Source organism: Peribacillus sp. TE19612 (assembly GCF_056279465.1).
Genome location: NZ_JBWCCL010000018.1, coordinates 1 through 57671, shown reverse-complemented (window position 1 = coordinate 57671; position 57671 = coordinate 1). Strand labels below are relative to the sequence as shown.

Below are 57671 nucleotides of genomic sequence, written 5' to 3'. Positions count from 1 at the left end.
TTCCGACATTGATAGCTCCTTGAATATCCGATGTTAAACGATCACCTATCATTAAAAATTCTTCTTTACTGCTTGTATGCAGGGCATCAAAAATATAGTAAAAGAATTGGGGATTCGGTTTTTCATAACCAATTTCTTCGGAGATAAAAAGTTGTTCAAAATAACCTTGTAGCTTGGCACCTAATAATCTTTTTCTTTGAGTATTTCCTACACCGTTTGTTCCAATATATAATTTATAATCTTGCTTACTTAAAGCATTTAATAATTCATGTGCATGGGTGATGGCCTTATGTCCTTGGTTTAAATGCTCACGGTACATAGCTTCAACTTTTGCTCCGTTTTCATCTATTTGAAATTCCTTTAAAAAAAGTGAAAAACGCGTTGTCAGCACTTCTTCACGAGAAATCAAGCCTTCCTCTAATTGATGCCATAATCCATCATTAATGCGCTTATAACATGCAATTGATTGTTTGTTATAGGGCAACTCGTACAGCGTAATAATTTGTTTTAAAGCCTTTTCTTCTGAATCTTGAAAATCAAGTATCGTATCATCTAAGTCAAAAATAATATGTTTGTATTTGTTCATTCCTATCCACCTCTTGGTAGTAATATATCGAAAGGAACAATATAATAATAGGAGATATCTCATATTGAGGTGATAAAATGGAAAAAATCAATTTGAAGGATTACGCTGAAAATTTTGTGGATATATATAATGATATTCAAGAAACTTTTCCGAAAGCAGTTTTACATCAGGCTTTTATTTGTAAGTTTTCTTCAAATGAATATATAGTGCGCTTTGATGAAGATATTCAGTACTTATTTTTATTATTGGATGGGCGGGCAAAAATATATATAGTACACGAAAATGGAAAACGTGCGCTGATTCAGTTTCTAAAGAAAGATGATTTTATTGGTGAATTATCCTTGATTGAGGTGGAAAAGAGTTTAAAAGATGTTGTGGCTATAAATGACTGCACTTGCTTAGCGGTTCCATTGGCTTCATCGAAAGAGCATCTGTTAAATGACAATCGTTTCCTCCATAATTTATCAAAATATTTAGGTGATAAATTACTTAAAAGAACGGATCATTACACAGATATGCAGGATTATGAATTCAAAAATCGATTGGCCAAATATATTCTTCAAATAGAAAACGATGGATGCTTTCAAGAGAAGCATACCGAAACAGCAGAATACGTGGGGGTAAGCTATCGACATTTATTGTACACACTTAACCAATTCCATGAAGAAGGATTATTAGAAAAAAAAGGAAGAAAATATTATATCATTAATAAAGAAAAGTTAGAAAGATTAAGTTCAAAAAAGGATTAATTTAGTATGATTTGATAACTTGAAATATAAACAAGTTGTTACACTTTTTTCTTATCACAGAAACGAATACTGCTTTGCTAATATACGTTTTCAAATTTTAAAATAGCTAATAGAATATTTACTACCACCATTAAAATTTAAAATTAACCAAATCTTTTGCGTTTTTTCATTCAACCAAAGTTTTTAACATAGCCTAATAAAATAAAATATTGTTAAGATGAATTAATATTCTGTTTGTGATGTCCCTCACTTAAACTAACTAGTGCGTTAGCTGAAGATCGGATCTGTCTTTAAGGCAGCTTTTTCTTTATGCAACTAAAGGGGCAGTTTGGTTGAGTAAGGGCTCAGATGTTTTTTTCTAATTGCTGTTTCTTGTTTATTTGGTATGAGTGCATCTGTAAAAGAGTTTGATCCATTAATTGTACAGTGGAAGAAAACATTCCTGAAGAAACTAAACGAATAAAGAAATGCTTGGCGGTACCCCTAGGTGAAAGTTAAAGGATAACATTGTCATATGTAGCAAATGTGTTGGGGATTATTGGGTATTTATAATTCTTTACTAATCGTTCTAAAAAGGGTATTATTTAATCATGGTTTGAAATTCATGTGTTTATTTTAGAACGTTCATTCTATAATGGATTATGACGTTTGTTTTTGTTAGTATTGGTTCATGGATTTTTTAAAGGAGAAATAAAATGGCTAGAAGTAAAGAGTTTGACGAAAAAGCTGTATTAAGAAAAGCAATGGAGCTTTTCTGGGAACAGGGTTATGAAAAAACATCCATGCAAGATTTGGTGGATCATATGGGAATACACCGCAGGAGTATATATGATACATTTGGTGACAAGCGTTCATTGTTTTTAGCTTCCCTTAATCACTATGAAGAGCTCATCGTCAATGAGATGGAAAGCATAATTAGTAGCACTTCATCCATTAAACAGACGATACGTGATGTGTTTATTTTCGTACTGAATTCCATTGAACAATACCCAAAAGGTTGTCTATCAGTAAATGCAGCCATAGAATTATCTTTGCTGGACAAAGAAATTGGACGCATAGTTACAAAAATGTTTAACCGTACTGAAGATATGTTTAATAACCTTATAAAACGGGGCCAGACTAGTGGAGAGCTATCAAAAGAAATCGATTCTGATAACACATCTCGTTTCTTACACAACAATTTGGTAGGTATAAGAGTACTAATAAAAACTAATTACAATAAAAAAGAATTAGAAGGCATCATCACCCTAGCACTTTCAGTGTTGGACTAGCTTTCTTTTTTTTACCCTTTCTAGAACGTTCATTCTAAAAATAACATGAAACAAACCATCATAATGCATACTTATAAAACAGTTTTTAAATGTCTAAGGAGGAACACAATAATGACTAACTTTAAAATACCAACAGAATCAGAATTTATTGAAGCAGATGGAACTCGTTACGCATATAGAAAATTTGGTACACAAGATGGTATACCAGTAGTATTTCTTGTTCACTTTAGAGGAACGATGGAAAACTGGGATCCAAACATGCTTGAACCTATTGCAAATACACGCCCAGTAATCTTGTTTGACAATAAAGGGGTTGGTGAGACCGATGGACTAACGCCTACTACAATTGCTGATATGGCAAAAGATACAGCAACATTTATAAAAACTCTTGGATTAGAACAAGTTGACATTCTTGGTTTTTCCATTGGTGGCATGGTTGCACAAGAGCTAGCTTTACAAGAGGGAGATTTAGTAAGAAAAATTATTATGGCAGGTACTTCGCCTGAATCTGGTATTAATCCAAATCCAGAGATTTTTGAAAGAATGAATCGTCACGGCGGAACGGAAGAAGATGGAATAAATGATTTTATGTTCTTTTTCTACGGACAAACCGAAACAAGTAAATCTGCAGGAATGGCTTCACTACAAAGAATTTTTAATCAGAAAAAAGTAAACAGTTCAGAACAAGTAAAAGAGGCACAATTACAAGCCATTGCAAAATGGGCTAAACAAAAATCCAATCATGATTATGAATGGTTACAAAACATCAAACACCCTGTACTTGTTACTAATGGTGTTAATGATGTGATGGTACCGACTAAAAACAGTTATATCTTAACAGAGAAATTACCCAAAGCACAGCTGATTATATATCCTGATTCTGGTCACGGGCACCTGTTTCAATTTCCAGAACTATTTGCAGAACACGTAAATTCATTCCTTGATTCTAATTCTTATTAAAAAGGAGTATTCATATGAGCAGATTATTTGAAAAAGTTCGTATCGGAAACATTGACTTGAAAAATCGTATAGGAATGGCTCCGATGACTAGAAGTAGAGCTTTACCAGATGGTACACCGAGCGATTCAATAGCAGAGTACTATGGTCAGCGTGCTTCAGTCGGTTTAATTATAAGCGAAGGAACCCAACCTTCAGATGATGGGCAAGGTTACACTAATACACCTGGTATTTATACAGAAAATCATATTAAAGGGTGGAAAAAAGTAACTACTAAAGTTCATAGTGAAGGCGGTCATATTTTTGTTCAGCTTATGCATGTGGGACGTGTATCACACCCTGATAACACACCTCACCACCGCCAAGCAGTTGCACCGTCAGCTATTGCACCTGGAGTAGAAATTTTCACGGCAGAAGGAATGAAAGAAATTCCAACACCAAGAGAATTGAGTGAGCTTGAGATAAAAGATGTTATCAATGAGTTTCGTTTAGCAGCACGTTCAGCAATTGAAGCTGGTGCAGACGGAGTTGAAATTCACGGAGCGAATGGTTATCTGATCCAACAATTCCTTAGTGAAAACTCCAATCATCGTCAAGATGCATACGGTGGTACGATTGAGGGGCGTTCTCGATTCGCTATTGAAGTAGCTAAAGCAGTTGTTGATGAAATAGGAGCAGAAAGAACAGGCATCCGTTTTTCTCCTCAAGGAACACTGCAAGGCATTGATGAGGGGGAAAATAGCCTTGAGATGTATCGCTATTTAATAAGTGAATTAAATAAGCTTAACCTTGCATATCTGCATTTAATGCACTTCGGAAACGAGCAATTCCTAAAAGATGTGCGACAACTTTGGGATCAATCACTTCTTGTTAACCGTCCAGGTCGTCCTCTAGATCAACTTTCGTCTGATGTAGATAATAATTTTGCAGATGTTGTCCCAGTTGGCACTTGGGTACTAGCTAATCCAGACTTTGTAGAACGGATTCAATCAGGTGCTCCCCTAAACGAACCTGATAAAAACACGCTCTATGCAGGGGGAAAAGAAGGTTATACAGATTATCCTTTCTTAAAATAATTTATTTAATATGAATATCCCCATCTAGGGATATTCATAATCTTTTTTCTTAGGGTTCGTTATGAAAAGATACATGTGCGTTAAATAAAAATGTGGAGGATTGTAATGAAAGCTTTAGCAATTGAAAACTACGGTAAAAAACCAAATTTTTTAGACTTCCCTATGCCCAAAATAAATAATGATGAGGTCTTAGTTGAGATATATGCGGCAAGTATAAATCCTCTTGATACAAAAATTCGAAAAGGTGAATTAAAATTACTATTGAAGTACAAGATGCCGTTAATTTTAGGAAACGATTTTTCTGGAAAAATTGTTGAAGTAGGTACTAGTGTCACGAAGTTTAAAGTCGGTGATGAGGTATATGGTCGACCTAGAGCAAATAAAATGGGAACTTTTACTGAATATCTCTCTGTTAACCAAGAAGATATTGCATTAAAACCTAAAAATTTAAGTTTTGAAGAAGCCGCCTCCATCCCTCTAGTCGGATTGACATCCTACCAAGCTTTACATGATATTCTGCGAATTGAAAAAGGACATAAAATATTAATACATGCAGGATCAGGGGGAGTAGGAACATTTGCTATCCAACTTGCAAAACATATAGGTGCTTTTGTCGCAACTACAGCTAGTGATGGTAGTGATTTGGTAAAATCTCTTGGCGCTGACGAAGTTATTAATTACAAGACAGAAAAGTTCGAACATTCGATTCGTGACTACAACGCAGTTCTTGATACCATTGGGGGGGCGACGTTAGAGAAATCATTTGTAACATTAAAAAAAGGAGGAAAGATTGTTTCTATATCTGGAATCCCGAATGGTCGCTTTGCTAAAGAAAACGGATTTAGCTCATTAAAAAAAACCTTATTTTCCATTGCAAGTTATAAACTTATGAAGCTAGAAAAAAAACATAATGTCCAATACACGTTTCTTTTTATGAAGCATAGTGGAGAGCAGTTGAAAATTTTAACAGAAATGTTAGAGTCAGAAGTAATTAAGCCTACACTTGATAAGGTTTTTATTTTCGAAGATGCCCAAAAAGCATTGGAGTATGCAGAGACTGGAAGAGCAAAGGGAAAAATAATACTTAAATTGAAATAATCAGTCTTATCTAACAAACCTTTCCTTAGGTAGAAAGTGTTTATTTTTTTAACTTATCGAGGTTGCTAATAGAACTAACGGGGCAGGTTAGTTGAAGATTATGGTAGCATTTGTACTAACTGAAAGGGGGAAATTAGGTATGAACGATAAAGAGAAAATCTATTATGAACGAGGAACAGAGGAACTAAAATTAAAAAATATTCGTGCTCATAAACTTGTTCAAGAATTTAACAATAGTGCTATAGAAGATTTCTCAAAAAGAGAAGAAACTATAAAGAATTTGTTTGGTACTGTAGGTGTTGCTCCTAGTATTGAACACAATTTCCATTGCGATTTAGGCTACAATATCCACGTTGGCGATAATTTCTATGCTGGCTATAACTGCACTATTTTAGATATGGCAGAAGTTAGGGTTGGTGACAACTGTATGATAGGCCCCAATGTAGGGATATATACGGCTGGTCATTCAATCGAACCCAAGGATAGGAACAAGAGTGGATATGGAATACCAATTATAATTGGAAACGATGTATGGATTGGCGGAAGTTGCATAATCCTGGCTGGAGTCACTATTGGAGATAATTCAATTGTTGCTGCTGGTTCTGTTGTTACAAAAGATGTTCCTGCCAATACAATAGTGGCTGGAAACCCAGCAAAGATACTAAAAAGTATTTAATTTTCCAGTTGTTCATTGTTAAACTACCGGGTGCGTTAGCTGAAGATCAGAGCTGTCTTTAAGGCAGCTTTTTCTTATGGAACTAACGGGGCAGGTAGTTCAAGAAATTCGTATTTTTTATATAAACTATATTTGGTAATATATAAAAAAAGTACCTTGATCAAGTACTGGATCAAAGCACTTTCCATTTAACAAACCACTAATTACCAAAATTCACCAAATGTGTTTCTTCTTACAACAAACAAAGTGATGGTCATCATTGCAGCATTTTTTCTTACAAAAATCAAAGTGATGGTCATCATCGCAGCGTTTTTTCTTACAAAAATCAAAGTGATGGTCATCATTGCAGCATTTTTTCTTACAACAATCATCGTGTTTCTTATGGTCACATTTGTTATGAGAATATGTGGTATCTTTAAAAGGTTTACAATGTTGAATAGGATTAAACGGGTTTATTTTAATCACCTCTTTTTTAATTTTCAAATTATTTTATTCATTAATAGAAAAAATGTTTGTACAATATAGTACAAATAGTGAAAATAAGGCTATAAAAACAGCATAAATCTACTGGTTATAACCGTTTTTAAGAAGTTGATAGTTTTAAGCAAAAAGGGTTTGAAGCAATATTAGAAAATGAACTTCTTAAACTTTTTTAAACAATTTTTTTGGAACTAACGGGTGCGTTAGTTCCTTAAGAAAAAGTAAAAAAAGTCGATTCCTTAACGTTGAACTGACTCCATAAAGTTAGACAGGTTATTTCGTTAGGCAGCCCGTTGGGCAGCCCGTTGGGCATGAGCTCGGTATTGTACCGGGCTCATGCCTTTTAATTTGCCTTGATTCGTTTGTGTTTATAGTATTCTATATATTTTGCTAGTTCTTGTTTCTGAGGATCGTTTCGAGAAAAGCCCGCCTCTTCAGCACGCATTGCGAAAACTGAAGAGCCGGACTTAACATAAGTTGAAATTATTTCACTTCTACCCATCCGTTTTTAATAGCTAGAACAACAGCTTGTGTACGGTCGTTTACAATCATTTTTTGAAGAATGTTAGTCACATGGTTTTTTACTGTTTTTTCACTGATGTATAAAGTTTCGCCGATGGCACGGTTGCTTTTTCCGTATGCTAAAATTTGAAGAACTTCACACTCGCGTCGAGTCAATAGGTGAAGCGGTCTTCTGATCTCTACAGCATGCACTGAATCACGATCAGTAGCTAAACGGCGATATTCTTTGACTAGATTATGTGTCACCTTCGGATGAAGGTATGAGCCACCTTCTGCGACTACACGAACAGCATCAATTAACGCATCTGCGTCCATTTCTTTCAACAGATAACCTTGTGCTCCTGTTTTCAATGCATGCTGTACATAGTTTTCATCATCATGAATCGATAAAATGATGACTTTCGTTTCAGGGTAACGGTTTACAATCATTTTAGTTGCTTCGACACCGTTCATATTCCGCATGTTGATATCCAGGATAACGACATCTGGTTTGTGTGTACTAACAAGATCCATAGCCTCGCTTCCGTCATCGCCTTCGGCAACAACATCAAAGGATGATTCAAAATCTAATATACGCTTAACGCCTTCACGGAAAAGCTGATGGTCATCGATAATGATGATACTAGTCTTCAACGGCTTCTTCCTCCTAATTTATTTAAATGCCTATTCTCTAAAATTTATAAATGATATGGAATTTTCTTTTCAGCAGCATTTACAAAGAATAGCATATTTTTTCGTTTTGGGGATAATCCTTTTTCTTAGCTTAATGGCGATGTGGCGGTACCCCTATAGTAACTAAACTGTAAACGGATTGTTATACAAATAGCATTGTTGGAGGAGACTTCATTGTATATAATTAATCCTCGTTAAGGAGTGTTGAAAAATGATAAGCGTCACAGTAGATAAGTTAAAATTCAAGAAACACTTATCGGTGAATGAACAAATCACACTGAAAGATTTTCTGTATACCTGGGTAGGTAGTTCAAGCAAGGGATTTGATGATTTTTTTCACCTTGAGTACACAGTAGATGTATTTGCCAAAATGGAAAAAACGACGAATGACACCGATTTGTTGATTTCTGATGATGATTATTTCAGATACATAACATTGACGGAAGATAATCAAATTGTGATAGGTGTTTTAGATATGAATTCAGAATTAAAACATAGAATAATTGTTCACTAGATAAGAATAAATAATTCTTTGTTTTCTTTAACCCATACAACAAGAGGCAGCGTGGTACACTGTCTTTTTTTATTTGTTCACTATATGTCATTGTTTGTTATACCTTGGATAATGATATTAAACGAGAAAAAATATTAAAAGGGCCAGATGTAAAGAAGGAATAGGTTCTACAAGATGCATTAGATGAGATAGTACGAAGTGATTACTTTATTGCGAAAACCGACCAAGGAGAGTATTCTTTCTTAATTCGTTATATACAGGTTTTGCATGAAATGCATTGTTATAAATACCATACTGACCATCAATGGCTAGTGAGTAAATAAAAGGTTATTTCTTTGCATAGTTTTCTTAAATTTTGTTGAATAGCTTGAATATGGGAGAGAAGATTAATGTCAGAAACGTATCGTTCTCGTCAGGAACGAAAACAAGTGGAAAAAACAAAACAAGATCAAAAAAAAGATAAAAATCCCCCTAAAAGAAGGTCTTTTTTGAATAAAGTTTTACTTTGGTTTTTACTGTTAGGTGTTGTTTCAATTGGAATAGGGGCAGCTACGGTTGCAGCAATGATTAAGGATGCACCTAAAATAGATGCTTCAAAACTAGTCGATCCGCTTTCTACCAAATTATACGATAAAAACGGGAATTTCCTTTACGAATATGGTAAAGAAAAGCGGACAAAAATTGAGTATTCTCAAGTTCCAAAAATGTTGGAACATGCTTTCATTGCCACGGAGGATGCACATTTTTATGAACACAATGGCATTGATATAAAAGGAACTGCGAGAGCAATCTCCAAGAACCTAAAAGGGGATTTCGGATCTCAAGGCGGAAGTACCATTACACAGCAGGTCATTAAAAACTCCTTTTTGTCACCTCAGAAAACAATAAAGCGGAAGGTACAGGAATGGAGCTTGGCCTATCAGCTTGAGCAAAAGTATTCCAAACATCAAATCTTAATGATGTATTTAAATAAGATATACCTTGGAGACGGGACATATGGTGTAGCAGCTGCCGCCAAAAATTACTACGGAATCGATGCCGATCATCTAAATAAATTAACGCTTCCGGAGGCCGCTATGTTGGCGGGGCTCCCACAGAGTCCAAGTAATTACGATCCCACTGAACCTGAACATGTGAAAGCTGCAACAAATCGTCGTAATATTGTTTTAGAAGCTATGTATAAACAAGGGTATATTACGAAAAAGCAATTGGAGGATGCAAAGAAGGTTTCAGTTACAGCAGGACTTGTTCCAAAAACGAAACAGCAAGGAATGCCGTACGAGGCGTTTTTGGACGCTGTTGTAAAAGAAGTTGAAAGAAAACTGAAAAATGTAGATATCAGTTCGGATGGATTATCTATTTATACGACGCTAGATCCAAAAGCTCAGACCTTTGCGGACAAAATAATGAACACCGATACGATTATTTCTTATCCAAATGACAATTTTCAAGGAGCCTTCGTATTTTCAGATACAAAAACAGGAGAAGTTCGAGCTATTGGAAGCGGTCGAAACCAATATAAAGCTTCCTTCCGAGGCAACAACTTTGCGGTTGATATTAAACGTCAACCAGGATCTACTTTCAAGCCAGTCTTTGATTATGGTCCGGCTATTGAAAATTCAAAATGGTCTACAGCACACCAAATTAATGATCATGAGATAACTTACTCAAATGGTCAGTCTATTTCTAATTGGGATCATCAATATCACGGAATGATGTCGATTAGAACAGCACTTCAATGGTCATACAATATTCCAGCACTTCTTACCCTTCAAGATGTAGGGATGGATAAAGCACAAAATTTTGCAGAAAATCTGGGTATTACTTTTAATAATAATAAGGTGTACGAATCATATGCGATTGGAAGTAATACGGTTAATCCATTAGAGTTGGCAGGGGCATATAGTGCTTTTGGAAATAACGGTGAATACAATACACCACATTTTGTTCGTAAAGTTGTCTATCCTGATGGCAGAGTTGTTAATTTAACTCCAAAGCCAAAACGTGCTATGCATGATTACACAGCTTATTTGGTGACGGATATGTTACGGACAGTCGTAAAATCTGGTACAGGAAAAACAGCAAATGTCCATGGACTAGATGTGGCTGGAAAAACTGGCACAACCAATTTTGACAGTAAAACCAGAGCGCAATATGGATATCCAACCGGTGCGGTAAATGATAGTTGGTTCGCTGGTTATACACCGCAATACACTATGGCGGTTTGGACTGGATATACTAAAAATGGTCTAGGTAATTATATGGATGGAAATTCAACTAAAATCTCGCACCAAATGTTTAAGGCCATGCTGGAAGCGTTTGGAACAGACCAAAGTAGCTTCCAGCAGCCTAGTGATGTATACCGGGTGAATAATGAACTGTTCATTAAAGGTGCAAATCCTGAAGAAGCTCCACCAGTTACAAAAAATAATAAAGAAAAATCGTTAGATATTGGTGGAAATAAAGAGGGTAAAAAACATAAACAAGAGGAAGAGAAGCCTAAACAACAAGAGGAAAAGAAACACAAACAAAAGGAAGAGAAGCCTAAACAACAAGAGGAAAAGAAACACAAACAAAAGGAAGAGAAGCATAAACAACAAGAGGAAAAGCAACACAAACAATAAAGATTTTTAGGATGGAATCGCATTGGTTCCATCCTTTTTTATGATACACATAAGAGAGTGTGAGAGTTTCTACTTAAACTAACTGGTGCGTTAGTTCATTAAGGATAACCAAAAATAATCAAACTATATTATAAAAACTGTATACTAATCACAAGAAAAGAATAAGGGCTTGTTAGGTATTTTTTATCAAACTTATTTTCAAAGCTACACAGGCGCCTAATTCTAACAAACATGAACCGTCAATAGACCTGTTTTTTTGTACGAAAGAAGGATAGCCACCAAGTTTCGACGAATATATCAATATACTTTTTGGAGGTGTTGATATGGCGATTTGTTGTGGAGAGTGTCACGTTGAATTAAAGAGTGATGATTATGTCACATTAGATGAATTTAGCACGATGAGGCACACATATTGCGGTTATGATCTTATTGCCGATCTGATCAAAGACATTGGGACTTATCGAAATATCAAAACAAAGTATTGGTTTTCCCGTGAGCGCACTAAATGAAAATCGGGGAAATCTTGGAATTAATTAAAACTGATACACCAGCGAATATTGCCAAAAAGGCTGATGTTCATCTTTCAGAAAAATTACTAAGAAAAGCATTGAAAAAAGCTGGTTATGAGTATAGAAATTCAGGCGAAAAAGGCTGGTATTTCGTTGGTGAAGGTGACGAGGAAACGGTACAAGAGCAGCTTATTTATGACTTTGCAACAGCAGGGAAAGCAAAGGCGAACGTTTCAACTAATGTAAATAAAGAACCTATTAACGATACCAACCAACGTTCTAACATTGGCATAAAACGTGGTAAAGAACAGGTCAAACAAACGAACGAACAATCAGCACCAACCATAGAACGAACCAACGTTATAAGAAAACGTTCTTCATTCGATATGGATGTTGAACTTATGAAGGAACTAAAAATACAAGCAATCATTCATGATAGGACGGTTTATGAACTAGTTGAAAGTGCCGTAAGGCACTATTTAGCTGAATTAAAGGGAAAATGATTTGGCTTTGAAATAAAGTCACGATGTTTATAATAAAGTTGCACCGTTTTACCCCTTTGGATAATATCCTCTAAAGGGGTGTTTTTATGTCCAAAAGATAAAGTACATCTGAAATTTACAGATAAATTTATATGACTGTATATAATGTACTCGATTTTGTATCTCAAAACAGTTAAAGATTGAATTGGTGCGGTTTTGAGTGGATTAATAACTCTATGTACTCAAGGATTCTCTTCATGTTTTCCTCCGTTTTTCTTACGTTTATATTTTTTCTTAACTATTTGATAGGATTGTTATTTGATAACCACATCTTTTGATACATATAATTTCCTAAGGAGGCTCCATGGTGTATTTATGGAGATGATTAACTTAGACACCGTCCTTTTATGGTACAGAAGTTCCCCAGTACTCTCGGGGGATTAATCGATTTCCTGTACGCTACTGCCATCTCATCATTCAGCTCTTTCGATCGTTTCGCTGCATGATGAATCGCCTGTGAAATGGCTCTGCCGCCATTATTTTTCCGTAAAGCATCAAGTCCGGATGCCGTCGTTCCATTTGGTGAAGTGACTTTCTCTCTGAGACTTGCCGGTGTCTCGTCGTTCACCATAATCATCTTGGCTGCGCCTAAAATCGTTTGGGCGACAATCTCACGGACCATCGCTTCATCCATACCCTTTTTAACGCCAGCGTGTTCCATATGCTCCATTAAATAATAGAAGTAAGCAGGTCCGCTTCCTGCAATTCCTGTAAAAATATCCATATGCTCTTCTTCAATTAAGAACACTTTTCCCATACAGCCTAACAGTTCTTTCACTGCTATCACATTGTCCATCGCTGTATGTCTTCCCGAACATAACGCAGTTGCCGACTCCCGGATCATGCTCGACGTATTCGGCATCAACCGCACAACCTGCTGTCCAAGCTGTAGATGATTTTCCATGAATTCAGTGGAAATGCCCGCTAAAACAGAAATTACAACTTGATCCACCCTTATTTTATCTTTGAGTGCATCAAGAGCATCTGCTGCTCCCTGGGGCTTCATTGCCAAAATAAAGAAATCAACTTCTTCATATGGCAATGCATCCTGATGGACCGCATGAACTCCATACACGTGATTCATTTCCTCGAGTCGTAATTGATTGCTGCGATTTGTCACATAAATTCTATCTGCTGGTATGCTCCCAATCTGCACAATTCCTGAAATCATCGACTCTGCCATCGAACCGGCTCCTAAAAATGCAACAGTTTTATCTCTCAACATTATGCCCTCCTAAAAGTTCATTGTTCGTAATTCCGTTCGTATTTTTTAACCTTGTTATCGTAACATGCTGAGATTTAGATTCAAGGGAAGAGAGGACATTCACAAGGAAAAGGCCGAGATAGTGAAGGGAAGCGTTATCATTTGGGGCTTACATGCCAGTCAGGTCATTTAATCAAGGATAATCGGCTGTAATCGGGGTATTTGCGGATATTTTAGGAAGAAAAACGAAAAAAACAATTCATATCGTTACAGGTTTTGGCCGTATTTTTTGTCTGTAAAATGCCCTTTTAATAATCGCTCTCCCATTTTATCTAAGACTTGACCTTATTTTATTGAAGGGAGAAGCACATGAAGATGAATATACAACATTATTAGTGCAAGGTGTTGATGAGGATGGGGTATCTTCCAAGTCATTACAGACATTAATGAAATACAAGCTTTTATAAACAAATTGGAAGTTGTGGAGTTATTGGAAAAGAGTAAAGAATTAAATAAAAAGGGAATTACTTTTTTATATTACCCGATAAAGAAACCATGAATAACAAAGTGTACACTATAAATTTTTTTAGTGATGGAAGGGTTATGTTTCAAGAACGGATCGGGGTGCATTAGCTGAATATCGGAGCTGTCTATAAGGCAGCTTTTCCTTATGGAACTAAAGGGGCAGATTATCCAAGAAGGAAAATTATAGAGAAATATAGAAACTAGTATCTACTACTTATGTGGGAGGATCTGTATGCAAAAGAAGATTTACATTGTCAGACATTGTGAAGCACAAGGGCAACCTTCGGAATCTCCGTTAACAGAAAAGGGTTTGAAACAAGCGAAATATTTAGTTGATTTTTTCAGTAATGCAAAACTTGACCGAATAATATCGAGTCCCTTTTTGCGTGCTATTCAATCAGTAGAACCATTATGTGAGAAAACAAAGATTAAAATAGAGATTGATGAACGCCTCTCAGAACGAACACTAAGCACAACGGACTTACCTGATTGGTATGAAAAACTAAAAGCAACATTTAATGATATGGAATTAAAATTCGAAGGAGGAGAGTCAAGTCAAGAAGCGAAAAATCGAATCGTAAATGTTGTAGAAGAAATCTTTAAAAGTGGGACTAAAAATACAGTAATCGTCAGTCACGGAAATATAATATCCTTACTGTTAATGAATTATAATAGTGACTTTGATTTCGAGTGTTGGAAAAATCTTAGTAACCCTGACGTTTTTCAAATAAACTGTATTAATAATGAAGTGATCTTGGAACGTATTTGGGATGAAGATAAAATAATAAAAATTAATTAAATACATTAATGTAGGGCGAACCTTTAGTAAGGGTTGCGCCAAAAAAATTATATAAAATAAGAAAACGAAGGGAAAGTCCTATGCAAATTATTAGCGTTAGAGAACATCCAGAGTATAAAGAAAAAGCAATTAAATATTTTCAGTGCAAATGGGCAACTGAAAACAGTATGAAAGTATATGAGGACTGTATTACACACAGCATAACAACGGATAGTCCGTTCCCTATTTGGTATTTAATGATTGACTCTGGTGAAATTATTGGCTGCGCAGGACTTATTAGCAATGATTTTATTAGTCGGATGGATTTATGGCCGTGGATATGTGCCCTATATATTGAAAATAGCTATCGTGGTAGGTCTTTAGGCAAAGAGCTACTTAAACGTGCAAAAGCTGATGCTGAAAAAGCAGGATTCAATAAAGTTTTCCTTTGTACTGACCACATTGGCTACTATGAAAAATATGGATACACATATATAGGTGACGGATACCATCCTTGGGGAAGTAGTTCAAGAATTTATGAGAATAATAACCAAAATAATTATCTTTCAAGTTAGCGATTATAATTTTCTTAATGAACTAACCGGTGTGTTAGCAAAAGATCGGAGCTGTCTTTAAGGTAGCTTTTTCTTTATGCAACAAACTAGTCAGGATAGTTTAGGAATAAATGATATAATTTGTAATATTGATTTAATTGAAAGGAGTTTGTTGCATATGCCAACCTGTCAGCAATGTGGCTATAAATGGGGTTGGATAGAGGCCTTTTTTAAAATGTTTACCTTTAAAAAGAAGTTAAGATGTTCATCCTATTTATATTTATATCTTTATTGATTGTACCGTTAATATCATATGGTGTACCTAAAGGTAATGTCTTAGCTTTTGAAATAGTTGCGTATGCTTTAGTGATTACTTTGATGCCATTTATATATAAGCTAAGTAACAAGGACGAACAGATGTGGTAGTCATGCATTAGCAAAAAATCGGAGCTGTCTTTAAGGCAGCTTTTTATTAATGCAACTATCGGGGCAGGTAAGAAGAAGTTTATCGGGTGATGGGAATGAATTTAAAGCAAAAGTACAGGGAGGAGTTAACATGAATCAGAGTATTGGTACAGAAGAAGCGATTAAAAGGTGGGATAGTTTCGCGGATACATATTCTGCAAATCATACCGAGCAAGGAGACCTTCATAAAGAAGTTTTTTTAAATCCAACTTTATTATCACTTATGGAAACGGTGAGGAATAAAAACATTTTAGATGCCGGGTGTGGTGAGGGGTATTTAAGTCGGATTTTAGCGAGGTCCGAAGCGACTGTAACGGCTGTGGATTATTCATCACGGATGATAGAAATTGCTAAGGGAAGAACTCCAAATGATTTGTTGATTGATTATAGGCAGGGTAATTGTGAGGACTTGAATTCTTTAGAGGACAAAAGTTTCGATTTAATAGTATCAAATATGGTTATTCAAGATCTTGCAAATTACGAAAAAGCATTTCAAGAAATGTATCGTCTATTAGTAGATGGAGGCTGTTTTATATTTTCGATTTTGCATCCTTGTTTTGTTACTCCAGAGAGTGGTTGGGAAAAAACAAAGGACGGTAAAAAATTGCATTGGAACGTAGATAAGTATTTTTATGAAGGGGTGTATGAACAAGGTTTAGGAGATAAAGAAAAAATGCTATTCTTTCATAGAACATTAACAAGTTATATAAACACTTTAATCAAAACAGGTTTTATTTTAGAATGCATAATAGAACCTAAGCCATCAAAAGAGATGTTAGAAAAATACCCTTCATTTGAAGAAGATTTCAGATGTGCTGATTTTATAGTTTTTAAACTAAAAAAGTAAAGGTGAATATTAAATTAGAAAATCAACTAGAGGAAGGTGTACATGGTGGGGAGAAATTACAGAATGATGAATGAGGTCTTAACAAATGTCCAGTAAAACATATCAAATGAACCAGAGTTATGTAGATTCTCAAGAAAAACAAAAAATGTTATACAAACGTACATTAATTATTATAAGTATTTCACAAATTTTTGGCGGTGCCGGTTTAGCGGCTGGAGTTACGGTGGGGGCACTTCTTGCACAACAAATGCTTGGCACAGATGCATTTGCTGGAGTGCCATCGGGTTTATTTACATTAGGATCTGCCGGGGCTGCTTTAATCGTAGGGAGACTTTCTCAACGTTACGGCCGCCGTACAGGTCTAACAGCTGGTTTTATGATAGGTGGACTTGGAGCAATAGGAGTCATAATGGCAGCCATCATAAATAGCGTTTTCCTTTTATTTGCTTCCCTGCTCATCTATGGTGCAGGAACAGCGACAAATTTACAAGCTCGTTACGCTGGTACGGACTTGGCTAACAATAAACAGCGAGCCACTGCCATCAGTATTACCATGGTGTTTACTACATTTGGTGCAGTTGCTGGTCCGAATTTAGTGAATGTAATGGGGGATTTTGCTCTTTCTATTGGCGTTCCTTCACTCGCTGGTCCTTTCATTTTATCAGCGGCAGCATTTATCTTAGCAGGTCTTGTCCTTTTTGTTTTGCTTCGCCCGGATCCATTAGTTATAGCAAGAGCAATAGAAGCGTCCAAACAAGAAAGTAATCGATTAGGATATTCGGCTGATACTGAACAAATGGTAAACAAAAGAGGAATTATTGTTGGTGCGACAATTATGGTTCTTACTCAAATTGTAATGGTGGCCATTATGACCATGACGCCAGTTCATATGAGGCATCATGGACATGACTTGGGTGAAATAGGTCTCGTTATTGGATTTCATATAGCTGCCATGTATCTTCCTTCACTGGTTACAGGTGTCCTTGTTGATAAGTTTGGCCGTACTGCCATGGCTATTGCCTCTGGAGCTACGCTGCTTCTGGCCGGTTTAATATCGGCGATTGCACCAGGTGATTCTATGATTCTCCTAGTTATTGCCCTTTCTTTACTTGGATTAGGATGGAATTTCGGTTTAATAAGTGGGACGGCTCTTATTGTTGATTCAACCGACACTTCAAATCGGGCTAAAACCCAAGGTACAGTGGATGTTTTAATTGCATTATCAGGAGCCTCTGGTGGAGCCTTATCTGGAATGATTGTGGCCGGTTCAAGTTATACAGCATTATCATTTATCGGAGGGTTATTATCTTTATTATTGATTCCAGTGGTTATCTGGTCTCGGGGAAGTGAAAAATAAAAAGAAGCCATATAATAAGTAAAAAAAGTCATTTCCTATCGTACAGGAAACGGCTTTTTTTACTGCGATTTGCTTATCATACAAAATACCACAGTTTGGCGATACCCTTCTATACGTCTATTTTTTCTATGATTAAGGCTCTGTTAAAGGATGTTGTTGATTTTCTTGCTGAACTATGGGGGCAGGATAGTTGAAGAAGGAATTGAAGAAACAAAAAGAGAATAGGTACTGTTAGTTAAAATGATTTTTATAGAAAGAAGGATTAATATGGCATATTGCAAAGTTCGCCAAGCTGAAATTTATTATGAAGATTTAGGGGAAGGAAAACCAATTTTAATGATACACGGTTATTCTCCGGACCATCGATTAATGAGTGGTTGTATGGAACCAATATTTACTAAGAGGGAGGGGTGGCGACGTATTTATATCGACCTGCCTGGGATGGGATTAACAAAAGAATATAACGAAATAAGTAGTTCTGATGAAATGCTGGATGCTGTTTTAGAGTTTATTCAAGCTGTAATTCCTAACCAAGATTACGTAATTGCTGGGGAATCTTACGGTGGCTATATAGCTAGGGGCATTATTGAAAAGCATCAAGAACAAATACTTGGTGCAGCATTTATATGTCCTCTTATTATTCCTCTTCCAGAAAATAGAACAGTTGAGATACATAAAATAATGAGAACGGATGAGAAGTTCATTGAAAATTTATCAAAGGGTGAATTAGAAGATTTTAGAAATAACAACATTGTACTTGATGAGTACACATGGTTAAGGTACAACAAAGAAATTCTAAGTGGTTGTAAAATTGGAGATGAAAAGTTTCTAAATAAGGTTAAGAATAAATATGGGTTTTCTTTTAAGATTGACCAGTCTGATTTTATTAAACCCAGTGTATTCCTGTTAGGAAGACAAGACTCTTCAGTTGGATATAAAGATGCTCTTGACATAGCAAACAAGTATCCGCGAGGAACATTTGCTGTATTGGATATGGCAGGTCACAATTTACAAATTGAACAACCACAACTTTTTAGCACTCTATTAAATGAATGGTTGGATAGAATTGAAGAGTTCCAAAACTAATACTTAACGCAGTAATTGAAGTTTGTGAAATATAGTACTTAAACTAACGGTTGCTTTAGCTTAGGATCGAATGCAGCTATTTCTTATGGAACGGGGAGGTTAGTGAAATAACAATCCTTTGTAAATCTTATATTGTTATAATGGAAATAAAAGCTTAATTATTATAGGAGATAAAAATGTTTGATAAAATTAAGACTTGGGCGAGGAGACTAAAACGGCAAATTTTTATCCTTTACTTTGCTTGTAAAGATGAACGGGTGCCTTGGCATGCAAAGGTATTTACGGCTTGTGTTGTGGCTTATGCATTCAGTCCGATAGACATAATACCTGATTTTATACCCATTCTTGGCTACTTAGACGATGTAATTCTCGTTCCAATAGGGATAATGATCGCATTAAAGATGATACCAAAGAGTGTATTAACCGACTGTGAAGTTAAGGCAGTAGAAATGATGAAAAATGGTAAGCCGAAGAATTGGATAGTCGGCTCACTAATAGTAATGATTTGGGTCTTAATTATAATATGGGCTATTATATATATTTATGGTTTAATGAACTAACCGGTGCTTTACTTCACTAGGATGCACAAGAAGACCACTTATAGGTGGTCTCTTTTATTTGTTTAAAAAATCAACATTAATCTTTAACAAAGCCATGGTTAAAAAGCGATCTTAATATAGTCAATTATTATAAAAAGTGATTTTCCCTCCATTAATTTGTGGTACAAGAATCGGATTCTCTGAAGCTGATGCATTGTCATCTTTTATTTTTTAAGGTTCTTAGACTTTCCATATCCCCATTTACTATCACATCAATATGAGCAGAAATGATAGAGATATCCCAATCCCACCATTTAATTTCCAGCAGTTCGTTAATGATTTCTTCTGAGAAGCGGGTTTTAAGTTTCTTTTCGGGATTCCCTCCAACGATGGTGTAAGGTTCCACATCTTTGGTAATAACCGATTTGGCGGCTACAATTGCACCATCCCCAATTTTTATTCCAGGCATGATGACAGTATCCATTCCTATCCAAACATCATTTCCAATTATGGTATCACCTTTAAACGGCAAATGATCTAACGCTGGCGTATACTTATCCCAACCATGTCCGAAAATGTTGAAGGGGTAGGTTGAAAAACCATCCATTCTATGATTGGCTCCATTCATAATAATCGTTACACCAGGTGCCATGGCGCAAAATTTCCCGATGACAAGCCGGTCACCGAAGAATTCGTAGTGATATAACACTTGATCTTCAAAAGACTCACCATTTCTTGCATCGTAATATGAATATTCACCCGCAATAATGTTTGGTCTAGTGATTGTATTTTTAATAAATTGCACGACGTGATTTCCTTTAATCGGATATTTATCTTGAGGATTTGGCCCATGTTGCTTATTTGATTCCATGGATATCCACTGCCTTTCAGGGTTTTTATAATAAACTTAGCCGGCCAATCTTATTGCATTTCTCAGCGAACTAAATGGCACCATCAGGACCTGATGCAATTCCATGTGGCTCCGCATTTTGGGTAGGAATTGGATATTCCGTAATTTCTCCTTGCATGGTAATGCGCCCAATTTGATTTGCTTTATGTTGTGTAAACCATAGCGCACCATCTTTTCCGGCAGTTATTCCATATGGGCCTGAATCTTTGTCAAGAAGTTCGTATTCGTCCATTTTTATCCCCATTATATGCCTCCTTCTTTTTGTATGAAATTCTTCTAGTCATTCGTTATAAATAATTGAAATCCTGCGAAAAAGTTTTTGCACAAGGTGTGAAAGTCTGTCCAAGGAGAGATTTTAATTCATAGATGAAAAGGTTATTGAGATTCTATGTTTCTAATTGGTCATATTTTGCAGGAGAATCCAATTACCTAACAATTTGGGTGAATTGTATGATACAAAAGTTTTTTTCCACATCGTTTATTAAAAAGTATGGTTACTCCAGCGGTGTTGATTAATCATGGGTATTTAATAAAGAACAATATTCAACATTAGAAAATTATGCTTGTATATGGATACAGCCTGATATTAGAACATAATGAATCTGTCGTGACCTTGCCCTTATTTTGGCGGAAAATACTTTTATATATATCACAGGAGGGGTTTTCATGGAGAAAGCAATAATTGTGCCTTGGGAAGAAGATGAACTCACTCATGAGTTTTTTGTTCCTGAATATATTGAAAAAATGGCACTGGAAGTTCTTGAACATTACGGTTTCTCCGTTCAGAACATTCAAGTTGTTACAACAAAACCAGATAAAGGCGGCTCTATATGGAAAATGGAAACAAGTTCAGGGCCAAAGAGTTTAAAACTTTTACACAGAAGACCTACAAGAAGCATGTTTAGCTTAGGAGCTCAAGAATATTTAGTTAATGTTAAGGAAGTAAGAGTACCGCCCATCGTGAAAACCAAAGATGGAAAGGATTATGTTGAGGCGGGAGGGAAGTTATGGTTCGTCGCTGAGTGGATCGAATCATTGGCACCTGTATCAAAGGATTTGGAAGGAGCCAAGCATCTTTGTAATGCTCTCGGCGAATTCCAACTTTTAAGCAAAGGGTATGTTCCGCCTAAACAAGCTGAAGTTGCATCCCGGTTATATAAATGGCCAGCGACTTATGAAAAAGTCATCAATAAGATGGATTGGTTTCGGAACATTGCTAATGCATATGAAGAAATGCCTGCAAGCCCCTATTTGCTGAATGTTTTAAATGAATTTGAAGAACAAGCAAAAAGAAGCTTAGAAAGATTAAATGAATCAAGCTATCTAGAGCTAGCGCAACAAGGTAATGAATATTGGGGATTAGTGCATCAAGATTATGGCTGGTCAAATGGTCAAATGGGCTCTAATGGAATGTGGATTATTGACCTTGACGGTGTTGCTTATGACCTTCCTATTCGCGATTTAAGAAAACTGATTACCGGCACAATGGCGGATTTATATAGATGGGATGCAACTTGGGTAAGGGAAATGATCAAGTCCTATCACGAGGCAAATCCAATTTCATCGCAACTATATGATATCTTAATGATCGATTTATCTGCACCAAATGAATTTTACAAGAATGTTAAAGAAGTAGTATATGAACCTGAATTATTTCTAACTGATCAAACAACAACGATGATTCAAACAATTGTTGATACCGATCAAACAAAATGGCCAGTGTTAGAAGAAATTAAAGATGATTGGAAGGGAATGGAACAAACATGAAAATTTTAATGATTTGTACCGAAAAGCTTCCTGTTCCTCCGGTACTAGGCGGGGCCATTCAAACCTATATCTCAGGCATCCTGCCGCATTTAAGTAAAGCCCATGATATTACGGTTTTAGGTATTAATGATCCATCACTCCCTGATCAAGAGACGATTGATGGAAACCGTTATGTACGTGTACCTGGAAAAATATTCGAAGTATATCGAGAAGAGGTTGTCAGCTATCTTGAAGCAAATCATTTCGATCTAATTCATATATTCAATCGGCCTCGGCTAGTCCTTCCTGTCCGAAAAGCAGCCCCTCATTCAAAAATTACCCTTAGCATGCATAATGATATGTTTAATCCAGAGAAAATCAATCCGGAGGAAGCAAAAGCAGCCATAGACGAAGTTACGAATATTGTAACGGTCATTGATTATATAGGCAATGTCATAAAAAGTTTATATCCACAAGCTTCATCAAAGATCCGCACCATCTATTCTGGTGTTGACACCAATCGATTCCTGCCCGGCAGTCACCCGAAAATGCAAAAAATTCGTAATGAATTACGTAAAGCGAACGGTCTTGAAAACAAAACGGTCATATTATTTGCAGGTAGACTTTCAAGTAATAAAGGTGTCGATAGGTTAATTCGAGCACTGCCTGAGCTTTCAAGTAAATTTAAGGATTTGGCTTTAGTTATTGTCGGAAGTAAATGGTTCAGCCAAAATGATGTTACCGATTATGTAGCTTATGTAAGAGCATTGGCAAAAAAGCTGCCAATCCCAGTTGTTTCAACAGGTTTTGTCGCACCTAGTGAAATACAAAATTGGTTTGCTGCTGCCGATTTATTCGTGTGTACATCAATATGGCAAGAACCGCTTGCGCGCGTCCATTATGAAGCGATGGCTTCAGGGCTTCCAATCGTAACAACTGCAAGAGGCGGAAATCCAGAGGTCATTCGTATAAGAGAGAATGGGCTTGTAGTAGAGAATCCAGAAGATCCTGGATGTTTTACAGAGAAGATTACAGAAATTCTATCAAACAGGTCACTAATGAAAAAAATGGGCGAACGAGGCAGAGAACTTGCCCTTAGCTTATATGAATGGGATCGAGTAGGATCTGAAATACTTGAAGTTTGGAAAAAATAACTGTATAACCAATCAAGAGTGGATGTGAATTGCGCTTACTAAAATACTTGTCACTGGTGCTGAAGGGGTTACGGATCACATTTATGTGAACCATTCCTAAAGGGTACGAAAAACAAAATGATTGGCGATGATGCATCTGCAGGACCTACCTCTATTACCCCCTAAAAAGCTAAGAAAGTTACGCTTAAAGCTCTCCAGAACCACCCCAAGTGTCAATTTTATTATGCGGAAAATTTGTCAATGACACCCCACGGAATCAGGCTTTGTAAAAAAAAATACAATTTAAGGAACCCCTTGAATATAGACTCAAAAAAAGTCGGGAATTTCGGGAGTGACTCACCAAATTTCTGGAGGATTATATCGCTCTCCTTTCAATTGAAACAAGTTGAAGAGCCATAATTAAGTAAAAAAATGCACCTTGCTTACCTATTAAATAGGCTGTTGCAAGGTGCTTGTATTATTTGTTTGAAAATTCCCTGAATAAGGTTATAATTAAAAGTGTTGGAGAACCTAGCCAACTAGACACCCTTAGAGAATTGCCTTGTCCGCTACTTTCTAAGGGTGGATATTAATATTCTGGCTCATACTTGGTTGAATTTCGGGTATGGAATGATGGTGTGTAATGGATGGATTTGTTTTTCCATTCAGGATTGCATTTAACACAACCAGGGTTATTGTACCCATCACCACTCCATTTCCACATATTAATTGGATTGTTTCCGGGAATTTATCGAATGCTTCCGGGACCCCCTTGATTGCCAGACCGACTCCTATCCCAAGTGCAATCGTCAATTGATTGGAAGGTTTGCTTAAATCCGCTTTGGCTACCATCCCCAAAGCTGCAGATAGAAGCATGCCAAACATTGGTATCATGGCCCCACCCAGAACGGGTAAAGGGATCATCGTCGTTAGACCGGCAACCTTAGGCACAAAAGCTAGAAAGATTAGGATACAACCTGCCGTGACTACTACCGAGCGCTGAGTTACCTTTGTCAGCAAGACCAAGCCAACATTTTGTGAGAAGGTAGAATGGTTGAAAGAGTTGAAGATACCACTTATGAAGCTCCCTATTCCTTCTGCACGGAGCCCCTTTTCCACGTCTTTTTCGGTTATTTCCTTCCCGCATACTTCCCCGAGTGTCAAAAAGACCCCTATGCTCTCAACAGCAATGATTAAAGATATGATTGTCATGGTGATAATAGATGAAAAGTCGAAGGTGGGTACCCCAAAATAAAAAGGAGTCACCATTGTAAACCAGCTGGCCTCTGTAAAGCCGGAGGTATCGACCATACCGAGAAAACCAGCCAATATAGTACCAAGAACCATGGCGAAAAGAACTGAAACCGCTTTCAAGAAACCTTTGGTAAGCGTATTCAATAAAAGGAAACTCACTAGTGTAAAACAGGCTAGCATTAGATTCATAGGATCTCCAAAGGTGGGGGAACCGACTCCGCCCGCTGCATTTTTCATGGCAACTGGCATTAATGACACGCCTATAATTAATATGACGGACCCTGCAACAATTGGTGGGAAATAGGGTATTAATTTACCAATTACTCCTGATAAAATGGCAACAATTATTCCGGATACCATAACTGCGCCTAAAACCCCGGTTATACTATGGACTGATCCTATGGCTATTACTGGCTCAACCACGATAAACGAAACAGCCATTAAGGCAGGTAACCTTATACCAAATCCTTTACCGCCAATAACTTGAAGCAAGGTGACTATCCCACAGGCGAGTAAATCAAACGAGATCAGGTATATGATCTGTTCTTGTGTCAAGCCGATTGCAGGACCGACGATTAGTGGAACAGCTACCGCTCCTCCATACATTACACAAACATGCTGTAAACCTAACAATAACGTGTTTACTTTGCTCAATTTTTCCATGTTTGCCCCCTTTTTATTAGTCACGACTTTCCAATTATATGAATGTAACGAAATCGCCTCCTTGTGATTTTGTAAATACTTCCTTATGGATGGTTTTATTGTTGCTTATTAAGAAACGCCATTTACAAAATCGGTGTATTTTTATATTATCACCGCCATAATGCTAAATCAAGACTATTTTTTGGAAAAATATGAATATTCATTCAAGTTCATTCTGTATATAATTAAGAAGAATAGGGGGAGAAATATGTATTTAACGATCGAAAAAGCTTTGAAACTTCCTGCCCTAAACCAAGTGGAAGTTATTGGTGGAAGTCAAGGGTTAACTCGGGTAATTAATTCAGTAAGTATAATGGATCATCCGGATATATCATGGATTAAACGAGGGGAACTCCTGCTGACAACCGGTTATGTGTTTAAGGATGACCTGAATGCTCAAATCAATCTTGTTAGGGAATTGTCGAAAAGAGGAAGTGCTGGATTAGCTATCAAGATTAAGCGGTTTCTTTCTACGATTCCTCCTGGAATGGTGGAAGAAGCGAACAAGTACAATTTCCCATTGCTGGAGATTCCTTATGAAATGCCTTTATCCGACTTATTATTCAGCTTTACATATGAACTTGTTAATAAGGAGAAAGTGAAAAACAATGGAAAAGGAAGTGTTGAAGTTTTTCATTCTCTTTTGAATGGGGAAAATAGGAGTTCATCTTTTATCCCCCAATTACAGGAATTTGGCTTTAATCCCGATAGGCCATATATTCTGCTCTTAATAAACGGAACGAAAGAAGAAGGGGATTCATTCTTTCCAATTGGCAGAATGTTGGAGAAATTAAACCAAACGGAAAGGGAAGATTTCAAGTATTGGAATATCGACTTCGATGGTCAATTGATTATCCTGCAAGGGAAAGGAATGGTGACTGATGAACACCTTCTTATGCAGGCTCAAAGAATTGCCATCCTTTTAGAAGGTATTATATCCAAAGATGATCCTTGCACTTCACTATCCATGGGGTTAAGCAAGGTGAAAAAAGAAATCTACAATATGAAAGAAGGGTTTATTGAAGCTAAAAAGGCCATTCAACTTGGCTCGAGGCTTAACCCGACTAATATCAATGATTACGCAAGTGTTGAAGTTGAAGATCTAATAAATCAAATCCCTAAGGATGCCATAACTCAATACGTGCTATCCATGATTCAGCCGATTATTGTATATGATAGGGAAAATGAGGGGGAGTTGTTAAAAACGCTGGAAACCTATCTATTTTCAAGAGGGAGAATAGAAGATGCGGCACGGGCTTTGTTTGTGCATCGAAATACTGTAAAGTTCCGTTTGTCTAGAATTGAAGACTTATTAGGAGTTGATTTAAAATCGAGGGATATTGCTTTTAAATTGCAGTTTAGTATAAAAGCTGCGAAGTTATTATTACATGACTAGGTAAAGGAAGCATGATTTGTAGGAATCGGGAATCAAGTGTTACTGCCCATGAAAAACTGCCAGGGAATGAAGGATCCCTGGCAGTTTTTCATTTGTGTGGGCCATTTTCTTATCGATTATCCAGCAGACGTTTGGCATATAGGGCAAGTTTTATAGTGAACAGATCATCATTGCTTAATTCCATTCCTAATCGTTTTTTTATGCTTTTAATTCGAAAATGGATAGTGTTTCGGTGTACCCCCATTTTTCTGGCCGTTTCAGCAGGTCGGAGATTGCATTGCAAATATGCCTCCAAGGTTTTGATTAGATCAGACTGGGTTTCATCGTCATGGTCCTTCAGCGGTGCTAAATTACCTGTAACAATATCCATGAGCATATTTTTTGGAGCATACTGCAAAATTTTAAATGTTATTAATTCTTTGTAGCTGTAAACTTCCTTTCCTGGGTTCAATCGTTTTCCCAAATCAATAGATTGTAAAGCTTCCTGTAAGCTATTGGCCAGGTTATGAATACCTGTATGATAGTTACCGACTCCCAGTGTAAGTTCCATTGGCAGGTGTGTAGATAAAGTAGAGATAATTTGTTGGCTTATCTGGGTGACTTGTGAATAAAAGCGGGTGTTCCCTAGGGGGATGGTATCCAGATAAATGATAACTAGACTGCCCTTAATATTCCTTATGAGCTTATCGATTTTATATTGCTCGGTTAATGTTTCAATTGTCTTGATAAGCTGTTTATAAGTAATGGAATCATTCCTTTGATTCCATTGTAGCGTTAAAGGTAAAACCGTACATATGAATCCCCCAGTAATTTGTTGGAAGCTGGATTTGTCCTCCGTCATTCCTAAAATCCCGTAACTTAAATTTTCAGCACCAACTCCGGAAATATCTTCCATACCATAGCTTTTCTCTTTTTGTTCATTCTGTCTCGTTACAATTTCACGAAGCAGGGGAGACATGATATCTGATAGCGAAAACTCAGGGGGGATTTTGAGAATAGGCAAATTGGCCATATTGGCAATGCTGATGGTGGTTTGCGGAATTTCTTCCAGTTTGATGAACAATCCTGAACAATTCATTTTTGCCAATTCGATTACGAATTGGTCTAATTGTTGCGGATTATCTTGAAATAAGTATCCGGTTGTTAGAATCAATTCATTTGGCTTCAACCAGGAAAGCACATCAGGAGCATCAAAGCTATTGATGGATTCTATTTCTCTATTAAGTCCCTGCATGCCAGCTGCCACTTGGCATTGTTTGATCTGTGGTAATTTTAATGCATCAGTCATCGTTAAATGCATGATAGGTCCCCTTCGCTGTGCCTTTTTTCTCTAATTTAACTAATTTTTTGAATATTGGCAACTGAAGCTAATCTATTAGGATGGCCTATTCTTTAAACGGTGAGTGCGGTAAGCACAATGGGGTTGGAAAAATATTAGCTTTTTCAGCTAATGACCTATAAATGAACGCATGTATATAATTCAATTAAGTTAAGAATGTTTTGAATTATAAAAATAATCGGAAGAAGGGAGGGCCCGTATTGATATCTGACCTTAATAGCATTAATGAGTTGAACAAGGTGGAATTCATCGAAAAGTTAGGTTGGGTATATGAACATTCTCCATGGATAGCAGAGCGTTCATGGGAGTACAAGCCATTCATTTCCTTAGAGGACCTAAAACAGAAAATGGAAATAGTTGTGCAAAATGCCTCATTATCGGAACAGCTCCAATTAATCAAGGCTCACCCGGACCTAGCAGCTCGGATTGATATGGCTGAAGCATCAGTTAAAGAACAATCCGCAGCCGGTTTGAATTCGCTTTCTCCGGATGAATATGAAGAATTTCATGCGTTAAATAATCAGTATAAAGAAAAGTTTGGATTTCCGTTCATATTTGCTGTCCGTGGCAGCGATAAAACGGTGATAAAGGCAGAGATGAAAAGAAGGATTGGTTTGGATCAGGCAAATGAACTTAAGGAAGCCATCAAGCAAATTCACTTAATTGCCAGCCACAGGTTATCTGATTTTATAAACTAGGAGGAGGAATAATATGACAGCTCAAAATGAAAACAGAACGATGTATTACGGTAAAGGGGATGTATTTGTATACAGGACTTTTGTGCAGCCTCTTACAGGTTTGAGGAAAATACCGGAATCAAGTTTCACAGAAAGAGATAATACCATTTTTGGATTCAATTGCCGGATTTCTCTAAAAGGGGAAGCTTTTTTATCTTCTTTTACGGAAGGAGATAATAGCTTGGTGGTTGCAACGGATTCCATGAAAAACATCATTCATCGCCAGGCGGCCAATTATCAAGGAAATACGGCGGAAGGATTTTTAAAGTTCATATGTGAAGTTTTCCTTGATAAGTATAGCCACATAGATGCAGTGGAACTGACAGCGACTGAAGTTCCCTTCGATCATGTACTCGTTCCAAAAGGGGAAGGACATGAAAATAGTGATGTTGTCTATCGATGTTCCAGAAATGAAAGGGCTACCACTACAATCGAAGTCAAAAGGACACCTGCCGGAAGCAAAATCGTTAAGCATTCAAGTGGAATAGTTGATGTCCATTTAATCAAGGTTAAAGGAAGCTCTTTTTATGGATTTATTCAAGATGAATACACCACACTGCCAGAAGCTCAGGATCGTCCACTATTTATCTACTTGGATTTCGATTGGGAATATAGCCGCTGGGAGGATGGCACTGGAGCGGATCCAGAAAAATATGTAGCAGCAGAACAAATTTGTGATATTGCAAACACAGTGTTCCATGAACTGAATAACCGTTCGATTCAGCAGCTCATTTATCATATTGGTATTAGGATTCTGGAACGTTTCCCTCAGCTGGCGAATGTTCAATTTAAAACCAATAATCGTACCTGGGAAACCGTTGTGGAAACCATTCCGAATTCAGAAGGAAGTGTTTATCAGGAACCACGTCCTCCGTTTGGCTTCCAAGGCTTTGTCGTTACACAAGAAGACGTTAAACAAAAAAAGGCAGCTGATTCAACTGTAGGGGCTTCCCGATAATGGACAGTAAGCTGACCACACATGTATTGGACCTGTCTAAAGGCCTGCCGGCAAAAGGGATGAAGATAGAACTTTGGGCCATAGCAGAACAGGGAGACCATTCTTTCATAAAAGAGGTCTGTACAAACAAAGATGGGCGAGTGGATGATCCGCTTCTTCAAGGGGATGACCTCAAACCAGGTGAGTATGAGCTTGTCTTTTATGTTGGGGAATATTTCAATGATGGAGCGAATGATCCAAATATAAGGCCATTTTTAAATAAGGTCCCACTTCGTTTTGGAATAAGAAGTAATGAAGAACATTATCATGTTCCTCTGCTTGTTGCTCCGGGAGGATATAGCACCTACCGAGGAAGCTAGTAAATCAGTAAGAGAGTTGGAGGGTTCAATTTGGCACATGAGCGTACTGGTGCAGTGACTTTAGGCGGGAATCCAGTGACCTTGATTGGTCCTGAACTAAGAGTAGGGGATAAGGCCCCTGACTTCGCACTATTAACAAATGATCGCCGTAAAGCACATTTAACAGACTATAAAAATAAGACATGCATCATCACGACTGTTCCTTCGCTTGATACTGGTGTATGTGATTTACAAACAAGGCTCTTAAATGAAGAAGCAAGCAAAATGGGTGATGATGTAGCGGTGTTGGCTATCAGCGCAGACCTTCCCTTTGCTCAAGCAAGATGGTGTAAAGAAAGTAATGTCGAAGCTATAACCATTCTCTCCGATCACTTTGATTTGTCTTTTGGTACTGCATATGGAACGTATATGAAAGAACAACGATTGGAATGCAGGGCAGTATTTGTAATAAATCAAGAAGGAACCATTAAGTATGTGGAATATGTACCGGAAGTCACGGATCACGCAGATTATGAATCCGCATTGCAGGTAGCGAAGGAAGTGATAAATAAAGCTGGTGCAGCTAAATAAACATTTTCCCTTACGAAGGATAGTAAAATTACAATCTATTATCCGCAAGACCGTCCGATTTACAAAAAGCTGGACGGTCTTTTGGTGATACTGAATTAAATTAGTAGTTTTTCAGTGACTTACCAGTTCTTTTTCTAATGTAAAATATAATTAAATAAACTAAAATTAAACATTAATTCCTGTTATTTGAAGGGTAATCATGCTATAATGAAAGTCCAATAGCTTTATATAAGATGGAAGCGCTTCCTTATCAGAGGAAGCGCCCTTTTTATGTTTTTCACTTACTAATTAACATAACAACGCTAGAAACACCGGAAATAGAAATGAGTATACGTGTAAACTCCTGAAATCCGTCATCTCTGCCCCTTCCACTTCAATTTCTTGATGATAAACAGCCCCTGCAATGATATTTTCTACATCAGTTAATGGTAAAATCTATCGAGGGCCCTTTTTAAAACAACTCTTCTGGTCATATCCATTCCCACTTAGAATGATCAGTGGTTTAATACAATAAAAGTTAAAAGCACTTGCCTTCTTTTATTTCTTGTTGAAGGTGAGTGCTTTTCATTGTTCCCATTTCAATTTATCAATGTAAGCATCTGTAATATCATAATACTCTACAAAAATCCCTTCATAAAAAAATCTGAAGGTTTTTTTATGTTCATATAACCTATTGGAAGTTGAGGATTTTAAACTAATATCTCGGTTTTGCTTAAGTTAGAGATGCAATCAACACTAGCATGTCTGAGCCTTTTTAGCTTAATTTGAAGAATTTCCAAATTTTCAAAGGTATTCAATTTATTATGTCCTGAAATAATAAGAAAAAATGAAGGAGAGGCCAAATGAAAAACAATAAATTATATCAAGTAATTATCGCTATTTTTATATTTGTCTTAATGGTCGATCAGTCGGTCTATGCAATGGAATGGGAAGATGAAGAAGGACCCATAAGCTTTAAAATTGAGATGTTACCTTGGGAGATTGTAAACAACATTATTCCTGATAAAACAAATTTCACCATAATCGATATTGAAACTGGGTTATCATTTAAGGTACAACGAAGAGCAGGTAGCCATCATGCCGATGTACAGCCATTAACCAAAGAAGATACTCAAATCATGAAGAAAATTTATAATAATAAATGGAGTTGGAATAGAAGAGCCATTATTGTATTAATCAATAATCAAATGATTGCTGCATCTATGCACGGAATGCCACATGGTGCTGGTGCTCTTCCAAATGGTTTTTCAGGTCATTTTTGTGTTCATTTCTCTGGAAGTATTACGCATCGTTTGAAAAACGAAGATCTTTCTCATAAATTAATGATATTGAAAGCCGCTGGTAAGCTTGATGATTATATACAAACGGTAAATCCTTATGAACTTATACGTATTTTTACCATTGCCATTAATCAAGGAAATCAGGAATTATTAGCAATGACCTTATCAAATCCGAGTCACCCTAACCGTGTCAATAAACTTGTTAAAGATATTACATATTTTGGAGTAGTTGACCCTTTAAGACAACCGCCTGAACAGCTAAATGGTCTATTTCTCGTGGATGTACCTGTTCAAGTAGCTATACATAAGAAGAAGGATGGCAAAGAAAAAAAGGTTATGCATTTTATGATCCGAAAGGAGAGTTTGACCGATCGTTGGTTTATTGATCAAGATGCAATTTATGAAGATTTGAAGTGAAAATTGTGAATGTTCAAAGAAACCAACCCAGGAGGTGCATTCATTGAGATTAACATGGATTGCCGGACTTTTGCTATTTGTTCAACCAGTGAATATTTCTGAAAGCTTATCGGTAACCCACCAAGGACAAACGATTGCCAGTGTCAACCAGGCTGATATTACTATGCCCTTACTGGATGTTCCTATCATGGACGTGGATAAATATAATCAATTTGTCGAAAAAATAGACCGGCAAGTGTACCAAAAACCTGTAAATGCCACAATGGACAAACAAGGTAATATTCTTCCTGGGCGGGCAGGTTACAAGCTATACCATCAAGCCTTTAAAGAGCAATTTCATTCCTTCTTATACAGTAGTAGATCATACAAACTAGAAGTACCTTTGCTTGCTATTCATCCAAAAGTTGACAGCGAATTACTTGCGGAAATTCGTGAAAAAAAGATAGGGGAATATAGAACCTATTTTAATGTCAACAATAAAAATCGTTCAAATAATATCTCACTTGCTGCAGAAGCCATTAATAATTATGTCGTGTTTCCAGGAGAGGTCTTTTCATTTAACCAAGCTGTTGGCAAGAGATCAGTAGAAAAAGGATATTTGCTCGCTCGAGTTATCGTTAAAGGAGAGTTTTCTGAAGGGATTGGCGGAGGGATTTGTCAGGTTTCATCCACCTTGTTTAATGCTATCGACAATGCAGGGTTGCAAACGATTCAACGCTATTCCCATACAAGGAGCGTTCCGTATGTTCCATCCGGCCGCGATGCAACAGTAAGCTGGTATGGGCCTGATTTTAGTTTTAAAAACAAGTACAATCAACCTATCCTGATCCGGGCTACGATCCAAGGAGGAATGGTAAGTATCATGGTTTACTCTTCAGATATGATTAATTATAAATTACGAAAAATTCCCGATGCTTCAAAGCAGCTATCCAAAGAACAAATTTTTCGTTTGTAAAAGTACACTTATACGAATGGGTACACCTTAGGCAAACTTGGTTATATATATAGAAGAAACTCGTAAAAACAGCCTTTGCTCATTGGAGCAAGGTCTTGTTTAGAGGTGGGGAGGAAACAGCTTTTTCTTTATCGGGACAGATTACTTGAACAAGCCAAACAATGTCTATGCTACAATCATTACAAGCATGGCCATTAATATAAGTTGATGTTTGGGAGATCACTATGGGGAAAATAAAAATAGCTTTACTGCACCTATTGCCCATCGCTGGTGATGTGGAGCATAACCAAAAACTAATTGAACAAGCCATTCATATTGCAGCAAATAATAATGCCGAATGGATTATAACACCCGAACTATGTGTCAGCGGACTTCAATTCAATCATAAGATTGGGACTGGATGGATTAACAAGCAACCTGATGCTTGGATGAATAATTTGAGCCGTAAACTAAAGAATTTGAAAAGCACTGTATTTTTGGGCTGCCCTGAAAAAGGCAGTGACGGAGAGTTGTATAATTCTGTGTTTGTCATAGATAAAAAAGGTCATTTAATAGGTAAACAGAGTAAAATCAGTGTTATTGATGATTGGTCAGCCCCAGGGGAAGTATTAGAGCCAATAAAAACAGACAATGTTGAGGTTGGTATTATGATTTGTGCAGACGCATATAACAAAGATATTGCTTGCACCTTATCTGAAAAAGGAGCAGAAATATTACTTGCACCGTCTTCCTGGGGTCCCGGATTACATGGTCCGGAGGGAGAATGGGAACAAAGGTCACTAGAAACAGGGCTGCCCGTGATAGTCTGTAATCGTACCGGCGAAGACGAAACGGTCCGTTTTTGGGATGCAGAAAGCATGATCATAAAAAATGGTGTACCCCTCCTGACTCATAAATCAAAACAATCAGCCATACTTACCTTTGAATGGGATTTACAAAGCATGGAATTACTATCCCCTCATTTCGACATCGATTACATATAATGAGAACATACATGAACTCTTGTTGAAAGAAAGGGTGCGCTAGTGAAGAAACGGAGCTGTCATTAAGGCAGCTTTTTCTTATTGCTAGAGGCAGGTTAGTCCAACAGTGCCGTTTGGACTTTGTTCAACAATTGGGACATTTTCTTGAAAAAGAGAAGGGTTTATTCGTAGGTAAATCGAAGTTAATCAAAGGAATAAATGTTCAAACCACTTTTGATGAAATATTCACTTACACTGACATACTGTTGTCAGCATTAGACGTTTACAATAGCTATCGGAACTGCAACTAGGAAATCACCCGGTGACCCTAAATATTGAAGTATAGTTACTTACTCAACATTGAGGAGGAAATCGATTATGAGCGAAACAAAGACATTAAGAGGACTCACCACCGTCAGTTTTTGGGCGGATGATCTAGTGGCGGCAAAGAAGTGGTACGCAGAGCTGCTGGGTACCGACCCATACTTCGAACGCCCGGGATATGCCGAGTTTCGCCTCGGGGACTACCAGCACGAGCTGGGCCTAATCGATAGCCGCTACGCGCCCGGTGGTTCGTCGACCGGAGCGGCCGGGGGTGCCGTCGTGTACTGGCACGTCGACGATGTGACAGCAACTTTCGAGAAGCTGCTGTCTATGGGAGCGAAAGAACACGAGGCACCCACAGTTCGCGGTCAGGGGTTCATTACTGCTTCCGTGGTTGATCCCTTTGGGAATATCCTAGGCATTATGTACAATCAGCACTATTTGGATGTTCTGGATTCATCTTATGGAACTATACATAAGAAGATAATAAATGGATGGTACCCTTGCGTTATCTCCCGAAAAAAAGTATCTCTTGTGAGGGACTTTTTGATTTGTAAAAGGAATATAAAGCTAAATAAATGTAAGCCGCATTCCTCCGTTGAAAAATGCGGCTGTTTCAAAAATTATTTAAGGGTTTAATACCCTCGATTCCGATCTACCATTCCACTTAAAGGTTGTTCACTTGAAAATCGCCTTAAATTTTCTATGAAAAAGTTGCTCACTTCGTTAATCGTACTTGGCCCTGACAGGTGGGAAGTGATAAACACATTGGGCATGGACCGGAAGGCATGTTCTTTTGGCAACGGTTCTGTCTCAAATACATCAAGGACTGCTCCCTGAAGATGTCCTTTCCGCATGACAGATAGTAAATCCCCTTCATCTATCAATGCTCCACGGCCAACGTTGATAAGGTAAGCGTTGGGTTTCATCGCTAAAAGTAGGTCCTGGTTAATGATATGATAAGTGGAATCCGTTAAAGGAAGCGTCAGGACCAAATAATCCAGATCTTTTACAAATTCACCCCATTGATCTGGAGTAAAGTGGAGATCCACAAGTGTTGCTTGTTTTCCACTAAAGCTTAACCCATGTACATTCATATCAAATGCTTGGGCTTTACGAACAAGTTCAGCGCCAATCGATCCAAGTCCAGCGATCCCGATTGTTTTCCCTTTTAGGGTTTCAGAAATGAAAGGATCCCACCTCCGCTCCAATTGCGATTGTTTCATCCGAGGACCGTCTTTCACTATGTCCAAGAGAAACAAAAATACGTATTCAGAAATGTAAGCACCGAATTGGTCAATAATTCGAGTTATTGTAATGTTTTGAGGTATCGAATTGTCTGCAATCAAATCATTGACCCCTGCTCCAATTGATTGAAACCAGCGAACAGATGAGGCTATTGGTTTACATAGTAATTGTGTAGGGAAATTCCACCCCAAGATAACTTCAGTGCCTGGTAAATATTTTTCTGCTTCCTCCAAAGTTTTCGCTGTCTTCACCGATATAAACCCACTATTGCGGATACGATCAGCATAAGCATCGACCTCTGTCTGAATAGGACTAAATACAAGAATGTTTGGTTTGTGTGTACCCCCCATTGGCTCTCTCCTTATTGATTCTTTATATATAGTATAAATTCTTCCACCTGAGCCGTACATGGATAAAAAAACAGTGCATGTCTTTCGAGTATGCACTGCTTTTTAAAATTTCTCCAGAATCATTAGTTTTATTTATTTAATAAAATGGCTTCTGCGTTACCAGGCTGTAGAGCTGTTTGCAGTGCTCTTTTTTCTTCATCGTTTAAAGGGACCAATGGTAACCGGACGCCTCCAACATTTAACCCCCGCATATTTAATGCTGATTTTACTGGTGCCGGGCTTGGTGCAGCAAATAATGCTTTCATGATTGGAAGAAGTGTACGATGTGTAGCGGCAGCACCATGGACATCACCATTTTTAAAGCTATTGATCATTTCTTGCATTTCATTACCAATTATGTGTGAAGAAACCGAAACGATGCCTGCTCCACCGATGGCTAAAACCGGTAATGTTAACCCATCATCGCCGCTGTATAAAGTAAAGTCACTAGTTGTTTTGCTTATGATTTGTGCCATGGCATCCAAGTCACCACTTGCTTCTTTTACTGCCACGATATTGTTGATTTTTGAGAGGCTAACAATCGTCTCCACTGACATGTTTACAACACTTCGACCTGGAATATTATAAAGCATTACCGGTAATGAAGTGGAATGGGCAATAGCGCTAAAGTGCTGAAATAATCCTTCTTGAGCCGGCTTGTTATAGTATGGGGTAACGAGCATGATTCCGTCGACTCCTGCTGCCTCCGCTTGCCTTGTTAAGCTGATAGAAGCTCTCGTGTTATTTGAGCCGGTTCCTGCTATGACTGGAACTCTTCCATCAACAATTTCCACAACAAATTTGAATAAATCCACTTTCTCTTCTTGAGTTAATGTAGGGGACTCTCCAGTTGTACCAGCTATTACTAATCCATCAGAACCATTAGCAATTAAATAGTTTACTAAAGTTCTCGTAGCATTAAAATCAACCTCATCATTATGATTGAACGGGGTAACCATTGCGGTTAAAACTTGGCCAAAATTCATAACTTCACACCCTTTTGTATAATTTTTAAAAATATTCAGAGGTGGTTAGGGCCATTCAGGGGTAAACGCAAAAAAGCAACAACGAGGATTCGCTGCTGCATTAGAAACAATATTTACCAAGAAAATGTTTCCGCGCATAAGATAGCCCTCCATATAGTTTCCTATATGACAGTCCTGTATTTATTCAATAGCAGAACCAGCTTCAAGAACATGAGATTCTTTCCGCTTCGGCAAATTCCCCTTTCCACAATAGTCATAGGATCTCATTCTCCTCAAAATGTGTACTAATGGTCTTTGCTCCTCTATCCTCACTTCAAAAAAAATTGAAGTAAGAAAATATTTAATTGATTGTAATATAACAGGGAATCCATTCTGTTGCAAGGACAATTTGTTTTATATGTAATCTTTTCTTGTGGACTGGCTTTTGTATCAAGGAAAACCCTAGAGAAATCCTTTTATTCAAGGAATCCGAATGATAGTGGGAATCCATAGGCTGGATTCCTGAAAGATTTGCCATTGAAGCTTCGAGGTGGCGAACTTGGTGATAAAGGCTTAATTGAGTTTGCTAAACGAAACTACTGGTCGTTAAATGGGGAGCAGGTGTGCGAGACTCCTGCGGGAAAAGTGTGTCCAGGGGAGAGACCCCGAAGGCGCACACCCGGACCCCCCGGGGAAAGCGAGCGCCTGGAGGCAACATTCAAAGTATACAAAACCGTAAAAAAACTGTAGACAATTAATTATTCAATTAATTGTCTTTTTTATCCTGCTGAATAGAGAAGAATATGAAGGAGTCATTCAGAACTTCCTGCCCCCCGTCTCCCTTAGGGGAGTTTTTAATTTTTTCCCAATCCTCTATAAAGTCTTAAGCATTAAACATCGGTTGCGTTGTAGCGGGACAAATAGTTTTAACGGAACAAATAGATGAAAGGCTAATAGTGAAATTACCCATTGCTCTGTCAGTAACTATCACTTGTCCGGTAACAGAATCAAAACTGCGCAACTCTACAAATATAGGTTTAAATGGTTCAGCGGTTGTAGTGAATCCAATGATTGAACCTATGGTAGAATTTCTTAAAAACTCACTTATTTGTTGTCGGGTCTGACATGCTTGTCCGATTGGCGAAAATCTTTTTTGTTTATGCCCTTTGTCCTTTGCTTTATCACAGCAGGATGACTTATCACAGCAGGATGACTTATCACAGCAGGATGACTTATCACAGCAGGATGACTTATCACAGCAGGATGACTTATCACAGCAAGATGACTTATCACAGCAGAATGACTTATCACAGCAGGATGATTTATCATGGCTGGATGAATTATGACCGCAGAATGGATTATGACGGCATAAAAAATCATTACTTAAATTCATAAATATCACTCCTTTTTCTACTATATATATGAGATAAAACAAAACATGCTTGTACAAATTTACTAAATTCCCTGCCTTTATCGTATCCGTCCATGAATATTTCTAAGTAATGTTTCGTGAATCGTAACTGTCTATAAGGCAGTTACAAACAGGAATTGTTTTACGTGTTATAGAAAGTCATATTAGGGAGGGATCCATAGATGTCAAACCTTGAAAATGAAGAAATGCTAACAGGAGGGAATGTTTCTGAAGTTTATCGTTCAGGAGATACTGTGCGACGGGAATTAAAGCCTGATAGTCCCAAGATTCATAAGCTATTAAAGCATTTGGAGAATAAAGGTTTCAGTTATGCACCAAAGTTTTTAGGTATTGATGAAAAAGGAAGAGAAATATTATCATTTATTGAAGGAGAAGCTGGTAATTATCCTTTAAAGGAATACATGTGGTCAGATGATGTCTTAATGGAAATAGCGAAAATGCTCCGTCTTTATCATGATTCTGTCAGTGATTTTTCATTTGATGACAGCTGGCAACCGATAGATAACACCCCCCAACAACCTGAGGTGCTATGCCATAATGATTTTGCGATGTACAACATTATTTTTAACCATAAAAAACCAATGGGTATTATTGATTTTGATGTTGCTGGACCTGGTCCAAGACTTTGGGACATAGCTTACACACTTTATACTTGCGTTCCCTTAAGCAGATTTCATCTTTCTGAAGCAGGTGAGAAAGTTTATTACCATTCATTACAGCATGGCACCCGTATAAAACAAAGAGTCAGATTGTTTCTTGAATCTTACGGTGAGGGAATAGAAGCAGACTATTTGGAAATGGTATTGCTGCGATTAGAAGGGTTATGTAAAACAATTACAAGAAAAGCCAGTGAAGGGGACAATGCTTTTCAAAAGATGATAGAGGAAGGGCATCTTGAACATTATCAAAACGATATTAACTTCATTAGGAAACATGGAAAGGATTGGATGTAAGGGTGGATTTTTGTTGAATTAACGGGTGCTTTACTTCAATAAGGGTTTTAATCACAAGAAAAGAATCCATTTCGATCAAACTTTTTTCAAAATGGATTCTTTTTATTTACGTTAATATGTTGTTTCATGAGGATTTTGGTCAATCTTGATTTCAAAACTATACATGGATTTTAATTAGTTCTTTATTTTTATAAATGGATTTCCTGGGCATCTATCAGCACCTATATATTCAACTCTTAGGGGATTTTTCACCTGATAATTATCCTCATGATTCATCGCATCTTTGAAAACTTCATGCCCTTTGCCCTTTCCTGGTTTCTTCAGAAAAGAGAGTACGAGCTACAGAACCATATTCTCATATTTTCTTCATCCGTATCATATCTTTTTGGCGATACATACTTAAAACCAGACCAAACAAGAAGGCGTTGATCATCGCTGATAAAGCACCATAACTCATAAATGGCAGGGATACGCTTATTATTGGTAACAAGCCGAGAGACATTCCGATACTGACAGTTACCTGTGGGTGAATATGGCAAAACTTCCAGAAACAAGCATTTTCCCAAATGGGTCTTTCACCGTTTGGAATATAAGGGAAATTCGCCAGATCATCCATAAAAACAGCAGACCAATGAGCAATGCCCCGGCCCAGCCAAGCGTATAGGTAATGGTTACAAAGATGAAATCCGTCATCATTTCATTAGAAAAATCAAATGCTCCAAGGGAACCAAAATGGCCGAACCATCCGGCATCCTCAATTAGCCTTTCTAGTTTCAAATATATATACCCCGATGTCTCACTGAATTTTTCAGGCGTAACGAAGGCAAAAAGTCTCTCAAATTGATAGGCTCTTATATTTTTCAAGGATATAAGCAGAAGTGAAACACATGTAGTAAGCAGGACCGCTGCAGTGATAAGGATTTTCCTTTTATTTAGTCCGCTCTTCCAGACCATGACAGCGACCATCAATGAATAAAGCGCCACCGCCTGCAAGTTGACTGTAACCATAAACAAAAAGGCGGAACAAATGTATAAAATGGCAGCCAAATAAACATTCATCTTTTTTGATTGCAGCATTCCGGCCCAGGCAAGCAGTAAAAGCGGCAGAACCACAATAGAATCGACCGAAAATAAACCCATAATATTAATACGAGGACTGCCGTTCACTAAAACATTGGAATAATGGAACTGAACAAGAATCAGACATCCTATCGTAAAGAAAGCCCAGCCCCATCTCTGAAGTTTCCGATAATCGAAAAAAAGAAGGACACAGGCCAAAATGACACTTCCTGTGACAGAATATACCTGCTTCAGCACGGAAAAGGAATTACCATTCTTAAATAAGAACCAAAACAAAAACAGACCCGCAGCTGACATGAATAGAAACATGCTCATTAGCTTCCAATCAATCTTCGGCCTGTGCAGCTTGTCCATCTTCTGTCCAATGTCAGCGGGACTTCCCATTTTTCGGACAGCCAGTTCCTCTGCTTCATCTTCTGTATATCCTTTTTTGACCAGTTCAGTTTTAGCTTGATGCAAATGGGCCTTTAATTCAGCTTCTATATATTTTTTTGCTTCTTTTGATCGGATATATGACGAAACCTCATCTAAAAAATGATTGCTTCTCAATCGGTTCCTCCTCCTTCAAACGCTGTCCGCCAACGAGCAGAGGCGGAATCACTTTTAGATTCCTTTTTCTTTAGCCACTTTTTCGCACGTTCATCCAAGGAATAGAGCTTTCTTTCTTCCGTTTCCCAAAAAGACTGGATCCAGCCTTCCTTCTCAAGCTCATGCAAGACAGCATATAAGGAGCCTTCGTTATTTTCAAATTTCCGGATGCCTTTCTGGTAAAGAGATTCGTTAATCTGATAGCCACTTTTCTCATCATCTAATGATCTGAAAATACCAATCAAAATGTCTTCCCTACTCACATCCTGCTTTTCTATAGCAGTATGGATGGAGTGTCTATGGTTTTCCGTGAATTTTAAATCACGAAATGTATGCTTTTTCATAGCCGATTTCAAACGCGCTAATTTATCTTCCATCGGTGGATTCCTCCCAATAGGTTTTTAACCTTCTTTTCGCCTGGCGCATCCTGGTCTTCACCGTTCCAAGTTTGACTCCGGTAATTTCAGAAATTTCCTTGAGCTTCATTTCCTGAAAATAATGGAGATAAATAAGCTCGCGATACTGGATAGGCAGCTCCATAACTGCAACAGCAAGCTGCCTGTCTTCATCCTGCTGAATGACCTCTTCTTCCACATTATCGGAAGAAGTCCATTCCTGCTCTTCTTCCGCAGTTGAAACTTTTCGGAAGTACCAGCTTTTCCTATAATCCTTACAATGGTTAATAGCAATTCTCCAAAGCCACGTCCTTATATTTGATTGTTGGTTATACGTGGGCAGAGCCTTATAGCATTTGATGAAAATCTCCTGTGTCAGGTCCTCTGCAACAACTGCATCTTTTACATAGGAATAGACCAATTGCAGAATATCCTGGCCATAAAGGGACATCATTTCATCAAGTAAGGATTCGTCATCTTTCATTTGAGACCATTTCAACACAAACTCCTCCAAAACAGTTCACACTTCCTTCCCTAGATATATAGACGATAGTACTTATATGAAGGTTTTCTTTTTTTAAAAATTATCCCTTTGTTACTATGGAGTACAACTGAAAATCTTGAAAACATTTTAAGAATCAGAACAGGAATAGTAGAATATATCCTTCCCTGACAAAATCCAATCAGAAAAGTTAAACCGTTTATAAACATGATAAACCGAAATCACTACTTTCTTGAATAGGAGAGAAGGGGTTATTTGTAAGTGAGTCGAAGTTAATAACATTAAGGAGAAAGAATAATTATAAAGAAAGCGGGAGATCTATTGGATACAAAAGAGGTATTGAAGCGATTCGAACAGGTGTCTGCATACTATATTGAAGAGATAAGTAAATATTCGCTGGATGAGTTTACGAGAAAGCCTTCTGAGGATGAATGGTCATTAGGACAAATGTACAATCATTTAATAAAGAGTACCCTTCATCTTCATTTGAAAGCCATTGAGCAATGTGTTAATGGCACTACTTCCGATGGCGGTGAAAAAACAGAAATAGGCGAATCGGTTTTCAAAGAAGGGACGTTTCCTCCAATCAGGTTAAAAGGTCCGGATACACCGGATTTCACACCGCCAAATCCTACAGGCATAGAAGAAGTAAAGGAAGGACTGCTCCAAATCGTTGAGAAAATGCAAGAGATAGAAAGAAAGCTCTCTGACATTCCGGCCAGCCAGAAAGTTCAGCACCGGAGAATGGGATATTTGAATGCAGAGGAATATTTTCAGCTAATCGAAATGCATTTCCGGCACCACTTACGGCAAAAAGAACGTATCGATCAGTTTCTTTTAAAAGTAAGTAAGTAAGTAAGTAAGAGTAACGAAAAAAGCCCAATTTCTCAATTTTAATGCTGAGAAATTGGGCTTTTTAATATTGGAATTTTCCTTAACGTTATAGAACTCCCATGAAAAATAAAAAAGCTCAAAATCCAGAAAAAAACCACAACAAAATAGACCCAGTAAAAACGCTTTTTAAAAAAAGGCTGAGCCTTATGAGTAATCAGATTGAGTTTGGTCAATCGTTAAACAAAAACCTCCAATCAAAGCATATTAAGTAGAGGCTAACGCGACGACCAAAAAAGGATTAATCTCCCATGAGTGCTACCCATAAAGGGCGCGACAGTCGGTGGTACACCGTGGTCGCCGGAGTCAGACTAACGGATGGGCTCAAAGGCACCATAGTTCAACGACCTTCTTCGCCAGCCATTAAAACATTATCGACATAGAGACCAATTTTCATTCTCTGTGGTGAAGCGCTGAATTTTGCGCTTCATGGATGGCTAACGGGGCAGGATAGTTAAGAGTGCTCTTTGCCTTTCTTCAACAAGAAGGATATTTTCTGTTTTTCGAGAATTAGAATGTAAGAATACGGATATTGCAAAATAACAGGAACAAAGGAGGTATGAAATATGAAGATTCACAGAATAGATCATGTAGGTGTAATAGTAAATGATCTCTCTGCTGCTAAAGAGTTTTTTCTCGATTTTGGACTTGAAGTGCAAGGGGAATGGGAAATGGAAGGAGATTTGATGGATAAGATGAGTGGGCTTAATGACGTTAAAGTAGCATGTGTAGGATTGGGGAAGCCAGACGGCCAGGCATGGATAGAGCTAATTAAATTTTATTCGCCGTCAGATGAAAAAGATAGTCAGCAACCTTTTGCAAATACCCTAGGCATCCGGCATATTGCATTTGCTGTTGAAGATATTGAAGCCCTTGTTGCCAAATTGAAAAAGAAAGGTACGGAAATCTTTAGTGAGATACAACAATATGAAGATAGTTATAAGTTATGCTACTGTCGTGGACCAGAGGGAATTATTTTAGAGTTGGCGGAGCAAATCAAATAAATTAAGGGTAATTAATGGTTGTTGTGCTTATGAAATCATGCATAAATGGTAAAAAACGAACAGATGCCAAACTAACATCTGGATATATATGGATATATATATATCACGGAATTGTTTCAATTTGCAACTGAAATTGAATGAATAAATAAGGACTTCTTTATTGCAAAGGGGTTCTTTTTTTGTTCATTTCTCTTGTTGAACTATGGAGGCAGGTTAGTGGAAGAAGGAATTTTCGTGAAGATAGCGAATAATGCATTAAAATGAAACTATAGGTGAATTATTATGAAAACAAATGATTTGCAATATCTTTGCTCAGGGTTAAGAGTCAAATGTGAAAAGGATGTAAATCCATCAGTAAGACGGACGTGCTTAAGCTTTGCGGTTTGGTTGCGTACATATATGGAATTTCCTATAAGGGTTGTTGTATATCTAAAACGGATTATCAACTTAAAACGAGAGATACAAGAGAACTGGCAAGTGCTACTTTTTTTGCACCTTATGATAAAACTGTTGAACCGTACATAAGAATTGCAACAGGTGATTATGAAGAATTAGTTTCAGAAAGAGGAAAAAATGATGCTTTATGGGCAATTTTACGCAGCATGGCTCATGAGATAATCCATTATCAACAATGGCTCGAAGATAAGGAAATGGATGAGAGAGAAGCAGAAAACGAAAGCGAAGAATTATTAGATAGTTACTATGAATTTTTGTGATTGGATATTCTTGTTGAACAAACAGATGCGTTAGCTGAAGATCGGAGCTGTCTTTAAGGCAGCTTTTTCTTATTCAACAAACGAGTTGTTTGATTGAGTGCCGGCTCATGTTATAATGAATAACTTACGAAATTTACTATTTTTGAACGGATGCTAGAAAAGCCTCCGCATAGCGATAAAATATGGAGGTGTAAAAGAATGAATAAACAATGGACGATTGGTCAAATTAAAGAATTTGTTGAGAAGAATTCGGAAAGTAAGTTGCTGACGACGGAATATCACGGTTTTTCTCAAAAGTTACTATTTAAATGTACATGTGGAAGCAACTTTGAAAAGACATTTAAGAAATTTAAAAATAATAACCAACGTAAATGTGATGTGTGTCAACCGCCTAAAGCGACACGATAACGTATACAAAGAAACGAAGTGCTGATTTCTATTAAAGAGAAGTTGGCATTTTTTTTATTGTTAAAGGGGAGTTTAGACGAATATTCCCTAGAACTAACGTGTGCTTTGGCTTAGGAGACAGCTTGAGACTGTAGACACTAGGGGATTTGTCTGAATTTCAAAAAACAAAGTTGATTGGAACGGAAGGTGCGAGGCTCCCGGACCGCCCGCGAAAAGGAGTGCCCTACGTTCCAATCTACGTTCGAGGTTTTATAAACCTAAATAAAAATTGAGACTAACTTGTTCTTCATCGAGTTTGTCTACACTCTGGAGCTGCCATTAAGGCAGCTTTTTCTTTATGCAACTAAAGGCTCAGGGAAGGTGGGAAACATGGTACAATAAATGATGGTCTGTGGAAAGTTTTTCTAATGGCAGTTTAACGAAACGGGATTAGCTAATAGTGAGGTGCGGAATGAAAAGTTCGAAAAAGAGAAAGAAAATATCCGAAAAAATATTAAAGACCCTAAAGGTACCAATAAATAAACATTTACCCTTAACGGAAAATGAAGAAGAAGTTTCCCTTAGGACAAAGGAAGAGATTATAGACAGAATTATTTCATTAGCGATAGTCGCAGCGAAAGCCATGGAGGCCCCGCCAGAAAAAATTGAGGAATTTATTGAAAGGTATAAGGCCAATGAATTATTCACAGAAGAAGAAAAAAAGATTTTATTGAAAAAACATCTGACTCAGAACGAGCTGATCCAGTACTCGTGGAAGTTAGAGTGTATTTGGCTTCTGCTTTGGTCTGTAAATCTAGTATCCGATATAGATGTTCCAGCCGATACGTGTAATGCTGAATATGTTTTTGAGACGGTTTTCCTTCATTCTAAACAAGAGTTGCTTGATAGATCCTCTCTAAAACCAACCAGTGATATATTAGATAGTCTTGATTTTATATATAGAGCACATTGGGCGGTACGTGAAGCTCAAATAAACCATTTGGAAGTTCCATCATCTCTAGATGAAGGCGTTGTATATGAAAGACACTACACTCTTAATTGGCTAGTGAATTATATGGATCAAGAATGGGAGGAAATAAGTACAGATACATAAAAGATCCAACAGGCAGGAAGGTTGCTGAGGCAGCCTTTTTCTTATGGCACTATCAAGGCAGGTTGCCTGAAAAGGGACGAATTACCAGTACAAAAGTTTTGATATTTTGAGATAATCAATAAGCAACAAGTCTTTAATAGAGTGGATTTGTTTAGAAAATATTATACAAGTTTGGGTGGTAAACATTCCATGGGGAATGTACTACTGGGGCTGCCAATCGGAATATGTATTGCAGCCTATATAAGGCAATGCACAGATAAAATCATAAAAAATGATAGGTTCCATAAAATACATAGTTAAATAATTTCTTATTGAACTAAAGGCCGGTTTAGTTGAAGAGGGAGTCGCGACGAGAACTCTTTTTTCCCGTAAAAGAACAGGCATGTTATAGTATAGGAGAACCGGATTTTATAATATCTGTGGTAATCTTAATCATCAAAGGAGTTTATTCATAATGCATGTGCTACAAAAAACACAAAAAATAGTTCGCTATCAGAATCAACAGGGCAATATACATTACGGTATTGTTGAGGATGACATGATATTACAACTGTCTAGCAGTTTTGCTGAACTTGTCAACAAGGAAATAAAGTATGACGGGGTTGAGCTGAAATATAGTGACGTGAAAATCTTGGAACCTGTAAAACCTTCGAAAGTGGTTAATTTCGGCTGGACATATGCAGGTCATGCGAAGGAAACGGGTGGAGAGGCAAACCTTGTTGAACCATTCCTATTTTTAAAGCCATTATCTTCGCTTATTGCAGACAAGGAGAATATTATCCTTCCTCCAAACGAGCTATCCAATCAAGTGGAACTTGAAGGGGAAGTGGCCCTTGTCATTGGAAAGCGCGGAAAAAACATTAAAGAAGAAGATGCGCTTGATTACGTATTCGGCTGCACGATATTTAATGACGTGACAGCAAGAGATCTTACAAAAAAAGATCCACAGTTTACGCGGGGCAAAGGATTTGATACTTTCGGACCTTTGGGACCATGCATCGTTACCGGGGTAGATCCTACAAACTTAAGGATTGTGACCACTTTAAACGGGCGCGTTGTCCAAGACGGAAATACCAATGAAATGTCTCTGAGCATTCCATTTTTGATCAGCTGGCTTTCACAGGTAATGACACTGGAGCCCGGTGATATTTTGGCCACGGGTTCACCATCTGGCAGCTGCATGATCAAGTCGGGGGATGAAGTCGTTGTTGAAGTCGAGAATATCGGTCGGTTATGTAATGGTGTCCAGTAGGATTTGCTGGAATTCTTAATACATTAAAAAAGATCAGAGCTGCCTTTAAGGCAGCTTTTTCTTTAATCAAGCAGCACTTTATTGTATATGAGAATTTTTTTTGGATACGGCTGTATATAGAATCCATCCGTTTCTGACCATTCTCTATATAGGATATCCTCAATTTTTTATAATTCCTCTTCTGAAGCCCTTCCAGCAGCCATTCTTTTGATTTTTTCACGGATTGGAGTTCTTCCTCTTTTATTTGGCCTTCCTCAATTACCAAGATAGAAGGGGCTTCATCTCTAGGGTTGAGGTCAAGCATATCTGGTGTGACGCTTCCTGCCTTAGAATGAAGCTTTACACTGATGTCCCCGCCAGGCTCAAGATATAAATCTCGCACTTCCCGGAGAGTGAACACTCCCTGTTTCCGTAGCATGGTTCGAACCTGTTCAATTTCCAGGTGATTTTTTTTCATTTGTTTTATATCCAATTCGCCATTACGAATAATCAAAGAAGGATGTCCTTTGAGCAACTTTTTCATGCGATCACTTTTTTGAGCGCAAATCTCAATGATATAAACGGAAATCCCCCAAAGGCAAATGGCAAATAGAATCTGCCAGATCGACACTTTTTCATCGTAAAGGCCTTCTTCCAGAATGCCGCCTAATACTAAAGCGTAAATAAAATCAAAAGGGGTCACTTGAGACATTTCTTTTTTTCCAAGAAGTCTTGTCACTGCCAGGAGTCCAGCCAGCCCAATCACCAGCTTCGTTGCTATTTCCAGATAAATCATTTTATCACCTCATCTTTTTTTCCCTTTCTCCCTTTTAACAATCATTTAAACCAAATTGTACCTGGTATTTATTTCACACGGCAGAGTACCGTTTTCTGCAATTCTATTAAATAAGAATACCCAACATCAGAGGCGGTATTGTCCTATTAAATAAAAGAAGACGGTACAGCGAGAATCTATAGAGATTTTCACCGTACCGCCTATTTTTAAATGAACATAAAGTTGTTAACCTGCCTATTCATTACCAATCATTTTTAAAAACAATTTTTCCTATCGCCTTGCCTGACTCCATGTACTCATGAGCTTTTGAGACTTCATCAAAGGTGAACATGTTTGGATCCACAAGCGGGCGCAGCTTACCTTCCTCAACCACTTTGGCAACCTTCTTCAAAATCTCTCCATATTGCTTATGCATGTCCTTATTTAATATCTTCAACAACATAAAGGTAACATGCAGAGAAAGTCCCTTTGAATGCACTGGGGAGAGGTCATGGGTTGAACGGGCTGCAATGGCTGCCACCGTTCCATGTACCGCAGCCGCCTCAAAAGAGCGATCAAGGTTTTCTCCGCCTACCGTGTCAAACACAACGTCAAATCCTTTTCCGGCAGTATATTTTTGTACATAGTCATGAACGCTTTCTTCCCGATAATTGATCGTTACATCTGCCCCAAGGCGCGTGCCAATCTCCAGCTTCTCTTGCGAAGAGGCAGTTGTATAGACTGTTGCGCCTTTCCATTTGGCTAGCTGAATGGCAATGTGGCCTACACCGCCGGTTGCTGCATGGATCAGTATATCTTGACCAGGGACTAGATTTGCCCGATTGAATAATGCTTCCCAAGCGGTAATGGCAACCAGTGGTAAAGCAGCGGCTTCTTCCATCGTCAAATTTTTCGGCTTGTGAGCAAGTAAATCAGCATCTGCAAGCATGAACTCTGCAAGTGCACCGCCAGTCCCTTTAAAACCACCCGCGCATCCAAACACTTCATCGCCAACTTTAAACTCAGTCACTCCTTCACCCACTGCAGATACCAAACCTGCGACATCACCATGTAAAACGGCTGGAAACTCGGGGGCAACGGCTGGAACTGCACCAGCACGGACTTTTGTATCAATAGGATTTACACTTGAAGCCTTGACTTGAATAAGTACATGTCCAGGTTTTAATTCGGGTTTTGAAACCTCTTCAAGCTGAAATACGGATGGATCACCAAAAGATTGAATGATTTGTGCTTTCACTTTAGTCACTCCTATTTATTTTTATGGGGAATTTCTCATTACCTATGCCTATTAAGGATTGCAGGGAATAGGATGAAATGTAAGAATATTTAGTCTTTGTTTGTAAAATCAATGATACTTTATCTAATATAAAATTAAAAGTTACACACATTATTGTTTAATAGAATAAAATTTGTAATATAGTATACTGACTTTATAATTTGAACAGGTGCTTTAAGGGAGTTACTTTGGCAACTCTTTTTTTATGAAACTAAAGGGGCAGATTAGTTGAAGCGTGCCGTTTGACCTTTATTCAACAATTGGGCCAGATGATGAAAAAGGAATTCTGGAATGATTGTAGAATCTGTAGAACAAAGATGGTGGAGGTGTATTAATGGAGTTAAGACCAGTAGAAAAAGAAGAATATAGTTTCATTGAAGACTTTGTATATGAGATATTCAAAAATACCGCTTATTCAAATGGATTAGCAGAAAAAGCTTTGGTAAGAGAGATCCGGAAAAAACCCTATTATATTCCAGAGTTTGATGTAGTGGTTGAGGAAGAAGGGGTGATTATAGGTCACTTTATCCTTTCAAAACTTCCAATTAGTGATAGGTATGAAAATGAAATATTGATGTTATCACCAGTTTCGGTGGCGATTAATAAACAAGGTCAGGGTATTGGTACGTATATGTTGCAGGAAGGTATTAAATTAGCTGCTAAAATGGGGTTTAAGGGAATTATTGTTGAAGGAGATGATCGATACTATCAACGCTTTGGATTTAGAACTTCAACTGAATTCGGAATCTATGCGTCCAAGAAAAATCCTCCACCTTCTGTTGAGAATTTAATGGCTATGGAGTTGTGTGAATATGGGTTGGAAAATATCTCAGGTGAAGTAGATTATTCGATATATACTGCATTGACACATTGACAGTCATATCGATCCTGTACAAATTCAAGATTTTGAGGAAGTTAAGCCATGAATCCTAAAGGGCGCCTCTCTTTAATAAGAATCGTTTTTCTTTATGAACTAACAGGTGCTTACTTCATTACCAGGAGCTGATCAGCAGCTCCTTTTTTGATGCAATAATATGGTGAAATGAGTAAAAAAGGAGGGGCGATATGAAAGTGGTTCTTCAAGCAATTATAGGTTCAATTTCCATTCATATAATCTATTTAGTCATTATGATGTTAGTCGGTTATATAAAAACAAAAAACTATAAACCGGGTTTTGAGAATGCATGGGGGAAAGTAGAAAACCTTCAAAACGGGGTAGAGTTTGTGAGTGTTACGCCCCCTCATTTTTATGTTTTATCATTTTTAGGTGTTTAAGTAATATGTGGAATTGTAATTTTATCGTATGAAAAGTTAATGAACTAACGGGGTATGTTAATTATTGAATGAATTCGTGAAAAAGGCCTTAATGATTAAAGGGGGAGAAAGATGGAAATTCGTTCAGTGAAAGGGTCAGATTACTATGCCATATCGCCGCTAATCAATGAATGGTGGGGCGGAAGGCAAATGTCTGATATGCTACCGAAATTATTCTTTGATCATTTTACAAATACAAGTTTCATAGCCGAAAAGGAAGGGGAAATAGTCGGTTTCCTAATAGGGATTCTATCTCAATCTCAGCCTGATGAGGCATATATTCACTTTGTCGGAGTGCATCCTGTATACAGGAAAAATGATATCGGAAGACAGTTATATAATCAATTTTTCCATGTCGTTCATCAAAATGGCCGTAATGTTGTCCGTTGTGTAACGTCTCCGGTCAACAAATCTTCAATCGCCTATCATACCAAGATGGGATTTGAAATGGAAGAGGGAGATACATTCATTGAGGGTGTTTCAGTCCACTCTTACTATGACGGACATAATCAAGATAGAGTTTTATTCATGAAACAGTTATCAATGAACTAAGGTTGACCAGTAAAAATCCGGTCGCCCTTCTTTTATAGAATCCACTAAGGCAGGACTGTCAGCTAAAGCGGGTTTTATTCATTGCTAAAATGCTGCCTGGAATAGCATATTTCTCTTTAGAACCTCATAATTATCTAATCTGCTCATTGTATGCCCTTCATGATTGACTATTTGTGGTTTACTTCTTCTTAGGCAGCTCTTCTTTTATGGTCCTATAGTGACAGGATAGTTCGACAAGGATAAGATATAATTTGGATTAATATACAAAATTTTAATGAAAATAGAAAGGAAGCATGAATATGACAGAAATGATACCACTGACATCGGAGAATTTGGAGCTATGCATCGAACTCTACATGAACGTTTTTAATCGTGAACCATGGAATGAAAGATGGACCTATGAAACGGCTAAAGAGAGACTTTCCGACTTATTGCATACACCTAAATTTCTTGGGTTTTTATTTCATATTGATCATAAACCAGTTGGTTTCATTGCTGGAAATAGTAAAGTGTCTGATCAAGGTTTAACGTATTATTTGGCAGAAATTTGTGTGAATAATCAAATGCAAGGCAAAGGGCATGGCTCAAAAATGCTTCGAGCCTTAGAAGCTGAACTGCAGAAGAGAGAGATTAAAAGTCTATATCTATTAACGGCCAATGAGGGGCTTGCAGAAGCATTTTATCTGAAAAATGATTATGTTGTAAATGAAGATAGGGTGGTCATGAAGAAAATTTTTTTGAAAAATAGTCAAGGGACGTGATGGGACATTGTCGAAATCTGTAAAGTTGTATCAATTAAGCCGAAAAGTACATAAATGGACTGGATTGATTTTATCCATTTTTTTCATGTTCATCGCAGTAACTGGCCTCGTGCTTGTTTATATGATACCCCTCGGAGTGGCTGATGAGTTAAGGACGGGGAAAGAGGCAAGTCCAGATCAAGCGATACCCATGGAGAAGGTCGTGTCCATTGCTGTGTCTCAGGATCTACCAGGTGCGGATTCGGTTGAAGATATCTTTAGAATCGAATATAGACCAAGTGCAAATGTGTACCAGGTTCGCTTTAATAACGGTCAAGGTGTTCAAATGGATGTGAGTACGGGAAAAGTGTTATCCACAAATCCAGATTACTCGACTTTCCTCATTACTTTACATGATGGAACCTTCTTTGGTGATTGGTATAGATACAGTATCCTCACACTGACGGGTTTATCCTTAATCCTGCTGTCATTTTCCGGGTATTACATGTTCGGGTATCCTCTCTATAAGCGTTTAATGGCGAATAAAAGGAAATCTTAATATGAGGTGGTAATGTGTCTATAAAAGGTTTGAATCACTTTTTATTTTCAGTATCTGATTTAGACAGTTCCATAGAATTTTATCAAAAGGTTTTTGATGCGAAATTATTAGTTAAGGGCCGAACCACAGCCTATTTTGATTTGAATGGAATGTGGATTGCCCTGAATGAAGAAAAAAATATTCCCCGTAATGAAATAAGCCAATCATACACACATATCGCCTTTTCCATAGAAGAAGCCGACTTCATGAACATGTATGAGAAACTGATCGGATTGAATGTAAACATCCTGTCAGGACGTCCAAGAGATGAAAAAGATAAGAAGTCCATTTATTTCACTGATCCAGATGGTCATAAGTTTGAGATTCATACAGGGACTTTACAAAATAGAATAGATTACTACAAACAAGAAAAAGCCCATATGGAGTTTTTCGACTGATAAGTAAGCTATTTTCAAATGAAAAGGGGAATGTTCATGAAAACTATTGGCCTTATTGGCGGCATGAGCTGGGAGTCATCGTTAGAATACTATCGAATCATCAATGAAGAGGTAAAAGCCAAATTGGGAGGATTGCATTCAGCCAAGTGCATTTTATATAGCGTGGACTTTGAGGAAATCGAACGCTGCCAAGCTGAAGGGGATTGGAAAAGCTCCGGCAAATTATTAGGCGATGCAGCTCTGTCTTTGGAAAAGGCAGGTGCCGAAATGATTCTAATTTGTACAAATACGATGCATAAAGTGATTGGATATATTGAAGAAAAAGTCAGTTTACCTATTTTGCACATTGCTGATTCAACGGCAAAACAAATTCGAAAGTCCAAAATCAGTACGGTTGGTTTACTTGGCACTAAATATACGATGGAGCAAGACTTTTATAAAACACGAATTGAGACTAATGGTATCAAGGTCCTGTTACCAAGCGAAGAGGATAGAAAAGTCATCAATAAAGTGATTTATGAAGAATTATGTTTAGGGGAAATTCAACAATCATCAAGGGAATATTACAAAAAGGTCATCAAGGGGTTAGTTGATGATGGAGCGGAAGGAATAATACTAGGCTGCACAGAAATTGGATTACTAGTAAAACCCGAGGATTCCGAAGTGCCATTATTCGATACAGCTGTCATACATGCCATTGAATCCGTCAATATGGCATTGGAAAAATGAATGGATCACATTGTGCTTTAAAAAGGTGATTGCTGCGGTGGCCTTTTTCTTACGGAACTAACGGGGCAGGATAGTTCAAGAGTTCTGTTTGAACTTTGTTCAACAATGGCGCCAGTTTGTTTAGGAACATTTTTTAATAATTTTAAGGTGTCACGAAAAGGTGACACCCTCATTATTTATACAGTTTTCATCATATTTTTTAAAATATCATAAACCAATGGGAAAGTAATGAAACCATCATCTTCTAGAAAATGACCACCCTTTTCAACAGGATAAAATGATGTATCCAATTGTTTTGATAAATTTTGACTTAATTGAAAAGGAACAATATAGTCATCTTTTGCAGAAATAACAGCACGTGAATTAGTTGCAGAAATTATTTTATTATAATCCACTTTTTTAACTGTAAAAGGATTTAGTGAAGGTAAGGATGATAATGGTTCAGAAAAGCCAGAAACAAGAATAAAGCCTCCAAAGCTTGGTAACGGATCTAATTGTTCTAGATAGTTCAATAGTGTGATAGACCCTAAGCTATGTGTTACAAAATAAGTGTTGTTATCTAAATTCTTTATTTTATTAGCTAATGTTTCCAACCATTCTTCTTTCTTGGGGTCAGACGAATTTGGCATGTGAAGAACCAAAACTTGATTATCATCTGCTATTAATTTTTCTTTTAACCATGGGAACCAATGATTGGCTGGTGAAGCTCCGTATCCATGGATAATATATACTTGTTTTCCCATTACTACACTCCCTTTCTTTTTTATAGATACAAAAACAGTATATTACTGACCCAAACCTATATGGTAGGAGAAACACTTGAAGAAGCTGCTATTCTAGCAGTAAGAGAAGAAATGGGCTTAGATGTAGAGATAGATGGTGTTTTTCTGTAAGTGAAGCATTTTTCTAAGAAAGACATCATTTTATTTTCTTTACTTTTAGAGAGAAAATAATCGGTGGAGAAATTAATATTTCAATGCCAGAAGAAATTACTTGGAGGGATTCTCAGAAAGCAGAAGATTACATACATATAACCGATTCAAAGGGATTAATAAAAAGTAAATCATCAGTAATATATTTACTTAGAAAAAGAGTTATTCGTAAGTCCTAATTATTTTTTTATGAAACGGGTACTTTTATTTAATAATTATTGCTGATCTACCACAATCGGGTGCGATTCTTTAATATGAAATGCTTTTCTTAATGAACTAACGGGGTAGGATAGTTCTACAAGCACAGTGTATTCGTACTCGCAGTAACCAATTAACCTGTTATAATAAAATTAGAATTATAATAAAAATCAAATTGGTGTTGTATAGGTTGAATAAAATTCCTTTTACATCTCTCCAAAATATTTTTAGGTTTTATCTTTCTTATTGCAGGTCTAAACGGTTATTTTGTCATTTTTGACTTTGAACCATTTATTGCTACTAGCCCTGAAGCAATGGCATTATTCAAATTTGAATATCTGTTAATATTTGAAAAGTTTTTAGAAATCGTTTGTGGAGTTTGACTTTTAAGTAATCGATTTGTCCCATTAGCACTTGCAATATTGTCTCCAATTGTAGCCAACATTTTTTTACTTCATTTGTTCCTTGATCATTCGTTACTTGTTTTAGCAGTAATACTTGTAATCATGTATAGTTATTTGTTGTTTTGTTACAGAAAAAGCTTTAAAAGTATTTTGGAGAAAAAGCCTTCTAAATTAATACTTCTTTGTGTTACACATTTTGTGTATGATCTTCGTTATATTTTCTTCGTACTGTGAATAACTGCATCCAACCTAATTTAGTTACATAGTAACGCATTTTTTCGATATGGATATTAAACAGCTTTTCGTATTTACTGCCATTTTGAAACTGAATACTTCACCTTGATACTTTTTTGAAATTTTCCGATGCCGATAATATCTCCCTTTATAAAACCATTTCATCAAATTACCTTCCTTCACAGTCTGTGTAACTCTGCGATAAGTCTTAATGAACTAACGGGTGCTTTACATTAATAAAAGGGTTGCTGTGGCAGCTAATAGAAGGGAGACTAAGACGATATGTCCTTAGACCACATTAAAACAATGTTAGAAACCTTAAAACAGTATAATAACTGTGATATAACATTAACTTTCAAAAACAAAAATAGTATACCGTTATTGTCTGTATGCTATGACAATAATTGTTATGAACTAACACATTTGGATACACAAATTATCGAAACCTGTGACGATATAGAATCTACTATCTCAGCTATTGATAAAGTTATGCAAGATAGTTCTAAAAAAACCTCTAATTAATAGAGGTTTTTTTTGTAGCTCTCTTCTTCAACTAACGGGTGCGGTAGCTTAAAATTGGAGCTGTTTTAGGGCAGCTCTTTCTTTATGCTACTAACCGGGCATTTTAGTTGAAGATCAAAACGAATTGATTGGTGTTGATTTAAATACTAAATACCCTCACTATAGTTTTTATACCGAGATGTAACTGCTAGGCAGGAACAAATTTTTAGACAGTTGGTCAGAATATAGCCAATTAAAAAAAGAGTCGGCAAAGCGACCCACCTCTAGGATTTTCCGTGTTTAACTTAATAAGTATTTATTCAATGCTTGTTGTAAAGTACCCAATGTTTTTGCTTTTTCATTTAATCTTATTCCTACGTTTATCATTTTTCTAACCACTTCAGCTCTTAACCCGGTGATCACAGTGGTACATCCCATTAATGAAGTGCCGTCAATAATCTTCATTAAATGATCAATTACTTCAACCTCCATTTCCATAATTCCAGATAAGTCCATAATCAATGTTTGAATACGTAATTTCCCAATCTCTGTTAAAACTTTTTCCTCGAGAATATTCGTTCGGTAAAGATCAACCGCACCAATTAAAGGCAAAATACATATAGTGGGTGTTATTGGTATTATTGGCACCGAAAGATTTTCAACCAATTCTTTTTGAGCCATTATCAATGAATCTTTGTATTGAGAATAGGTGATAAAAAAAACATTTAAAAACCTGTCTACTTGATTATTTACTTGTTTTTCTACCGAAAAAAATTCTTCAGTTAAAGCCTTATTTGTTACCTCGTTAAATTCTTGTAGGAACTTCCACAAGGTTCTTCGAATGGCTTGCACCCACTCTAATTTGAAATATAATGGTATTGAGTGTGTGGCCCAAGCTATTCCTTCTTGTTTAGCAAATGTTTGAAGTTCTTGTTCTTTACCCTCAATAATGTATTGAATCAGAATATGGGCATTATTTATCAGGTCAATATTACCAATCGTTAAAATTTCCTCGATTTTTTCTTTCACATTATATGCTTCGTTTAATAATGAATCTTCAAAATCCGCTTTATTTTCTTGGATGAATTCCAGAAATTTATATGTATCTAGTGACCCCTTCATAATCTAATCCTCCTATTTTTTATATGCCAAAATTACTATTACCCGGTTCTTTTAATTACTAAACACGTTTACACCATAAGCTTCTAATTTAAAGGGAAAATGGATGTATTTTTGTTAATTAATATTGTGAAGATTTCCAATTAAACTATTGGGTCGTGCGTTAGCTGAAGATTGGAGTTGTCTTTAAGGCAACTATTTCTTATGCAACTATCGGGGCAGCATTCCTGTAATAACTGAAAATGAGGTTTGAACGAAAAAAGACCTCTTGATAAGATGAATGTGTCCTGAGCTGGCCAGCTAAAAAGGACA

56 protein-coding genes, 4 pseudogenes and 1 riboswitch (1 of these 61 running past the window's edge) are annotated in these 57671 nt (G+C 37.2%); of the genes and pseudogenes, 41 read left to right on the top strand and 19 right to left on the bottom strand.

Annotated elements, in window-relative coordinates; genetic code table 11:
- On the bottom strand, positions 1-586 hold the 5' portion of the coding sequence (locus ACZ9AO_RS23670; RefSeq protein ID WP_476110795.1) for a YjjG family noncanonical pyrimidine nucleotidase. Its footprint begins 110 nt before the window's first position; the window shows 586 of its 696 coding nt (coding positions 1-586); its start codon is at positions 584-586; its stop codon lies beyond the left edge, outside the window.
- 77 nt (positions 587-663) lie between these two features.
- Between ACZ9AO_RS23670 and yeiL the strand changes: the two genes are divergently transcribed.
- From yeiL to ACZ9AO_RS23640, 6 genes are all read left to right on the top strand, one after another.
- Complete coding sequence (gene yeiL / locus ACZ9AO_RS23665; protein ID WP_476110793.1) at positions 664-1335, top strand: transcriptional regulator YeiL; 672 nt, start codon at positions 664-666, stop codon at positions 1333-1335.
- A 695-nt stretch (positions 1336-2030) separates the two neighbouring features.
- A complete protein-coding gene (locus tag ACZ9AO_RS23660) occupies positions 2031-2606 on the top strand; it encodes a TetR/AcrR family transcriptional regulator (protein WP_048678351.1) in 576 nt (191 codons plus the stop codon).
- Between the two features lie 111 nt (positions 2607-2717).
- A complete protein-coding gene (locus ACZ9AO_RS23655; RefSeq protein WP_101226030.1) occupies positions 2718-3566 on the top strand; it encodes an alpha/beta fold hydrolase in 849 nt (282 codons plus the stop codon).
- Positions 3567-3580: 14 nt separating this feature from the next.
- Positions 3581-4639, top strand: coding sequence for an alkene reductase (locus tag ACZ9AO_RS23650; RefSeq protein ID WP_476110790.1), 1059 nt, complete (start codon positions 3581-3583; stop codon positions 4637-4639).
- Between the two features lie 105 nt (positions 4640-4744).
- Positions 4745-5737, top strand: a complete 993-nt coding sequence (locus tag ACZ9AO_RS23645; RefSeq protein ID WP_476110788.1) for an NADP-dependent oxidoreductase — start codon at positions 4745-4747, stop codon at positions 5735-5737.
- A 139-nt stretch (positions 5738-5876) separates the two neighbouring features.
- On the top strand, positions 5877-6413 hold the full coding sequence (locus tag ACZ9AO_RS23640) for a sugar O-acetyltransferase (RefSeq protein WP_202317274.1): 537 nt from the start codon (positions 5877-5879) through the stop codon (positions 6411-6413).
- Positions 6414-6616: 203 nt separating this feature from the next.
- Here the strand turns inward: ACZ9AO_RS23640 and ACZ9AO_RS23635 are convergent, their stop codons facing one another.
- The 3 genes and pseudogenes from ACZ9AO_RS23635 to ACZ9AO_RS23625 all read right to left on the bottom strand — a co-directional run bounded on the left by ACZ9AO_RS23635 (position 6617) and on the right by ACZ9AO_RS23625 (position 8048).
- Positions 6617-6784, bottom strand: a complete 168-nt coding sequence (locus ACZ9AO_RS23635; RefSeq protein ID WP_476110786.1) for a hypothetical protein — start codon at positions 6782-6784, stop codon at positions 6617-6619.
- A gap of 390 nt (positions 6785-7174) precedes the next feature.
- Positions 7175-7296 (bottom strand): annotated as a pseudogene (locus ACZ9AO_RS23630) (IS3 family transposase); the annotation flags it as partial.
- An 80-nt stretch (positions 7297-7376) separates the two neighbouring features.
- Positions 7377-8048, bottom strand: a complete 672-nt coding sequence (locus ACZ9AO_RS23625; RefSeq protein ID WP_476110784.1) for a response regulator — start codon at positions 8046-8048, stop codon at positions 7377-7379.
- Positions 8049-8298: 250 nt separating this feature from the next.
- On the opposite strand from ACZ9AO_RS23625, the gene ACZ9AO_RS23620 reads away from it, so the two are divergent.
- From ACZ9AO_RS23620 to ACZ9AO_RS23610, 3 genes are all read left to right on the top strand, one after another.
- Positions 8299-8601 (top strand): hypothetical protein, encoded by a 303-nt coding sequence (locus ACZ9AO_RS23620; RefSeq protein WP_476110782.1) that lies wholly within the window; start codon positions 8299-8301, stop codon positions 8599-8601.
- Positions 8602-8990: 389 nt separating this feature from the next.
- Positions 8991-11225 (top strand): transglycosylase domain-containing protein, encoded by a 2235-nt coding sequence (locus ACZ9AO_RS23615; protein WP_476110780.1) that lies wholly within the window; start codon positions 8991-8993, stop codon positions 11223-11225.
- 505 nt (positions 11226-11730) lie between these two features.
- Entirely contained in the window at positions 11731-12237 is a 507-nt protein-coding gene (locus ACZ9AO_RS23610; protein ID WP_476110778.1) for a hypothetical protein, read from the top strand.
- A gap of 364 nt (positions 12238-12601) precedes the next feature.
- On the opposite strand, the gene proC is transcribed toward ACZ9AO_RS23610, so the two are convergent.
- On the bottom strand, positions 12602-13501 hold the full coding sequence (proC, locus tag ACZ9AO_RS23605) for a pyrroline-5-carboxylate reductase (RefSeq protein ID WP_476110776.1): 900 nt from the start codon (positions 13499-13501) through the stop codon (positions 12602-12604).
- Positions 13502-14237: 736 nt separating this feature from the next.
- Here proC and ACZ9AO_RS23600 point away from each other — a divergent pair.
- From ACZ9AO_RS23600 to ACZ9AO_RS23575, 6 genes are all read left to right on the top strand, one after another.
- Positions 14238-14804: a histidine phosphatase family protein gene (locus ACZ9AO_RS23600; protein ID WP_476110774.1), complete on the top strand. Its 567-nt coding sequence runs from the start codon at positions 14238-14240 to the stop codon at positions 14802-14804.
- A gap of 80 nt (positions 14805-14884) precedes the next feature.
- Entirely contained in the window at positions 14885-15358 is a 474-nt protein-coding gene (locus ACZ9AO_RS23595; protein WP_251543630.1) for a GNAT family N-acetyltransferase, read from the top strand.
- 535 nt (positions 15359-15893) lie between these two features.
- Positions 15894-16649, top strand: coding sequence for a class I SAM-dependent methyltransferase (locus ACZ9AO_RS23590; RefSeq protein WP_476110771.1), 756 nt, complete (start codon positions 15894-15896; stop codon positions 16647-16649).
- Between the two features lie 85 nt (positions 16650-16734).
- Entirely contained in the window at positions 16735-18006 is a 1272-nt protein-coding gene (locus ACZ9AO_RS23585; protein ID WP_318293279.1) for an MFS transporter, read from the top strand.
- Positions 18007-18273: 267 nt separating this feature from the next.
- Complete coding sequence (locus tag ACZ9AO_RS23580; RefSeq protein WP_476110769.1) at positions 18274-19092, top strand: alpha/beta fold hydrolase; 819 nt, start codon at positions 18274-18276, stop codon at positions 19090-19092.
- Between the two features lie 176 nt (positions 19093-19268).
- Entirely contained in the window at positions 19269-19652 is a 384-nt protein-coding gene (locus tag ACZ9AO_RS23575) for a YkvA family protein (RefSeq protein ID WP_476110767.1), read from the top strand.
- A 196-nt stretch (positions 19653-19848) separates the two neighbouring features.
- Here ACZ9AO_RS23575 and ACZ9AO_RS23570 read toward each other — a convergent pair whose 3' ends face one another.
- Together ACZ9AO_RS23570 and ACZ9AO_RS23565 are read right to left on the bottom strand one after the other, a co-directional pair.
- Complete coding sequence (locus ACZ9AO_RS23570) at positions 19849-20502, bottom strand: Vat family streptogramin A O-acetyltransferase (protein WP_476110765.1); 654 nt, start codon at positions 20500-20502, stop codon at positions 19849-19851.
- A 70-nt stretch (positions 20503-20572) separates the two neighbouring features.
- Positions 20573-20785 carry a virginiamycin B lyase family protein gene (locus ACZ9AO_RS23565; RefSeq protein WP_476110763.1) on the bottom strand — a complete coding sequence of 71 codons (213 nt, stop codon included), beginning with the start codon at positions 20783-20785 and terminating at the stop codon, positions 20573-20575.
- A gap of 422 nt (positions 20786-21207) precedes the next feature.
- Between ACZ9AO_RS23565 and ACZ9AO_RS23560 the strand changes: the two genes are divergently transcribed.
- Together ACZ9AO_RS23560 and ACZ9AO_RS23555 are read left to right on the top strand one after the other, a co-directional pair.
- Complete coding sequence (locus ACZ9AO_RS23560) at positions 21208-22308, top strand: CotS family spore coat protein (RefSeq protein ID WP_476110761.1); 1101 nt, start codon at positions 21208-21210, stop codon at positions 22306-22308.
- Positions 22305-23438, top strand: a pseudogene (locus tag ACZ9AO_RS23555) (glycosyltransferase family 4 protein); the annotation flags it as partial. The gene ACZ9AO_RS23560 and the pseudogene ACZ9AO_RS23555, both read left to right, overlap by 4 nt.
- 558 nt (positions 23439-23996) lie before the next feature.
- Here ACZ9AO_RS23555 and ACZ9AO_RS23550 read toward each other — a convergent pair.
- Positions 23997-25337, bottom strand: a complete 1341-nt coding sequence (locus tag ACZ9AO_RS23550; RefSeq protein ID WP_476110759.1) for a nucleobase:cation symporter-2 family protein — start codon at positions 25335-25337, stop codon at positions 23997-23999.
- A 247-nt stretch (positions 25338-25584) separates the two neighbouring features.
- Here ACZ9AO_RS23550 and ACZ9AO_RS23545 point away from each other — a divergent pair, with 247 nt between their 5' ends.
- Positions 25585-26772: a PucR family transcriptional regulator gene (locus ACZ9AO_RS23545; protein WP_476110757.1), complete on the top strand. Its 1188-nt coding sequence runs from the start codon at positions 25585-25587 to the stop codon at positions 26770-26772.
- 109 nt (positions 26773-26881) lie between these two features.
- Here ACZ9AO_RS23545 and ACZ9AO_RS23540 read toward each other — a convergent pair whose 3' ends face one another.
- On the bottom strand, positions 26882-28072 hold the full coding sequence (locus ACZ9AO_RS23540; protein ID WP_476110755.1) for a PucR family transcriptional regulator: 1191 nt from the start codon (positions 28070-28072) through the stop codon (positions 26882-26884).
- A gap of 239 nt (positions 28073-28311) precedes the next feature.
- Between ACZ9AO_RS23540 and uraD the strand changes: the two genes are divergently transcribed.
- The 8 genes and pseudogenes from uraD to ACZ9AO_RS23500 all read left to right on the top strand — a co-directional run.
- Positions 28312-28809 carry a 2-oxo-4-hydroxy-4-carboxy-5-ureidoimidazoline decarboxylase gene (uraD, locus tag ACZ9AO_RS23535; protein ID WP_225988837.1) on the top strand — a complete coding sequence of 166 codons (498 nt, stop codon included), beginning with the start codon at positions 28312-28314 and terminating at the stop codon, positions 28807-28809.
- Positions 28810-28822: 13 nt separating this feature from the next.
- On the top strand, positions 28823-29806 hold the full coding sequence (gene pucL, locus ACZ9AO_RS23530) for a factor-independent urate hydroxylase (protein ID WP_476110752.1): 984 nt from the start codon (positions 28823-28825) through the stop codon (positions 29804-29806).
- Positions 29806-30165, top strand: a complete 360-nt coding sequence (gene uraH, locus ACZ9AO_RS23525) for a hydroxyisourate hydrolase (protein ID WP_034304629.1) — start codon at positions 29806-29808, stop codon at positions 30163-30165. Before pucL ends, uraH begins: the two co-directional genes overlap by 1 nt.
- A gap of 30 nt (positions 30166-30195) precedes the next feature.
- Positions 30196-30735, top strand: coding sequence for a thiol peroxidase (gene tpx / locus ACZ9AO_RS23520; protein WP_262871234.1), 540 nt, complete (start codon positions 30196-30198; stop codon positions 30733-30735).
- An 842-nt stretch (positions 30736-31577) separates the two neighbouring features.
- Positions 31578-32432, top strand: coding sequence for a hypothetical protein (locus tag ACZ9AO_RS23515; RefSeq protein ID WP_476110749.1), 855 nt, complete (start codon positions 31578-31580; stop codon positions 32430-32432).
- 43 nt (positions 32433-32475) lie between these two features.
- Positions 32476-33387, top strand: a complete 912-nt coding sequence (locus ACZ9AO_RS23510; RefSeq protein WP_476110747.1) for a VanW family protein — start codon at positions 32476-32478, stop codon at positions 33385-33387.
- 224 nt (positions 33388-33611) lie between these two features.
- The gene (locus ACZ9AO_RS23505) at positions 33612-34370 is read left to right on the top strand and encodes a carbon-nitrogen hydrolase family protein (RefSeq protein WP_476110745.1); all 759 of its coding nucleotides are present in this window, start codon (positions 33612-33614) and stop codon (positions 34368-34370) included.
- Positions 34371-34727: 357 nt separating this feature from the next.
- A pseudogene (locus ACZ9AO_RS23500) lies at positions 34728-35135 on the top strand (VOC family protein); the annotation flags it as partial.
- Between the two features lie 173 nt (positions 35136-35308).
- Here the strand turns inward: ACZ9AO_RS23500 and ACZ9AO_RS23495 are convergent.
- Complete coding sequence (locus ACZ9AO_RS23495) at positions 35309-36271, bottom strand: D-2-hydroxyacid dehydrogenase (RefSeq protein WP_476110743.1); 963 nt, start codon at positions 36269-36271, stop codon at positions 35309-35311.
- A gap of 128 nt (positions 36272-36399) precedes the next feature.
- Positions 36400-37296, bottom strand: coding sequence for a 4-hydroxy-tetrahydrodipicolinate synthase (gene dapA / locus ACZ9AO_RS23490; protein ID WP_476110741.1), 897 nt, complete (start codon positions 37294-37296; stop codon positions 36400-36402).
- 134 nt (positions 37297-37430) lie between these two features.
- Positions 37431-37609, bottom strand: a riboswitch (Lysine riboswitch).
- Positions 37610-38441: 832 nt separating this feature from the next.
- On the opposite strand from dapA, the gene ACZ9AO_RS23485 reads away from it, so the two are divergent.
- Entirely contained in the window at positions 38442-38621 is a 180-nt protein-coding gene (locus ACZ9AO_RS23485; RefSeq protein WP_476110739.1) for a hypothetical protein, read from the top strand.
- A 247-nt stretch (positions 38622-38868) separates the two neighbouring features.
- Positions 38869-39660, top strand: a complete 792-nt coding sequence (locus ACZ9AO_RS23480; RefSeq protein WP_476110737.1) for a phosphotransferase — start codon at positions 38869-38871, stop codon at positions 39658-39660.
- Positions 39661-40015: 355 nt separating this feature from the next.
- Here the strand turns inward: ACZ9AO_RS23480 and ACZ9AO_RS23475 are convergent.
- The 3 genes and pseudogenes from ACZ9AO_RS23475 to ACZ9AO_RS23465 form a co-directional block, all read right to left on the bottom strand.
- Positions 40016-41289: pseudogene (locus ACZ9AO_RS23475) on the bottom strand (FtsW/RodA/SpoVE family cell cycle protein).
- The gene (locus ACZ9AO_RS23470; protein ID WP_476110735.1) at positions 41286-41705 is read right to left on the bottom strand and encodes a PadR family transcriptional regulator; all 420 of its coding nucleotides are present in this window, start codon (positions 41703-41705) and stop codon (positions 41286-41288) included. Before ACZ9AO_RS23470 ends, ACZ9AO_RS23475 begins: the two are co-directional and overlap by 4 nt.
- Positions 41695-42237, bottom strand: a complete 543-nt coding sequence (locus ACZ9AO_RS23465; protein ID WP_063575061.1) for a sigma-70 family RNA polymerase sigma factor — start codon at positions 42235-42237, stop codon at positions 41695-41697. The genes ACZ9AO_RS23470 and ACZ9AO_RS23465 overlap by 11 nt, the downstream gene beginning before the upstream one ends.
- 309 nt (positions 42238-42546) lie before the next feature.
- Between ACZ9AO_RS23465 and ACZ9AO_RS23460 the strand changes: the two genes are divergently transcribed.
- From ACZ9AO_RS23460 to ACZ9AO_RS23435, 6 genes are all read left to right on the top strand, one after another.
- Positions 42547-43080, top strand: coding sequence for a DinB family protein (locus ACZ9AO_RS23460; RefSeq protein ID WP_476110732.1), 534 nt, complete (start codon positions 42547-42549; stop codon positions 43078-43080).
- A gap of 602 nt (positions 43081-43682) precedes the next feature.
- On the top strand, positions 43683-44120 hold the full coding sequence (locus ACZ9AO_RS23455) for a VOC family protein (RefSeq protein WP_476110730.1): 438 nt from the start codon (positions 43683-43685) through the stop codon (positions 44118-44120).
- Between the two features lie 365 nt (positions 44121-44485).
- The gene (locus tag ACZ9AO_RS23450) at positions 44486-44836 is read left to right on the top strand and encodes a hypothetical protein (RefSeq protein WP_476110728.1); all 351 of its coding nucleotides are present in this window, start codon (positions 44486-44488) and stop codon (positions 44834-44836) included.
- A gap of 198 nt (positions 44837-45034) precedes the next feature.
- Positions 45035-45244, top strand: a complete 210-nt coding sequence (locus ACZ9AO_RS23445; RefSeq protein ID WP_034304456.1) for a hypothetical protein — start codon at positions 45035-45037, stop codon at positions 45242-45244.
- A 451-nt stretch (positions 45245-45695) separates the two neighbouring features.
- Positions 45696-46337: a DUF4272 domain-containing protein gene (locus ACZ9AO_RS23440; protein WP_476110726.1), complete on the top strand. Its 642-nt coding sequence runs from the start codon at positions 45696-45698 to the stop codon at positions 46335-46337.
- A 454-nt stretch (positions 46338-46791) separates the two neighbouring features.
- Complete coding sequence (locus ACZ9AO_RS23435) at positions 46792-47589, top strand: fumarylacetoacetate hydrolase family protein (RefSeq protein ID WP_034304454.1); 798 nt, start codon at positions 46792-46794, stop codon at positions 47587-47589.
- Here the strand turns inward: ACZ9AO_RS23435 and ACZ9AO_RS23430 are convergent.
- Together ACZ9AO_RS23430 and ACZ9AO_RS23425 are read right to left on the bottom strand one after the other, a co-directional pair.
- On the bottom strand, positions 47522-48364 hold the full coding sequence (locus tag ACZ9AO_RS23430; protein WP_476110723.1) for a DUF421 domain-containing protein: 843 nt from the start codon (positions 48362-48364) through the stop codon (positions 47522-47524). The two genes, ACZ9AO_RS23435 and ACZ9AO_RS23430, sit on opposite strands and share 68 nt — an antisense overlap.
- A 241-nt stretch (positions 48365-48605) precedes the next feature.
- The gene (locus tag ACZ9AO_RS23425) at positions 48606-49601 is read right to left on the bottom strand and encodes a zinc-dependent alcohol dehydrogenase family protein (protein WP_476110721.1); all 996 of its coding nucleotides are present in this window, start codon (positions 49599-49601) and stop codon (positions 48606-48608) included.
- Positions 49602-49974: 373 nt separating this feature from the next.
- On the opposite strand from ACZ9AO_RS23425, the gene ACZ9AO_RS23420 reads away from it, so the two are divergent.
- The 7 genes from ACZ9AO_RS23420 (at position 49975) to ACZ9AO_RS23390 (ending at position 53971) form a co-directional block, all read left to right on the top strand.
- Positions 49975-50514, top strand: coding sequence for a GNAT family N-acetyltransferase (locus tag ACZ9AO_RS23420; RefSeq protein WP_476110719.1), 540 nt, complete (start codon positions 49975-49977; stop codon positions 50512-50514).
- A gap of 191 nt (positions 50515-50705) precedes the next feature.
- A complete protein-coding gene (locus ACZ9AO_RS23415; protein ID WP_476110717.1) occupies positions 50706-50915 on the top strand; it encodes a hypothetical protein in 210 nt (69 codons plus the stop codon).
- 111 nt (positions 50916-51026) lie between these two features.
- Positions 51027-51506, top strand: a complete 480-nt coding sequence (locus ACZ9AO_RS23410) for an N-acetyltransferase family protein (RefSeq protein WP_476110715.1) — start codon at positions 51027-51029, stop codon at positions 51504-51506.
- A 299-nt stretch (positions 51507-51805) separates the two neighbouring features.
- Positions 51806-52267, top strand: coding sequence for a GNAT family N-acetyltransferase (locus ACZ9AO_RS23405; protein ID WP_476110713.1), 462 nt, complete (start codon positions 51806-51808; stop codon positions 52265-52267).
- 7 nt (positions 52268-52274) lie between these two features.
- On the top strand, positions 52275-52805 hold the full coding sequence (locus tag ACZ9AO_RS23400; protein ID WP_251544358.1) for a PepSY-associated TM helix domain-containing protein: 531 nt from the start codon (positions 52275-52277) through the stop codon (positions 52803-52805).
- 14 nt (positions 52806-52819) lie between these two features.
- Entirely contained in the window at positions 52820-53242 is a 423-nt protein-coding gene (gene fosM / locus ACZ9AO_RS23395; RefSeq protein WP_476110711.1) for a FosM family fosfomycin resistance protein, read from the top strand.
- A 36-nt stretch (positions 53243-53278) separates the two neighbouring features.
- Positions 53279-53971, top strand: coding sequence for an aspartate/glutamate racemase family protein (locus tag ACZ9AO_RS23390; RefSeq protein ID WP_251544354.1), 693 nt, complete (start codon positions 53279-53281; stop codon positions 53969-53971).
- A 176-nt stretch (positions 53972-54147) separates the two neighbouring features.
- Here ACZ9AO_RS23390 and ACZ9AO_RS23385 read toward each other — a convergent pair whose 3' ends face one another.
- The 3 genes from ACZ9AO_RS23385 to ACZ9AO_RS23375 form a co-directional block, all read right to left on the bottom strand.
- The gene (locus ACZ9AO_RS23385; protein ID WP_072273599.1) at positions 54148-54714 is read right to left on the bottom strand and encodes an RBBP9/YdeN family alpha/beta hydrolase; all 567 of its coding nucleotides are present in this window, start codon (positions 54712-54714) and stop codon (positions 54148-54150) included.
- A gap of 649 nt (positions 54715-55363) precedes the next feature.
- The gene (locus ACZ9AO_RS23380; protein WP_476110708.1) at positions 55364-55546 is read right to left on the bottom strand and encodes a hypothetical protein; all 183 of its coding nucleotides are present in this window, start codon (positions 55544-55546) and stop codon (positions 55364-55366) included.
- Positions 55547-56540: 994 nt separating this feature from the next.
- Entirely contained in the window at positions 56541-57362 is an 822-nt protein-coding gene (locus tag ACZ9AO_RS23375) for an STAS domain-containing protein (protein ID WP_251543915.1), read from the bottom strand.
- Positions 57363-57671: the final 309 nt, after the last annotated feature.

Excerpts from the sequence above, each read along its gene's own strand:
- yeiL (WP_476110793.1), top strand. The coding sequence starts at position 664 with ATGGAAAAAATCAATTTGAAGGATTACGCTGAAAATTTTGTGGATATA.
- ACZ9AO_RS23660 (WP_048678351.1), top strand. The coding sequence starts at position 2,031 with ATGGCTAGAAGTAAAGAGTTTGACGAAAAAGCTGTATTAAGAAAAGCA.
- ACZ9AO_RS23655 (WP_101226030.1), top strand. The coding sequence starts at position 2,718 with ATGACTAACTTTAAAATACCAACAGAATCAGAATTTATTGAAGCAGAT.
- ACZ9AO_RS23650 (WP_476110790.1), top strand. The coding sequence starts at position 3,581 with ATGAGCAGATTATTTGAAAAAGTTCGTATCGGAAACATTGACTTGAAA.
- ACZ9AO_RS23645 (WP_476110788.1), top strand. The coding sequence starts at position 4,745 with ATGAAAGCTTTAGCAATTGAAAACTACGGTAAAAAACCAAATTTTTTA.
- ACZ9AO_RS23640 (WP_202317274.1), top strand. The coding sequence starts at position 5,877 with ATGAACGATAAAGAGAAAATCTATTATGAACGAGGAACAGAGGAACTA.
- ACZ9AO_RS23635 (WP_476110786.1), bottom strand. The coding sequence starts at position 6,784 with ATGATTGTTGTAAGAAAAAATGCTGCAATGATGACCATCACTTTGATT.
- ACZ9AO_RS23620 (WP_476110782.1), top strand. The coding sequence starts at position 8,299 with ATGATAAGCGTCACAGTAGATAAGTTAAAATTCAAGAAACACTTATCG.
- ACZ9AO_RS23615 (WP_476110780.1), top strand. The coding sequence starts at position 8,991 with ATGTCAGAAACGTATCGTTCTCGTCAGGAACGAAAACAAGTGGAAAAA.
- ACZ9AO_RS23610 (WP_476110778.1), top strand. The coding sequence starts at position 11,731 with ATGAAAATCGGGGAAATCTTGGAATTAATTAAAACTGATACACCAGCG.
- proC (WP_476110776.1), bottom strand. The coding sequence starts at position 13,501 with ATGTTGAGAGATAAAACTGTTGCATTTTTAGGAGCCGGTTCGATGGCA.
- ACZ9AO_RS23600 (WP_476110774.1), top strand. The coding sequence starts at position 14,238 with ATGCAAAAGAAGATTTACATTGTCAGACATTGTGAAGCACAAGGGCAA.
- ACZ9AO_RS23595 (WP_251543630.1), top strand. The coding sequence starts at position 14,885 with ATGCAAATTATTAGCGTTAGAGAACATCCAGAGTATAAAGAAAAAGCA.
- ACZ9AO_RS23590 (WP_476110771.1), top strand. The coding sequence starts at position 15,894 with ATGAATCAGAGTATTGGTACAGAAGAAGCGATTAAAAGGTGGGATAGT.
- ACZ9AO_RS23585 (WP_318293279.1), top strand. The coding sequence starts at position 16,735 with ATGTCCAGTAAAACATATCAAATGAACCAGAGTTATGTAGATTCTCAA.
- ACZ9AO_RS23580 (WP_476110769.1), top strand. The coding sequence starts at position 18,274 with ATGGCATATTGCAAAGTTCGCCAAGCTGAAATTTATTATGAAGATTTA.
- ACZ9AO_RS23575 (WP_476110767.1), top strand. The coding sequence starts at position 19,269 with ATGTTTGATAAAATTAAGACTTGGGCGAGGAGACTAAAACGGCAAATT.
- ACZ9AO_RS23570 (WP_476110765.1), bottom strand. The coding sequence starts at position 20,502 with ATGGAATCAAATAAGCAACATGGGCCAAATCCTCAAGATAAATATCCG.
- ACZ9AO_RS23565 (WP_476110763.1), bottom strand. The coding sequence starts at position 20,785 with ATGGGGATAAAAATGGACGAATACGAACTTCTTGACAAAGATTCAGGC.
- ACZ9AO_RS23560 (WP_476110761.1), top strand. The coding sequence starts at position 21,208 with ATGGAGAAAGCAATAATTGTGCCTTGGGAAGAAGATGAACTCACTCAT.
- ACZ9AO_RS23550 (WP_476110759.1), bottom strand. The coding sequence starts at position 25,337 with ATGGAAAAATTGAGCAAAGTAAACACGTTATTGTTAGGTTTACAGCAT.
- ACZ9AO_RS23545 (WP_476110757.1), top strand. The coding sequence starts at position 25,585 with ATGTATTTAACGATCGAAAAAGCTTTGAAACTTCCTGCCCTAAACCAA.
- ACZ9AO_RS23540 (WP_476110755.1), bottom strand. The coding sequence starts at position 28,072 with ATGCATTTAACGATGACTGATGCATTAAAATTACCACAGATCAAACAA.
- pucL (WP_476110752.1), top strand. The coding sequence starts at position 28,823 with ATGACAGCTCAAAATGAAAACAGAACGATGTATTACGGTAAAGGGGAT.
- uraH (WP_034304629.1), top strand. The coding sequence starts at position 29,806 with ATGGACAGTAAGCTGACCACACATGTATTGGACCTGTCTAAAGGCCTG.
- ACZ9AO_RS23515 (WP_476110749.1), top strand. The coding sequence starts at position 31,578 with ATGAAAAACAATAAATTATATCAAGTAATTATCGCTATTTTTATATTT.
- ACZ9AO_RS23505 (WP_476110745.1), top strand. The coding sequence starts at position 33,612 with ATGGGGAAAATAAAAATAGCTTTACTGCACCTATTGCCCATCGCTGGT.
- ACZ9AO_RS23495 (WP_476110743.1), bottom strand. The coding sequence starts at position 36,271 with ATGGGGGGTACACACAAACCAAACATTCTTGTATTTAGTCCTATTCAG.
- dapA (WP_476110741.1), bottom strand. The coding sequence starts at position 37,296 with ATGAATTTTGGCCAAGTTTTAACCGCAATGGTTACCCCGTTCAATCAT.
- ACZ9AO_RS23480 (WP_476110737.1), top strand. The coding sequence starts at position 38,869 with ATGTCAAACCTTGAAAATGAAGAAATGCTAACAGGAGGGAATGTTTCT.
- ACZ9AO_RS23470 (WP_476110735.1), bottom strand. The coding sequence starts at position 41,705 with ATGGAAGATAAATTAGCGCGTTTGAAATCGGCTATGAAAAAGCATACA.
- ACZ9AO_RS23455 (WP_476110730.1), top strand. The coding sequence starts at position 43,683 with ATGAAGATTCACAGAATAGATCATGTAGGTGTAATAGTAAATGATCTC.
- ACZ9AO_RS23445 (WP_034304456.1), top strand. The coding sequence starts at position 45,035 with ATGAATAAACAATGGACGATTGGTCAAATTAAAGAATTTGTTGAGAAG.
- ACZ9AO_RS23440 (WP_476110726.1), top strand. The coding sequence starts at position 45,696 with ATGAAAAGTTCGAAAAAGAGAAAGAAAATATCCGAAAAAATATTAAAG.
- ACZ9AO_RS23435 (WP_034304454.1), top strand. The coding sequence starts at position 46,792 with ATGCATGTGCTACAAAAAACACAAAAAATAGTTCGCTATCAGAATCAA.
- ACZ9AO_RS23430 (WP_476110723.1), bottom strand. The coding sequence starts at position 48,364 with ATGATTTATCTGGAAATAGCAACGAAGCTGGTGATTGGGCTGGCTGGA.
- ACZ9AO_RS23420 (WP_476110719.1), top strand. The coding sequence starts at position 49,975 with ATGGAGTTAAGACCAGTAGAAAAAGAAGAATATAGTTTCATTGAAGAC.
- ACZ9AO_RS23415 (WP_476110717.1), top strand. The coding sequence starts at position 50,706 with ATGAAAGTGGTTCTTCAAGCAATTATAGGTTCAATTTCCATTCATATA.
- ACZ9AO_RS23410 (WP_476110715.1), top strand. The coding sequence starts at position 51,027 with ATGGAAATTCGTTCAGTGAAAGGGTCAGATTACTATGCCATATCGCCG.
- ACZ9AO_RS23405 (WP_476110713.1), top strand. The coding sequence starts at position 51,806 with ATGACAGAAATGATACCACTGACATCGGAGAATTTGGAGCTATGCATC.
- ACZ9AO_RS23390 (WP_251544354.1), top strand. The coding sequence starts at position 53,279 with ATGAAAACTATTGGCCTTATTGGCGGCATGAGCTGGGAGTCATCGTTA.
- ACZ9AO_RS23385 (WP_072273599.1), bottom strand. The coding sequence starts at position 54,714 with ATGGGAAAACAAGTATATATTATCCATGGATACGGAGCTTCACCAGCC.
- ACZ9AO_RS23380 (WP_476110708.1), bottom strand. The coding sequence starts at position 55,546 with ATGTTGGCTACAATTGGAGACAATATTGCAAGTGCTAATGGGACAAAT.
- ACZ9AO_RS23375 (WP_251543915.1), bottom strand. The coding sequence starts at position 57,362 with ATGAAGGGGTCACTAGATACATATAAATTTCTGGAATTCATCCAAGAA.